Source organism: Empedobacter sp. UBA3475 (assembly GCF_002378465.1).
In the GTDB taxonomy this organism is placed as follows: domain Bacteria; phylum Bacteroidota; class Bacteroidia; order Flavobacteriales; family Weeksellaceae; genus Empedobacter; species Empedobacter falsenii_B.
On sequence record NZ_DFRA01000011.1, the window covers coordinates 16,215 to 73,885 of the forward strand.

At 31.5% G+C, this 57,671-nt stretch carries 58 protein-coding genes (1 of these 58 only partly in view); 22 read left to right on the forward strand and 36 right to left on the reverse strand.

The annotated features are described in order from the left end of the window. Positions 1 to 83: 83 nt before the first annotated feature. From rfbC to B3I31_RS03270, 12 genes are all read right to left on the reverse strand, one after another. Positions 84 to 644 (reverse strand): dTDP-4-dehydrorhamnose 3,5-epimerase, encoded by a 561-nt coding sequence (gene rfbC / locus B3I31_RS03215; protein WP_291087550.1) that lies wholly within the window; start codon positions 642 to 644, stop codon positions 84 to 86. A gap of 54 nt (positions 645 to 698) precedes the next feature. After that, positions 699 to 1,049, reverse strand: a complete 351-nt coding sequence (locus B3I31_RS03220; RefSeq protein ID WP_114998499.1) for a four helix bundle protein — start codon at positions 1,047 to 1,049, stop codon at positions 699 to 701. Positions 1,050 to 1,211: 162 nt separating this feature from the next. Continuing rightward, positions 1,212 to 2,258 carry a dTDP-glucose 4,6-dehydratase gene (gene rfbB, locus B3I31_RS03225; protein ID WP_291087553.1) on the reverse strand — a complete coding sequence of 349 codons (1,047 nt, stop codon included), beginning with the start codon at positions 2,256 to 2,258 and terminating at the stop codon, positions 1,212 to 1,214. A gap of 7 nt (positions 2,259 to 2,265) precedes the next feature. Continuing rightward, positions 2,266 to 3,588: a nucleotide sugar dehydrogenase gene (locus B3I31_RS03230; RefSeq protein WP_291087556.1), complete on the reverse strand. Its 1,323-nt coding sequence runs from the start codon at positions 3,586 to 3,588 to the stop codon at positions 2,266 to 2,268. Beyond that, the gene (locus tag B3I31_RS03235) at positions 3,585 to 4,601 is read right to left on the reverse strand and encodes an NAD-dependent epimerase/dehydratase family protein (RefSeq protein WP_291087559.1); all 1,017 of its coding nucleotides are present in this window, start codon (positions 4,599 to 4,601) and stop codon (positions 3,585 to 3,587) included. The genes B3I31_RS03230 and B3I31_RS03235 overlap by 4 nt, the downstream gene beginning before the upstream one ends. Further along, the gene (locus B3I31_RS03240) at positions 4,601 to 5,020 is read right to left on the reverse strand and encodes an adenylyltransferase/cytidyltransferase family protein (protein ID WP_291051408.1); all 420 of its coding nucleotides are present in this window, start codon (positions 5,018 to 5,020) and stop codon (positions 4,601 to 4,603) included. The genes B3I31_RS03235 and B3I31_RS03240 overlap by 1 nt, the downstream gene beginning before the upstream one ends. Positions 5,021 to 5,121: 101 nt before the next feature. Further along, on the reverse strand, positions 5,122 to 6,114 hold the full coding sequence (locus tag B3I31_RS03245; RefSeq protein WP_291087561.1) for a mannose-1-phosphate guanylyltransferase: 993 nt from the start codon (positions 6,112 to 6,114) through the stop codon (positions 5,122 to 5,124). Positions 6,115 to 6,243: 129 nt separating this feature from the next. Beyond that, on the reverse strand, positions 6,244 to 7,686 hold the full coding sequence (gene pyk, locus B3I31_RS03250; RefSeq protein WP_291087564.1) for a pyruvate kinase: 1,443 nt from the start codon (positions 7,684 to 7,686) through the stop codon (positions 6,244 to 6,246). A 32-nt stretch (positions 7,687 to 7,718) separates the two neighbouring features. Further along, positions 7,719 to 8,177 carry an IPExxxVDY family protein gene (locus B3I31_RS03255; protein WP_038335999.1) on the reverse strand — a complete coding sequence of 153 codons (459 nt, stop codon included), beginning with the start codon at positions 8,175 to 8,177 and terminating at the stop codon, positions 7,719 to 7,721. A gap of 4 nt (positions 8,178 to 8,181) precedes the next feature. Beyond that, positions 8,182 to 8,934 (reverse strand): ribonuclease III, encoded by a 753-nt coding sequence (rnc, locus tag B3I31_RS03260; RefSeq protein WP_219034125.1) that lies wholly within the window; start codon positions 8,932 to 8,934, stop codon positions 8,182 to 8,184. After that, positions 8,934 to 10,187, reverse strand: coding sequence for a beta-ketoacyl-ACP synthase II (gene fabF, locus B3I31_RS03265; protein ID WP_291087569.1), 1,254 nt, complete (start codon positions 10,185 to 10,187; stop codon positions 8,934 to 8,936). The genes rnc and fabF overlap by 1 nt, the downstream gene beginning before the upstream one ends. A 13-nt stretch (positions 10,188 to 10,200) precedes the next feature. After that, positions 10,201 to 10,437, reverse strand: a complete 237-nt coding sequence (locus tag B3I31_RS03270; protein ID WP_038336002.1) for an acyl carrier protein — start codon at positions 10,435 to 10,437, stop codon at positions 10,201 to 10,203. A gap of 229 nt (positions 10,438 to 10,666) precedes the next feature. On the opposite strand from B3I31_RS03270, the gene pckA reads away from it, so the two are divergent. Further along, the gene (gene pckA / locus B3I31_RS03275; protein ID WP_291087572.1) at positions 10,667 to 12,238 is read left to right on the forward strand and encodes a phosphoenolpyruvate carboxykinase (ATP); all 1,572 of its coding nucleotides are present in this window, start codon (positions 10,667 to 10,669) and stop codon (positions 12,236 to 12,238) included. 50 nt (positions 12,239 to 12,288) lie between these two features. Here pckA and B3I31_RS03280 read toward each other — a convergent pair whose 3' ends face one another. The 7 genes from B3I31_RS03280 to B3I31_RS03310 all read right to left on the reverse strand — a co-directional run bounded on the left by B3I31_RS03280 (position 12,289) and on the right by B3I31_RS03310 (position 20,476). Then, a complete protein-coding gene (locus B3I31_RS03280; protein ID WP_188319451.1) occupies positions 12,289 to 13,296 on the reverse strand; it encodes a class I SAM-dependent methyltransferase in 1,008 nt (335 codons plus the stop codon). A gap of 1 nt (position 13,297) precedes the next feature. Then, positions 13,298 to 13,948 (reverse strand): tRNA1(Val) (adenine(37)-N6)-methyltransferase, encoded by a 651-nt coding sequence (locus tag B3I31_RS03285; protein WP_291087576.1) that lies wholly within the window; start codon positions 13,946 to 13,948, stop codon positions 13,298 to 13,300. A 49-nt stretch (positions 13,949 to 13,997) separates the two neighbouring features. Beyond that, on the reverse strand, positions 13,998 to 15,446 hold the full coding sequence (locus tag B3I31_RS03290; protein WP_291087579.1) for an ATP-binding protein: 1,449 nt from the start codon (positions 15,444 to 15,446) through the stop codon (positions 13,998 to 14,000). Between the two features lies 1 nt (position 15,447). Then, a complete protein-coding gene (locus tag B3I31_RS03295; RefSeq protein WP_221854045.1) occupies positions 15,448 to 16,035 on the reverse strand; it encodes a riboflavin synthase in 588 nt (195 codons plus the stop codon). Between the two features lie 103 nt (positions 16,036 to 16,138). Further along, a complete protein-coding gene (glmS, locus tag B3I31_RS03300) occupies positions 16,139 to 17,986 on the reverse strand; it encodes a glutamine--fructose-6-phosphate transaminase (isomerizing) (RefSeq protein WP_291059877.1) in 1,848 nt (615 codons plus the stop codon). Positions 17,987 to 18,031: 45 nt separating this feature from the next. Further along, positions 18,032 to 19,648 carry a DUF4270 family protein gene (locus B3I31_RS03305; RefSeq protein ID WP_291047335.1) on the reverse strand — a complete coding sequence of 539 codons (1,617 nt, stop codon included), beginning with the start codon at positions 19,646 to 19,648 and terminating at the stop codon, positions 18,032 to 18,034. A 15-nt stretch (positions 19,649 to 19,663) separates the two neighbouring features. Further along, positions 19,664 to 20,476 carry a glycogen/starch synthase gene (locus tag B3I31_RS03310; RefSeq protein WP_291047337.1) on the reverse strand — a complete coding sequence of 271 codons (813 nt, stop codon included), beginning with the start codon at positions 20,474 to 20,476 and terminating at the stop codon, positions 19,664 to 19,666. 118 nt (positions 20,477 to 20,594) lie between these two features. Here B3I31_RS03310 and panC point away from each other — a divergent pair, with 118 nt between their 5' ends. From panC to B3I31_RS03325, 3 genes are all read left to right on the forward strand, one after another. Continuing rightward, complete coding sequence (gene panC, locus B3I31_RS03315) at positions 20,595 to 21,437, forward strand: pantoate--beta-alanine ligase (protein ID WP_291059873.1); 843 nt, start codon at positions 20,595 to 20,597, stop codon at positions 21,435 to 21,437. Between the two features lie 85 nt (positions 21,438 to 21,522). Next, positions 21,523 to 21,870 (forward strand): aspartate 1-decarboxylase, encoded by a 348-nt coding sequence (gene panD / locus B3I31_RS03320; protein ID WP_038336011.1) that lies wholly within the window; start codon positions 21,523 to 21,525, stop codon positions 21,868 to 21,870. 23 nt (positions 21,871 to 21,893) lie between these two features. Next, on the forward strand, positions 21,894 to 22,913 hold the full coding sequence (locus B3I31_RS03325) for a lysylphosphatidylglycerol synthase transmembrane domain-containing protein (protein ID WP_291059871.1): 1,020 nt from the start codon (positions 21,894 to 21,896) through the stop codon (positions 22,911 to 22,913). 157 nt (positions 22,914 to 23,070) lie between these two features. On the opposite strand, the gene B3I31_RS03330 is transcribed toward B3I31_RS03325, so the two are convergent. The 4 genes from B3I31_RS03330 to B3I31_RS03345 are packed head-to-tail and all read right to left on the reverse strand — an operon-like array spanning position 23,071 to position 26,217. Further along, positions 23,071 to 23,847 (reverse strand): hypothetical protein, encoded by a 777-nt coding sequence (locus B3I31_RS03330; protein ID WP_291087583.1) that lies wholly within the window; start codon positions 23,845 to 23,847, stop codon positions 23,071 to 23,073. Continuing rightward, positions 23,840 to 24,628, reverse strand: coding sequence for a hypothetical protein (locus B3I31_RS03335; protein ID WP_114998536.1), 789 nt, complete (start codon positions 24,626 to 24,628; stop codon positions 23,840 to 23,842). The genes B3I31_RS03330 and B3I31_RS03335 overlap by 8 nt, the downstream gene beginning before the upstream one ends. Continuing rightward, complete coding sequence (locus tag B3I31_RS03340; protein ID WP_291087586.1) at positions 24,621 to 25,415, reverse strand: hypothetical protein; 795 nt, start codon at positions 25,413 to 25,415, stop codon at positions 24,621 to 24,623. Before B3I31_RS03340 ends, B3I31_RS03335 begins: the two co-directional genes overlap by 8 nt. Then, positions 25,408 to 26,217, reverse strand: a complete 810-nt coding sequence (locus B3I31_RS03345) for a hypothetical protein (protein ID WP_291059865.1) — start codon at positions 26,215 to 26,217, stop codon at positions 25,408 to 25,410. Before B3I31_RS03345 ends, B3I31_RS03340 begins: the two co-directional genes overlap by 8 nt. Before the next feature lie 198 nt (positions 26,218 to 26,415). On the opposite strand from B3I31_RS03345, the gene radA reads away from it, so the two are divergent. The 4 genes from radA to B3I31_RS03365 all read left to right on the forward strand — a co-directional run bounded on the left by radA (position 26,416) and on the right by B3I31_RS03365 (position 29,185). Further along, complete coding sequence (gene radA / locus B3I31_RS03350) at positions 26,416 to 27,780, forward strand: DNA repair protein RadA (RefSeq protein ID WP_125349136.1); 1,365 nt, start codon at positions 26,416 to 26,418, stop codon at positions 27,778 to 27,780. A gap of 77 nt (positions 27,781 to 27,857) precedes the next feature. Further along, positions 27,858 to 28,235, forward strand: coding sequence for a CD225/dispanin family protein (locus tag B3I31_RS03355; RefSeq protein WP_114998540.1), 378 nt, complete (start codon positions 27,858 to 27,860; stop codon positions 28,233 to 28,235). A gap of 4 nt (positions 28,236 to 28,239) precedes the next feature. Continuing rightward, positions 28,240 to 28,650 carry a DUF2752 domain-containing protein gene (locus B3I31_RS03360; RefSeq protein WP_291059862.1) on the forward strand — a complete coding sequence of 137 codons (411 nt, stop codon included), beginning with the start codon at positions 28,240 to 28,242 and terminating at the stop codon, positions 28,648 to 28,650. Between the two features lie 4 nt (positions 28,651 to 28,654). Beyond that, positions 28,655 to 29,185 carry a hypothetical protein gene (locus tag B3I31_RS03365; protein ID WP_291059861.1) on the forward strand — a complete coding sequence of 177 codons (531 nt, stop codon included), beginning with the start codon at positions 28,655 to 28,657 and terminating at the stop codon, positions 29,183 to 29,185. Between the two features lie 17 nt (positions 29,186 to 29,202). Here B3I31_RS03365 and B3I31_RS03370 read toward each other — a convergent pair whose 3' ends face one another. Further along, positions 29,203 to 30,960, reverse strand: coding sequence for an Ig-like domain-containing protein (locus tag B3I31_RS03370; protein ID WP_291059860.1), 1,758 nt, complete (start codon positions 30,958 to 30,960; stop codon positions 29,203 to 29,205). Positions 30,961 to 30,987: 27 nt separating this feature from the next. Continuing rightward, positions 30,988 to 31,653: a ComF family protein gene (locus B3I31_RS03375; protein WP_125349131.1), complete on the reverse strand. Its 666-nt coding sequence runs from the start codon at positions 31,651 to 31,653 to the stop codon at positions 30,988 to 30,990. Between the two features lie 34 nt (positions 31,654 to 31,687). Between B3I31_RS03375 and queD the strand changes: the two genes are divergently transcribed. Together queD and B3I31_RS03385 are read left to right on the forward strand one after the other, a co-directional pair. Continuing rightward, positions 31,688 to 32,140, forward strand: a complete 453-nt coding sequence (gene queD, locus B3I31_RS03380; protein ID WP_280050831.1) for a 6-carboxytetrahydropterin synthase QueD — start codon at positions 31,688 to 31,690, stop codon at positions 32,138 to 32,140. Next, entirely contained in the window at positions 32,116 to 32,943 is an 828-nt protein-coding gene (locus B3I31_RS03385) for a UDP-2,3-diacylglucosamine diphosphatase (protein WP_291059859.1), read from the forward strand. The genes queD and B3I31_RS03385 overlap by 25 nt, the downstream gene beginning before the upstream one ends. Here B3I31_RS03385 and B3I31_RS03390 read toward each other — a convergent pair. Next, a complete protein-coding gene (locus B3I31_RS03390) occupies positions 32,878 to 33,822 on the reverse strand; it encodes a DUF6427 family protein (protein ID WP_291087589.1) in 945 nt (314 codons plus the stop codon). The two genes, B3I31_RS03385 and B3I31_RS03390, sit on opposite strands and share 66 nt — an antisense overlap. 39 nt (positions 33,823 to 33,861) lie before the next feature. On the opposite strand from B3I31_RS03390, the gene B3I31_RS03395 reads away from it, so the two are divergent. Next, on the forward strand, positions 33,862 to 34,050 hold the full coding sequence (locus B3I31_RS03395) for a hypothetical protein (RefSeq protein WP_291051333.1): 189 nt from the start codon (positions 33,862 to 33,864) through the stop codon (positions 34,048 to 34,050). 84 nt (positions 34,051 to 34,134) lie between these two features. Here B3I31_RS03395 and B3I31_RS03400 read toward each other — a convergent pair whose 3' ends face one another. From B3I31_RS03400 to B3I31_RS03425, 6 genes are all read right to left on the reverse strand, one after another. Continuing rightward, positions 34,135 to 35,529: an exopolysaccharide biosynthesis polyprenyl glycosylphosphotransferase gene (locus B3I31_RS03400; RefSeq protein ID WP_291087592.1), complete on the reverse strand. Its 1,395-nt coding sequence runs from the start codon at positions 35,527 to 35,529 to the stop codon at positions 34,135 to 34,137. Positions 35,530 to 35,542: 13 nt separating this feature from the next. Continuing rightward, positions 35,543 to 36,631, reverse strand: a complete 1,089-nt coding sequence (locus B3I31_RS03405; protein ID WP_286495683.1) for a glycosyltransferase — start codon at positions 36,629 to 36,631, stop codon at positions 35,543 to 35,545. 3 nt (positions 36,632 to 36,634) lie between these two features. Continuing rightward, positions 36,635 to 37,798, reverse strand: a complete 1,164-nt coding sequence (locus B3I31_RS03410; protein WP_291059856.1) for an O-antigen ligase family protein — start codon at positions 37,796 to 37,798, stop codon at positions 36,635 to 36,637. Positions 37,799 to 37,883: 85 nt separating this feature from the next. After that, the gene (locus tag B3I31_RS03415) at positions 37,884 to 38,945 is read right to left on the reverse strand and encodes a hypothetical protein (protein ID WP_280035024.1); all 1,062 of its coding nucleotides are present in this window, start codon (positions 38,943 to 38,945) and stop codon (positions 37,884 to 37,886) included. Between the two features lies 1 nt (position 38,946). Next, positions 38,947 to 40,293, reverse strand: coding sequence for an MATE family efflux transporter (locus tag B3I31_RS03420; protein ID WP_312068455.1), 1,347 nt, complete (start codon positions 40,291 to 40,293; stop codon positions 38,947 to 38,949). Beyond that, on the reverse strand, positions 40,244 to 41,215 hold the full coding sequence (locus tag B3I31_RS03425; RefSeq protein ID WP_125349122.1) for a hypothetical protein: 972 nt from the start codon (positions 41,213 to 41,215) through the stop codon (positions 40,244 to 40,246). Before B3I31_RS03425 ends, B3I31_RS03420 begins: the two co-directional genes overlap by 50 nt. A 151-nt stretch (positions 41,216 to 41,366) precedes the next feature. Between B3I31_RS03425 and B3I31_RS03430 the strand changes: the two genes are divergently transcribed. The 9 genes from B3I31_RS03430 (at position 41,367) to B3I31_RS03470 (ending at position 51,639) form a co-directional block, all read left to right on the forward strand. Next, the gene (locus tag B3I31_RS03430) at positions 41,367 to 41,963 is read left to right on the forward strand and encodes a thymidine kinase (protein WP_038336222.1); all 597 of its coding nucleotides are present in this window, start codon (positions 41,367 to 41,369) and stop codon (positions 41,961 to 41,963) included. Further along, positions 41,950 to 44,415: a bifunctional UDP-N-acetylmuramoyl-tripeptide:D-alanyl-D-alanine ligase/alanine racemase gene (locus B3I31_RS03435; protein WP_291047376.1), complete on the forward strand. Its 2,466-nt coding sequence runs from the start codon at positions 41,950 to 41,952 to the stop codon at positions 44,413 to 44,415. The genes B3I31_RS03430 and B3I31_RS03435 overlap by 14 nt, the downstream gene beginning before the upstream one ends. A 57-nt stretch (positions 44,416 to 44,472) precedes the next feature. Further along, positions 44,473 to 44,751 (forward strand): DUF7683 domain-containing protein, encoded by a 279-nt coding sequence (locus B3I31_RS03440; RefSeq protein ID WP_221854021.1) that lies wholly within the window; start codon positions 44,473 to 44,475, stop codon positions 44,749 to 44,751. 62 nt (positions 44,752 to 44,813) lie between these two features. Beyond that, positions 44,814 to 47,018: a patatin-like phospholipase family protein gene (locus B3I31_RS03445; RefSeq protein ID WP_291059853.1), complete on the forward strand. Its 2,205-nt coding sequence runs from the start codon at positions 44,814 to 44,816 to the stop codon at positions 47,016 to 47,018. A gap of 4 nt (positions 47,019 to 47,022) precedes the next feature. Beyond that, positions 47,023 to 47,448, forward strand: coding sequence for an rRNA maturation RNase YbeY (gene ybeY, locus B3I31_RS03450; RefSeq protein ID WP_219034096.1), 426 nt, complete (start codon positions 47,023 to 47,025; stop codon positions 47,446 to 47,448). A gap of 54 nt (positions 47,449 to 47,502) precedes the next feature. Beyond that, complete coding sequence (mnmG, locus tag B3I31_RS03455; RefSeq protein WP_291087595.1) at positions 47,503 to 49,374, forward strand: tRNA uridine-5-carboxymethylaminomethyl(34) synthesis enzyme MnmG; 1,872 nt, start codon at positions 47,503 to 47,505, stop codon at positions 49,372 to 49,374. A gap of 1 nt (position 49,375) precedes the next feature. Then, complete coding sequence (locus tag B3I31_RS03460) at positions 49,376 to 50,269, forward strand: class I SAM-dependent methyltransferase (RefSeq protein ID WP_125349119.1); 894 nt, start codon at positions 49,376 to 49,378, stop codon at positions 50,267 to 50,269. Between the two features lie 126 nt (positions 50,270 to 50,395). Further along, entirely contained in the window at positions 50,396 to 50,911 is a 516-nt protein-coding gene (locus B3I31_RS03465) for a lipocalin family protein (protein ID WP_286495675.1), read from the forward strand. Between the two features lie 26 nt (positions 50,912 to 50,937). Then, the gene (locus B3I31_RS03470) at positions 50,938 to 51,639 is read left to right on the forward strand and encodes an OmpA family protein (protein ID WP_221854015.1); all 702 of its coding nucleotides are present in this window, start codon (positions 50,938 to 50,940) and stop codon (positions 51,637 to 51,639) included. Positions 51,640 to 51,709: 70 nt separating this feature from the next. On the opposite strand, the gene B3I31_RS03475 is transcribed toward B3I31_RS03470, so the two are convergent. The 4 genes from B3I31_RS03475 to B3I31_RS03490 all read right to left on the reverse strand — a co-directional run bounded on the left by B3I31_RS03475 (position 51,710) and on the right by B3I31_RS03490 (position 55,991). After that, positions 51,710 to 52,801 carry a hypothetical protein gene (locus tag B3I31_RS03475; RefSeq protein WP_221854014.1) on the reverse strand — a complete coding sequence of 364 codons (1,092 nt, stop codon included), beginning with the start codon at positions 52,799 to 52,801 and terminating at the stop codon, positions 51,710 to 51,712. Positions 52,802 to 52,955: 154 nt separating this feature from the next. After that, entirely contained in the window at positions 52,956 to 53,669 is a 714-nt protein-coding gene (locus B3I31_RS03480; RefSeq protein ID WP_114998600.1) for a pirin family protein, read from the reverse strand. Between the two features lie 338 nt (positions 53,670 to 54,007). Then, positions 54,008 to 54,961: a 2-hydroxyacid dehydrogenase gene (locus tag B3I31_RS03485; RefSeq protein WP_291059851.1), complete on the reverse strand. Its 954-nt coding sequence runs from the start codon at positions 54,959 to 54,961 to the stop codon at positions 54,008 to 54,010. 157 nt (positions 54,962 to 55,118) lie between these two features. Beyond that, on the reverse strand, positions 55,119 to 55,991 hold the full coding sequence (locus tag B3I31_RS03490; RefSeq protein WP_291059849.1) for a diacylglycerol/lipid kinase family protein: 873 nt from the start codon (positions 55,989 to 55,991) through the stop codon (positions 55,119 to 55,121). A gap of 111 nt (positions 55,992 to 56,102) precedes the next feature. Here B3I31_RS03490 and B3I31_RS03495 point away from each other — a divergent pair, with 111 nt between their 5' ends. Then, entirely contained in the window at positions 56,103 to 56,531 is a 429-nt protein-coding gene (locus B3I31_RS03495) for a SufE family protein (protein WP_038336207.1), read from the forward strand. Positions 56,532 to 56,560: 29 nt separating this feature from the next. Further along, positions 56,561 to 57,671 carry the 5' portion of a monovalent cation:proton antiporter-2 (CPA2) family protein gene (locus B3I31_RS03500; RefSeq protein ID WP_291087599.1) on the forward strand. It continues 740 nt past the right edge of the window, so the window shows 1,111 of its 1,851 coding nt (coding positions 1-1,111); the start codon lies at positions 56,561 to 56,563; its stop codon lies beyond the right edge, outside the window.

A 57,671-nucleotide genomic window follows, 5' to 3' on the forward strand; every position in this document is an offset into this window, starting at 1 on the left:
TATGGTTATATGGTTATATGGCAAAATTAATCTTTTTAACTTTATCACCTCCTAACCTTCTAACCTTCTATCCTTCTAACCTTCTAACCTCCTATCCCCTTAACTTTAAATTCCTCAAACGACTGTGCTTCTTGATCTTTTTCAGAGATTATCATTTTATCTGTTGGAATTCGCCAATCTATATTCAGTTCGCTGTCTAAAGGGTTAACGCCGTCTTCTGACTCTTTATTATATCCATTGTCACATTTATAGAAAAATGTAGCTGAATCAGAAATAACAGAAAATCCATGTAAAAATCCTCTCGGAATAAACAATTGACGTTTATTCTCAGCAGATAATTCTACAGCTACTGATTGACCATAGGTTTCAGAACCTGGACGAACATCAACTGCAACATCAATCACAGCACCTTCTACCACACGAACCAATTTTGCTTGTGCATGCTCACCTGCTTGCATATGTAATCCACGAACTACACCGTAAGAAGATTTAGACTGATTATCTTGTACAAAAGTTGGTTTATACCCTAAAATTTCTTCTATTTTATTTTCGTTATACGACTCAAAGAAATAACCTCTCGAGTCTTCAAAAACAGTCGGTTCTAAAATAAAACAACCTTTTAATTTCGTTTCTGTTGCTTTCATTTAATTGTCAATATTGTTTTATAATGTTAATAAAGTTGATAAGGTTATAAAAGGTTAATCTATTCTCAATGATTTAATCAATTTAGAAAGCATACTTTTTATATAATTTATACTCTTTTGAAATTGTATTAAATTACCAATAAATCCTAATCGAAAAGCTATTTCCAATTGCGTTTCAAGTTCACTTACTGAACCTAGCGCAATATAAAGAAAACGTATAAACTCAGCTTGACTTTGTCGACCTGCTCCTTCTGCAATATTACTTGGGATAGAGACCGCACTCCGTTTCATTTGACTTGTCAATCCGTAAAGTTCTTCTTTAGGGAAAATTTTTACAGTTTCATAAATACAGACGACTAAATCCATAGATTCTTGCCAAACTTTTAATTCTTTATGACTAGCCATATTTTTTAAAGTTTTATATGTGTGGTGGTAAAAAAGGCTTAAGTTGAAATGAGAAAATAGAGAAATGGGGAGAACTAACTTTCTTAACTTTCTTAACTTTCTTAACTTTCTTAACTTTCTTAACCTTCTTAACTTTCTTAACTTTCTTAACCTTATTAACTATTAATTATACTGTTTTTCGTAATATTTTTGGTAATCGCCAGATGTTACATTTTCTAGCCATTCTTTGTTGGATAAAAACCAATCGATAGTTAGACTCAAACCTTGTTCAAATGTCACACTTGGTTTCCAGCCTAATTCTTCGTTGATTTTTGTTGCATCGATGGCATAACGTAAATCGTGTCCTGGACGATCTTTCACAAAGGTGATTAATTGTTCTGAAGTTCCTGCTTCTTTACCCAATTTTTCGTCCATTTGTTTACACAATTCTTTCACCAAATCGATGTTTTTCCACTCATTGAAACCTCCTACATTGTAAGAACCTCCATTTTTTCCTTCATGGAAAACTAAATCAATCGCTTTGGCATGATCGATTACAAATAACCAATCGCGCGTATATTTTCCATCTCCATAAATTGGAAGTGGATTATTATTTAAAATATTATGAATACACAACGGAATCAATTTTTCTGGAAAATGATTTGGACCATAATTGTTCGAACAATTCGTCATCACAATTGGTAAACCATACGTATCATGATAAGCTCTCACAAAATGATCTGAAGATGCTTTTGAAGCCGAATAGGGCGAATGAGGATCATAAGACGTTTCTTCCGTAAAAAAACCTTCATCACCCAAAGCGCCAAAAACCTCATCTGTCGAAACATGATGAAAACGTTTTCCTTCGAAATTATTGTTCCAAATCGCTTTTGCAGCATTCAAAAGATTAACCGTACCAATCACATTGGTCATCACAAATTCTAATGGATTTGTTATTGAACGATCTACGTGAGATTCGGCAGCTAAATGGATGACTCCATCTGGTTCATGTTTTTCAAAAACCTCTAATATATGTTTTGCGTCAGTAATATCAGCTTTTACGAATTCGTAATTTGATTTACTTTCGATATCTTTCAAATTCTCTAAATTTCCAGCATACGTCAACGCATCAAGGTTGATAATTTTCGTTTCAGGATATTTTAAGACAAATTCTCTTACAACGTGAGAACCGATAAATCCAGCTCCTCCAGTAATTAAAATAGTTTTCATAGTATTTTTATAGTCGTTTATCAACTTCTTCTTTTGGCAAAGCTCCTTTCACATCATAAATCACTCCATTTTCTTTTAAATAATCAGTTAACTGAAAATTTAAAAACTCATTGTGTGATACAGTCAAAATAATGGCGTCGAATTGGTGAACTGGTGAACTGGTGAACTGGAAAACCTGATCCAATGTATTACAAAAAGTTATTCCGTATTCATGGTTTACCTCATCCGGGTTAGCCCAAGGGTCTAACGTTGTCACCTCTATTCCATATTCTTCTAAAGCATGAATTACATCAATTGCTTTAGAATTACGAATATCAGGGCAATTTTCTTTAAAGGTAATTCCTAAATTTAGAACTTTAGCTCCTTTTACTTTGATATCGTTATTTATTAACAATTTTACAACCTGAGAAGCTACAAATGCTCCCATCGAGTCATTCAATCGTCTTGCTGCTAAAATTAATTCAGAATAATAACCAATTTCTTGTGCTTTTTGAGCCAAATAAAATGGATCAACACCAATACAATGTCCGCCAACAAGTCCTGGTTTGAATGGTAAAAAATTCCATTTTGTTCCAGCTGCTTCTAATACGTCATTGGTATCAATATCCATTAGCGAAAAAATCTTCGATAATTCGTTAATAAACGCAATATTGATATCACGTTGCGAATTTTCGATCACTTTTGATGCTTCTGCCACCTTGATTGTCGGTGCTAAATGCGTCCCTGCGACAATTACTGATTGATATAAATCGTCAACAATTTTTCCAATTTCTGGCGTTGAACCTGATGTTACTTTTAAAATTTTCTCAACCGTGTGTTTTTTATCGCCTGGATTAATTCGCTCTGGTGAATATCCCGCATAAAAATCTTGGTTAAACTTCAATCCCGAAGAATGTTCCAATACAGGAATACATTCTTCTTCTGTAACACCTGGATAAACCGTAGATTCATAAATAACAATATCATTTGGTTTCAACACTTTACCTACCGTTTCCGAAGCTTTTTTCAAAGGAGTCAAGTCTGGTCGATTATTTTTGTCCACTGGCGTAGGAACGGTTACCACATAAATTGTCGCATCTTCAATATCCGTTATATCTGATGAACAAAACAATCCATTTTCTACTTGAATAAAAGGATTTTGTGTTGATAAAACATTTTGTAAAACATTATTCTCAACTTCTAAAGTTGAATCTACTCCATTATTTAATTCAGCAATACGTTTCTGATTGATATCAAACCCGACAACAGGGTATTTTGTTGCAAATAATCGAGCCAAAGGTAAACCTACGTAACCTAAACCGATAACTGCTATTTTATGTTGTTGATTCATTTATTATAATATTTTCTGTACCATTGTACAAAGTTATACACTCCTTTGTCAACCGGATAATTAGGATTATAACCAAATTTATCTTTCAACTCTTGGACATCTGCCCATGTTTGATTGACATCTCCTGCTTGCATCGGATACATTTCTAAAATAGCTTGTTCTCCTGTCGAATGTTCGACCTCTTTGATAAAATCCATTAATTGAACAGGTTTACTATTTCCTATATTGTATAATTGGTATTTTTCGTTTGTATTTTTATCTTCAAGGATTTTGTCTATTCCTTGAATAATATCATCAATGTAAGTGAAATCACGTGACAAATCGCCGTGATTAAACACTTTTAAGGGTTGATGATTCAAAATAGCATCTGTAAACAAAAACATGGCCATATCTGGTCGTCCCCAAGGTCCATAAACGGTAAAAAAACGTAAACCTATGGTTTGGAAATCGTACAAATGGCTATACGCATGTGCCATTAGCTCGTTTGCTTTTTTGGTAGCCGCGTATAAACTAATAGGATGATCAACGTTTTGATTTGTTGAAAAAGGAACATCTGAAGAGTTTCCGTAAATACTTGAACTACTTGCGTACAGTAATTTTTTGACGTTATAATTTCGGCAACATTCTAAAATATTTAGAAAACCGACCAAATTACTCTGTCCATAGGCATCAGGATTTTCGATACTATACCGAACACCAGCCTGAGCTGCCATATTAACAACCGCATCAAACGAATATGTTTTAAAAAGTTGAGCCAATGACTCTTTATCTTCTAAATTCATTCGATAGAAAATCATCTTTTCTTCGTGTTTAGAAGAAAGAACTTTCTGCCCAAAATTTGAAGCAAATTCTTGATTGATTCCTAATTCTTTTAATCGATCATATTTTAACTGAACAGTGTAATAATCGTTAATATTATCAATTCCAACAACTTTGATGTTTTTTTCGATTAATTTTTCAGCTAAATGGTAACCTATGAAACCAGCTACACCAGTTATGAATACTGTTTTCATTATTTCTCCTTTTCAGAAGTCGCAACTACTTTTCTTAATCCTGAACTAGAGAAGCGGTGTGTACGCTTGTTGTAGTAAATTTGAATATGATTATCTAAACAATATTGTTTTCCCGTAAAGTCGATATTTCGGTATTCTTCCCCTATAATTCTAACATTTATGGGTAAAGCACTTAACATATCAAACAAATCTTGTTCGGTTTCGTATGGGATTATTTCGTCGACATATCGACAACCTTCTAATTGAATATAACGCTCAACGATGGATTGCGTAGGACTATTTTTTGAAGGGTCTACTGTTGCAGGATCAGTATTAAGTCCTACAATTAGGTAGTCGCATTGTCTTTTGGCTTCTTCGAGCATCATTACATGACCTGCATGAAGAAGGTCAAATATTCCGAAAGTTATTCCAGTTGTCATTTTATAATACTATTGTTGGAACGACAAATTTAGGGATTTATATTGAATTAATTATAAGCTTTTATGACATAAAAAAAGCACTCAAATCGAGTGTTAGGTATTTATATTAATTCAGAATTTCTTTTTTCTAAATGTGTATAAACATTCTTTACTTCTTGAGAATATTCTTTTTGTAGAATTAAATTCGCGGTTGGGGTATTCACAAAAATGGTGTTTTGTAAACCAACAAAAGAAGTATACACATCTGTCCCAATCACCATGTTTCCATTACGATCGACATAATGACCGTTCATCACAAAATAATCATACAAGGATTCGAAAGAACCTAAATCATTCCAAACAAATTTTGCTGGAACTACTTTTATCTTCTTGCTTCGTTCCATTACGGCATAATCGATACTATTTGATGGAATATTCATTGAAAGTTCTTCGTTCAACTCCCCATTGATATTATCTGCCCAAGCAATTTTTGAAGCTTCGTAAATTTCTTTTTCAAATTTCTTTAGTTCTTTCAATAAAACACGTGCTTTGAAACAAAACATTCCACTGTTCCACAAAAAATTCCCTTGCTCGATAAAATCTTGCGCCGTAATATGATTGGGTTTTTCGCGAAAAGAAAGTACGTTATCTCCTTTGTGCTCAATATAGCCATAACCTGTTTCTGGACGAGTTGGATGCACTCCAAATGTGACGATATAGTCATTTTGTGCTAATTCGATTGCTCTATTCATCGCTTCTTGATAGGCTTCCATATCTTCAATCAAATGATCAGATGGTGTCACAATTAGAATATCATCATCCTCAACTGCTAAAGCTGCAAATGCAATTGCCGCTGCAGTATTACGTGGAACAGCCTCTACAATTTTTGTGTATTCAACATTCATTTTATCAAGCACTTCTTGACTTAAATGGTCATTATCTTTATTCCCAATCACCATTAATTTATCAGCAATTGGACGGTTACGTTGAATCGTTAACTCAAATAAAGATTGCCCATTAAACAAAGGTAAATATTGTTTTGGATGACTTTTTCGTGAAAGTGGCCAAAGTCTACTCCCAACACCACCAGATAAGATCACATTATAAATACACATAAATTCTTCTAATTCGAACTTGTAAAGTTATTAAAAACTACTATATCATAACATTCTATTATGATTTTTCTTTTAAACACAAAAAAAGCGTTCAAAAATGAACGCTTTAAAGTATTAGTATTGATTTTATTAAATCATCGAAATACGTAATGTATTGGTAATTCCTTTCTCAAATGCTGGCATTGCATTCAGATTGATGATATAATCACCATATTCTACATAACCCGCATTTTTCGCTAAGATATTGACCTCTGTAACCGTTTGATCCGTAGATGTATCGCGAGGATCGTAATTGATTGCTTTTACTCCCCATAATAGGTTCAACATACGGTTAATACGTTTACTTGGATTGAAAACCAAAATAAATGAATTGGGACGATGAGAAGAAATTTGGAAAGCGGTATAACCGGAATATGTTAAAGTGGCAATTGCTTTCGCTCCTGTATCTTCTGCCATTTTAGCTGCGTTATAACAAACCATATCGGTTACGAAACGTTCGTTTTTGATCTTTGGTTTGTGCTCTGGTACATGTACGTGCTCATCATCTTCAACTGTTTGAAGAATCTTCGTCATTTTCTCGATAACTTGTACAGGATATTGTCCTACAGAAGTTTCTCCAGATAACATTACCGCATCTGCTCCATCAAAAACTGCATTTGCAACGTCAGAAACCTCAGCACGAGTTGGTGTCAAACTAGAAATCATTGTTTCCATCATTTGTGTTGCAACAATAACTGGCTTACGCGCTAATTTCGCTTTGTCAATTAATTGTTTTTGCGCTTTTGGAACGATTTCAAACGGAACCTCAACTCCTAAATCTCCACGAGCAACCATTAATCCATCCGAAAATTCTAAAATATCATCGATATTTTCTAATGCTTCAGGTTTTTCAATTTTAGAGATAATTGGAATTTTTACTGTTCCATGTTCTTTGATAAAATCAGATAAATCTTTTACATCTTGCCCAGAACGAACGAAAGATAATGCAAACCAATCTACACGATTTTCGATTGCGAATTTTGCATCTTCTTTATCTTTTTCTGTTAAAGCTGGTAAAGAAATATTTGTATTTGGTAAGTTAACTCCTTTTTTAGAACGTAATGGACCACCTTGAATCGTTTCTGCTTTTACAATATCTGTTCCGTTTGTCTCGATTACTTTGAAGATTAATTTTCCGTCATCAATCAAAATATTTTCTCCCACTTGCACATCTTGCGCAAACTTTTTGTACGTCATAAAAACTTTTTCTTTCGTTCCTACAACATCCTCGTTGGTGAATGTTAAAATTTCTCCTGGATTGATTACGAAATCTTCGTGTTCCATTTTTCCAATACGCAACTTAGGTCCTTGTAAATCCGCTAAAATTGCTGTATTGTAGCCATGATCGTTATTTAATTGATGAATTGTTTCAATCTTACGTTTCACATCCGCATAATCTGCGTGCGAAAAGTTGATACGGAACACATCTGTTCCTTTTCTCATCATTTCTAATAAAATCTCTGGACTATCGGTTGCCGGACCTAAAGTCGCGACAATTTTTGTCTTTTTAAGATATTGTCTATCGTAAATCATAATTTTTCCCTTTTTTTATGCACAATATTTTGTTAGAAAACCAATTGATCTGCATTGCTAATCAAATCGATATCTATTTTTTTGATCGTTCTTATAAAATCTTTTTCTACAAATGGTAGTTGAAGATATTGTAGTTCATCTTCCCAACCAGAGATTTTTACTACATAGTTGCAATCCTTGTAATTTGGCACAAGAATAACGCTCTCTTTGAAAAGATTTGATAAATCTACTTCATTTTTTTTAAAATCGTATTGATTTGGAGTATTTTTAATGATATGATAATCTATTTTATTTGCTTCATCTAACCATTGATAGGTTTCGAAAAAATAAGTATGCTCATCTAACCGAATATCCAAATCGTGAATACGCTCAAAACGCGTATCAAAAGTAGAGTTGAGATGGAAAATAAATTGTGTAGAAGTGTTAAAACTAGAATTTACGCCTATGAGATGAAAATCTATCCAATCATCATATAAGAGTAATTCTGCCATGTTTCTAAACTTTTTCTATTTTCTTTTGTAACGAATAGTACGCGCGTTTTGCTGCGCTTTCTTCGGCTTTCTTTTTAGAAGTTCCTCTCCCTTTCGAGATGACTTTATCATTGAGACGGATTACTGACACAAAAACCTGCAAATCTTCTGCGTTTTGCTCCTCAAATGTATTGAATCTTATCGTATTTCTCGTTTTTTGACTCCATTCCAAAATCAACGATTTGTGACTTGTAATCGTGTGCTCCAAACGATCTAAATCCGCATAAGGGTCAATAATTTTGACTTGAATAAATTTTTGTACTGCAGCTATACCTCCATCAACATAAATTGCACCAACCAAAGCTTCCAACATATCACCATTTACGTCTTCACCCAAATTGTTGTGATTGTTCATTGGATCCAAATAATCTAACAAGCCAAGTTGTTTGGAAACGGCATTCAATTGTTTACGCGAAACAATTTTAGAGCGCATTTTTGTCAAATAACCTTCTTGTTGATCGGGCGCTTTGTAGTATAAGTACATTGCTGCAGAAGCACCAAGTAATGCATCTCCTAAAAACTCTAATCTTTCAAAGTTTATACTGTTTCCATTTTCATCTTTTTTCTGTGCAGATCTGTGGGTAAATGCTTCTTTAAAAACCTCAACATTGCGAGGAGTATAACCCAAAATCGACTTCAAAAATTTCAAAAAAGGATCAGATGAATTTGAATCATCACGATGATTTTTAAAAGAAAATAATTTTTTTAAGAAAGACATTACTTATACTTCTTAAATATCACACAAGCATTGTGACCACCGAAACCAAAAGTATTACTCAATGCATAATCTACATTTTTCTCTTTTGCTTTGTTAAATGTATAATCGATTTTAGGATCAAGATTTTCATCATCCGTAAAATGATTAATTGTTGGTGGAACGATACTGTTATTGATTGCTCCAATAGCCGAAATCGCTTCAATAATCCCTGCACCACCTAATAAGTGACCAGTCATAGATTTTGTTGAATTGATTTGAATATTATAAGCATGTTCTCCAAATAATTTTTGAATTGCTTTAGATTCTGCAATATCACCTAATGGTGTAGATGTTCCGTGCATATTGATATGATCCACGTCTTCTACGCTGATATTGGCATCTAATAAAGCCTCTCTCATCACATTTAATGCGCCTAATCCTTCGGGATGTGGAGCTGTAATATGGTGAGCATCTGCTGTCATTCCTGTTCCTACTAATTCTGCATAAATGGTAGCTCCACGCGCAATAGCATGTTCGTACTCTTCTAACACAATACATCCAGCTCCTTCTCCCATTACAAAACCGTCACGGTCTTTGTCGAAAGGTCTTGAAGCAGTTTGTGGATCATCATTTCGTGTAGATAACGCATGTAATGCATTGAAACCTCCAATACTTGATGCTGTAATCGCAGCTTCTGAACCTCCTGTTACAATTGCTTCTGCTTTTCCAAGTCTTAATAACATATAAGCGTCAATAATTGCATTTGTTGAAGAGGCACATGCCGAAACAGTTGTATAATTAGGTCCCATAAGACCAAATTCCATTGAAATATGACCAGGCGTGATATCTGCAATCATCTTAGGGATAAAGAAAGGATTGAAACGTGGTGTTCCATTTCCTGTTGCGTAATTCGAAACTTCTTCTTCAAACGTTTTAATTCCACCGATACCAGATCCCCATATAACGCCGATACGCTCTTTGTTTACATTTGTATCTTCTAAGATTCCACTGTGTTTTATTGCCTCTCTAGCTGCAATAATTCCCAATTGGGCACAACGGTCAATTTTTCTTGCCTCTTTACGATCAAAATGATCTTCGATATTGAAGTTCTTGATCTCACAAGCAAATTGTGTCTTAAAAAGAGTTGCGTCAAAAAGCGTAATAGGCGCAGCGCCACTTACACCATTCACTAATCCATTCCAGTATTCTTGGTATGTATTTCCGATTGGTGTTAGCGCGCCTAAACCTGTTACTACTACTCTTTTTAATTCCATAAAATAGGAACTATTACTTGTTTAAGTCTTCGATGTATGTTACAGCTTGACCTACAGTTGAAATTTTTTCTGCTTGATCGTCTGGAATTTGGATATCAAATTCTTTTTCGAATTCCATGATTAATTCTACTGTGTCTAATGAATCAGCTCCTAAATCGTTAGTGAAACTTGCTTCTAGCGTAACTTCGCTTTCGTCAACTCCTAATTTATCTACGATAATCGCTTTCACTCTTGATGTAATGTCAGACATAATTTTCTAATTTTAATTGTTGTAAACTAGTGCAAAAATATAAAACTTATATTAAATACAAGCTTTTTTTTATATGCACGCATAAGAACTTGGAAATATATGGTAAATAAACATGCACGAAAACGTTTAAGTGAATGACATAAGTCAAATTTTTCACGCTTCTTTTTATTGTAACTTTGTGCAAAGTTTTTACCTTTAATATTTTAAAAATACTATAAAAATCACAAAAATGAGCATAGAATTGGCATCTTACGGAATAAAAAATTCCAAAATTAACTATCAATTATCTCCTCAAGAGCTTACAGAGAAAATGATAGAATTAGGACAAGGAGAAATTACATCTTCTGGAGCAGTAAATATGTTAACCGGAGAATTTACAGGACGTTCTCCTAAAGATCGTTTTATTGTTAAAGACGAAATCACTGCAGAAAACGTTTGGTGGGATGGAAACATCAATATTCCTTTCGATTCTGATAAATTTGATGCTTTGTATGATAAAGTTGTTGAGCATTTAAGCAACCGCGAAATTTATGTACGTGATGCTTTTGCTTGTGCTGATGATTCTTACAAAACAAAGATTAGAGCAATTACAGAAACTCCTGCTGCTAATTTATTTATCTATAACATGTTTATTCGTCCAACGGAAGAAGAATTAAAAAACTTTGGTGATTCTGAATGGACAATTATCAATGCGCCAACTTTTGTTGCAGACGCTAATGAAGATGGTACAAGACAACACAATTTCTCTATCTTAAATTTTAAACGTAAAATCGTTTTAAACGGAGGAACTGGTTATACAGGAGAAATGAAAAAGGGTATTTTCTCTGCCTTAAACTTCATCATGCCAGTATTCAGAAATACTTTACCAATGCACTGTTCTGCAAACTCTGGTGAAAATGGAGATACAGCAATGTTCTTTGGTTTATCTGGAACAGGAAAAACAACTTTATCAGCAGACAAAAACAGACGTTTGATTGGTGATGACGAACACGGATGGACAGAAGACAATACGGTTTTCAATTTTGAAGGTGGTTGTTACGCAAAAGTTATCAACTTATCTCCAGAAGGTGAGCCAGAAATTTTTGCAGCAATCAAAGACGGAGCTTTATTAGAAAACTGTAAATTAATTCCAGGAACTAACGAGGTTGATTTTACAGATACATCTATCACAGAAAACACACGTGTTTCTTATCCAATTGATTATATCGAAAATATTGCAGTTCCTTCTGTAGGAAAGAATCCTAAAAATATTTTCTTCTTATCGTTTGATGCTTACGGAGTTTTCCCTCCAATTGCAAAATTAAACCCAGATCAAGCGGCTTACTTATTTATCTCAGGATATACATCTAAAGTTGCTGGTACAGAAGCTGGTGTTACAGAGCCTCAAACTACATTTTCTACATGTTTTGGTGCGCCATTCATGCCGTTACATCCAACTAAATATGCTGAAATGTTGAGCGATAAAGTTGAGAAAACTGGTGTAAATGTTTGGTTAATCAATACAGGTTGGAATGGTAAAAAAGAGCGTATGTCTTTAAAAGATACACGTGCAGTTATCAATGCAGCTTTAAACGGAGATTTGAACAATACAGAATTCAAAAAAGATCCTTATTTCGGATTTGAAGTTCCAGTTGCAATCGAAGGTGTTGCTTCAGAAAAATTAAGTCCAGCTACTTCTTTTGATTCTACAGCAGCATACGAAGCAAATGCGAAAGAATTAGCAGATAAATTCAAAGCGAACTTCAAAAAGTTCGAAGAGTTTGCAACTGCTGATTTATTAGCTGGTGGACCAACAATTTAAGATTAAAATTAAATCATATAAATTCTGGATTGCAATTGTAATCCAGAATTTTATTTTGGAGCAAACTTTAATGTTATAAACGGAGATAAAATCAACCCTAATTGACTCGTTTTTAAAGCGCTGAAATTAACTAAAGAAACCACTTTTTTCTTAAAGCCTTTTTTATCAACATCGCAATAAAAACCGTTTTCTATCGTACAGCTAAAATTATATTTTTTTGCCAATTGATGGTAATCAGACAATGGTAATATACGTTCCATCCAACTACCAAAATCGGGTTCACAACAATTATATTGATCAACATCAACCTGCATCACAGCTTGGTTTTGTCGGTAATATTCCAAAAAATCAATCAAGTCCACATAACGCAAACCACGAGATTTAGTTGCTAATAATTCTAATTCCTTTTCTGTTAATTCTGGACCTATTTTCTTTAGATATTCCTTTCTCTTTGGACAGTACTCTTCAATTTCATCTTTCTCCATTAATTTTCTTAATCTTTTCGCTTTAATGAAATTTTTAGGATTAGAAGCTGTTGTAAATAACATTTTTATTGAAGAATTAAGCTGACTGAAATAATTAAACATTTCATCCAAATCATGAATATGTTCTATTGTATCTGTCGAAATCAAATAATCTACTTTGATATTTCTATCCTTGATAAATTGTAACAATTCTTGATAAGATCCTTCAATATAATAATCGGGACCAAAACCTATTTTTTGACTTATTTTCTGAATTGTTGAAACAGAACTCGGATTAAAATCGCAATAAATCACTTTAAATCCTTTTTGTTTTAAATACAGACTTAAAAAACCATGACCACCACCAAAGTCAACAATGTATTCACCTTTAATAGGTGCAAAATTGATCAGTTTTTGCAAAGAATAATCAAACATTTGAAAGTAATAAAATAACGTAGGTTGCATATTTTCGATATAATCTATATTATATTCATTAATTCCTAAATCCTTAAAATTAATCTGATTTATTAATTTTACTACTGATTTTATTTCTTCTGAACAAAAAGTATTTTGATATTGTTGATAAGCATTCATATTACATTTTCAAATAAAATTCTTTTGTTAAATTAATGTAATCTTCGGTATATTGATGACGTTCGACTTCGATGATTAACTCGTTTTCAAGGCATTTCTTGTCATGAAAACTAAATTCTAATAAAACACGTTTGATTGCAGTAGTTGCATTTCCTTTTACATAGACTGTTTTTGATCGTTTTAAGTTGTTTTGCGAAGCAATTTTACAAAAAGCACCCATTTGATCGTAAGGTATAATAAAACTCGCTAATCCGTCTTTGTGTAGTAATTCAGCAGTTTTTTTGATTAATTCTTCAAAAGTCAATGTTTCTTGCTGCCGTGCTTGTTTACGCGCGTCAAAATCAACCGTATCATTCACCACAAAAAAAGGTGGATTACTGACAATCAAATCATATTTTTTATTGGTTGAATAATCTTGAAGCGATGAATTAAAAATGGTTAATCGATCTGAAAAAGGTGCATTCTCGTAATTTTCTTTTGCTTGTAAAAAAGCATCGTTATCAATTTCTATTGCATCAATCGTAACAAGAGGAAAACGTTGCGCTAACATCAACGAAATTAATCCAGTTCCTGTACCAATATCTAAAATAGTATTTCCACTTTTTAAAGTAGCCCATGCACCAAGTAAAACACCATCTGTGCCTACTTTCATTGCGGTTTTGTCTTGAAAAATTTCGAATTGTTTGAATCGAAAAGGTTTTCTATTCATTGCAAGGAATCAAAATGTAGAATGTTGTACCCACAGAAATTTCAGTTTCAAAACGAATTGTTCCATCATAATCGTCAATAATTTTTTTCACCATTGGCAAACCAATTCCCATTCCACTATTCTTTGTTGTAAACTTTGGAACAAAAATAGAATCTTGTGATTCGACAGGAATTCCATTCCCGTTATCTTGAATGGTTATATGCAAAAAACCATCCACTAAAAACACATCTACTTTAACTTTCGCAATACGAGATTTCGGAATAGATTGAAACGCATTCTTTGTAATATTGGTGATAATTCGATTCAAATATTGTTTATCAAAAGTCATCATGATGATGTTGGGAGAATAATTAAATTCGATAAACTCCAATGGAAAAACATATAGCGCATTTTTTATGACGTCTACCACATCAATTTTTGCATCTTTACGAGAAGGCATTTTAGCAAAATCTGAAAAAGCTTCAGCAATCGCAGAGATGGTATCAATTTGTTGCAATAAAATAGTAGTTGTTCGCATCGTCTTTTCTTCAAGATTTGGATCATTTACATCAAATTTTCGCATATAATTCTGTAGCATTAATCGCATTGGTGTTAATGGATTCTTGACTTCATGCGCAACTTGTTTCGCAAAATCTCGCCATGCTTCTTCACGTTCTTGCTTAGCTAATAAATCTGATTGTTCCCGCAATCGGTACAACATATCATTATAGGAGTCGACCAGAACTTTTATTTCATCGTTACCATCATAGCGAATAGGCATATTGTTCGCAATAACTTCTGTTTCACGAATACGATCTGCAAACGACCAAAGTTTATTCAATGTACGTTTAGTAACAAAATAGACCGCAAATGTTCCAAACAAAAGAATAACTCCAAAAGCCAATCCATAACTACCAATTAATGTAAACATGTCTTGTTGTAAAAAATCTTGGTTAGATTGATAAGGTAGACAGAGAACAGCAATATTTTCGTTGTAATAATTTTTGATATGACTATAAGACGAATAAACATTGTTATCGTAAGCCGTATCTTTATTGGTTACAATAAAATCATTTGATTTTTGTAGTTGGTCTAATATTTTCTGAGGTAAAACATCATAAGTCGTTGAAACTGGCTGTGTGGTTAAAATTTTATTACCACGCAAATCATAAATTACAATATCGGTTTTATTGATATCAGCAATGCGAAGAAAACCATCTTCTAAAATGTCATGAATATTATCTTTGCTTGCTATCCCAGGGTAATTATCCATTTCATAATCTATCGCAGATTCTACCGCTCTAACTTTTCGTTTGAGAATATCTTCGTGATATTGTTTAGTTTGTGCATTGAAATGATTGGCAGTAATCAGCAAGATAGCACCTGCTGTAAATAACAAAATCGTTACCATATAAATGATAATACGAACGGGTAGCGATAGGTTATTATTTTTTCTAATCATTTTATTTTTGGAATAATCTTTTGACGTATTTTCCTAAGATATCAAATTCTAAATTCATTGTATCGCCAACTTTCACTTGATTAAGGTTTGTAAACTCCCAAGTATATGGAATAATTGCAACCGAAAACTGCCCTACTTTACTGTCAACAACTGTTAAACTAATTCCGTTAAGACAAATCGAACCTTTTTCTACTGTAACATTTCCAGACGATGCTTCATCATATTCTACTGTAACAAAAAAGCTACCATTTTGGTTTTCTATCGAAACAATTTTTCCGGTTTGATCTACATGACCCTGCACAATGTGACCATCGATACGACCATTGAATTGCAAACATCGTTCTAAATTGATCAAATCACCTTCTTTTAAAGTGTTAAAATTTGTTTTTTGTAAGGTTTCCTCTATAGCAGTAACTTTATAAAGTCCATCTTTGAAATCAACAACCGTTAAACAGACTCCATTATGTGCAACACTTTGATCAATTTTTAATTCATCACAAAAATCAGCTTCAATCCATAAATGTAAATTAGATTGCTCTTTCTCTGCTTTTATAAGCTTTCCTACTCCTTCTACGATTCCTGTAAACATGATGTTATTTTTGGTGAAATTAATAATTAATTTAAACTTATAAAATGAAAAAGGGATGATTTTAAAACATCATCCCTTAAATATATTATCTCTGTAATAATTTTTACTCTACAGTAACAGATTTTGCCAAGTTACGAGGCTGATCTACATTCTTACCTAATTTAACAGCAATCCAGTACGATAATAATTGTAATGGAATAGCTGTTAAGATTGGAGAGAATTCTTCTGCAGTTTCTGGGATTACTACATAATCATCTGCCATAGCAGTTACTTGCTCATCACCATCATTAACAATTGCAATTACTTTAGCGCTACGAGATTTAATTTCTTGAATGTTAGAAACTACTTTCTCGTAATAACCTTTTTTCGTTGCAATAACAATAACAGGCATATTTTCGTCCAATAATGCAATTGGTCCGTGCTTCATTTCTGCCGCTGGATAACCCTCTGCGTGGATATATGAAATCTCTTTTAATTTTAATGCACCTTCTAAAGCTGATGGATAGTTGTATCCACGTCCTAAATAAATTGCATTTCTGTTATCTTTGTATTTATCAGCAATTTGATCAATTACACCTTCACAGTTGTCTAAAATTTGTTGAACTAATTCTGGGATACGTTCTAACTCGCGTGTTAATAAGTTGAATTTCTCTGTTGATAATTCACCATTTTGTTTACCTAATTTTAAAGCAATCAACGCTAAAATTGTTAACTGAGCTGTAAATGCTTTTGTTGATGCAACACCAATTTCTGGTCCTGCATGTGTATAAGCACCAGCATCTGTAATACGAGCAATAGAAGAACCTACAACATTGTTGATTCCAAAGATAAATGCACCATTTTCTTTTGCTAATTTAAGTGCTGCCAATGTATCTGCTGTTTCTCCAGATTGAGAAATTGCAATCACGACATCGTGTTTATTGATGATTGGATTGCGGTAACGGAACTCAGATGCATATTCTACTTCTACAGGAATACGAGCGAAATCTTCGATCATGTATTCTGCAACCAAACCTGCATGGTAAGAAGTTCCACAAGCAACAATGATGATACGTTTTGCATTCAAGAATTTTTCTTGATGATCCCAAATACCAGCCATTTTAATAATGCCTTCGTCTACTAATAAACGTCCACGCATTGTATCACGAATAGAACGAGGTTGTTCGTTGATTTCTTTTAACATGAAATGCTCGTAACCACCTTTTTCAATCGCTTCAATATTTAATTGTAACTCTTGAACATCTAAAGAAACTGCTTCATTGTTATGGATTGTACGTACATCTACTTCTTTGTCTAAAGTAATTGTTGCCATATCACCATCTTCTAAATAAACCGCATCTTTTGTAAACTCAATAAACGGAGAAGCATCAGAAGCTACAAAAAATTCGTTTTCTCCAATACCAATTGCCAATGGAGAACCTAAACGTCCTACAACAATTGTATTTGCTTCTTCTTTGTCTAAAACTGCAATCGCATATGCTCCAATCACTTCATTCAAAGCTAAACGAACTGCATCAGTTAAGTTTAAATTTTGTTCTTCTTGAAATAATTGAATAAAGTTTACTAAAACTTCTGTATCTGTATCACTATGAAAAACGTACCCTTTGTCTTTTAGTAATTGTTTGATTGATTCATAATTTTCGATAATTCCGTTATGAACCAATACCAAACGTCCATTATTAGACATATGAGGATGAGAGTTTACATCATTTGGAACACCATGTGTTGCCCAACGTGTATGCCCAATTCCTAAATGAGGTGTTTTATCTAAATTTGCTGATTTATCTTCTAAATCTGAAACTTTTCCTTTTGTTTTTACCAATTCAAAATCGGTACCAGTAGAAAGAACTAAACCTGCACTATCATATCCACGATATTCTAGTCTTTTTAGTCCATTAATAATAATTGGGTACGCTTCGCGATGTCCAATATATCCTACAATTCCACACATAATATTTTATAGTATTTTAGTTAAATTCGTTAAATATAATACGCCCTATTTTTGAGAGTAATATACCAATAATTTCAGCTTTTTATCCGCTACTTCCGAATTATTTCCATGTAAAACAATTCTGTATGGATTATAAGCTCTATCATTTTGATAAGGATTTGTACTATTAATCGTAGTTGCATCGCTAACAGATGTTATAAAATTACCTATTGTAATAAACATCGTTTGATCTTTAAACTCATTTCCTTTCTCTAACATGCTTTTTAGATGTTTCGTGATATCAATTGTATAATAATCCGTATCTCCTTTTACAATAGGATTAAAGTGAACTGATGTAGGGTATGAATTATAGAATTCTAAAACGTCTGCATACAATTCATTTATAACTTTATCATCTTTTTTGTAGTTATTCCAAGCTACTAAATAAGGCGGTTTTGGAAAACTAGTTGAACCATCAATATAGAATTTTAATTTTGCTCCAAGAATCACAATATTACTTTTTGTCATCTCAGATTTTAATTCATCTAATTGCGTTTGATTGAATTTTAATTTTGCATAATTTCCACTCATTCCGCTTAAATACAATCTCGCGTCACCATTCACTTCATCGGGTTTGATTGTAGAATAAGTAGAACCTACTGCATTATTCACAATTTGAGAAGCAATAATATTGGCATTATTTGCAGTACCAGAATTCCACTGATTTGTCATATCAAAAGCATAAGTAGCACTCAAACGTTCTTTATAATTTGTGTCTGAACTTGTTTTTGCTGTCGGATTTTTATATGAATAATACATCTTCAAGTCAATTTTATTTGGATTAAAATTGACAATAAATCCATTTGATTCTTCAACAGAAAACTCTAAACCTTTGATATTTTCACGAATAAATGTTGCGTAATCAGAAAGTAATCCTGTTTTTGCATTTTTAATAATTTTTTCGTCAAAATAATCTGGATCTAAAGAAACTTTGTAACCAGGAACAACCTCAGAAATATTAGAAGTTCCCGTTTTTTGTTTAACAACTTTTCCTGTTACTGTTTTTCCGATAGTAGCTTTTCCGATTACTCTCGAATTAACAGAAATTGGCGACTCAAGTCCACTTAGTGTTGAAAAATATTTTGTGTCTTTATATAAGACCGTATTAATGTCTTTAATTTTCAACGTCATTGTCAAATCCTTATTCCCATACAAAGAGTCTACTGCATACTTTGTTGTAATTTGAATTGTATCTGTATCATTTGGTTTCTCTCCTGGTTTAGAAAGATTGATCGTATCTTTAGAAATTGGATCTTTAGTTGTACTGTAATAAACTGGAATTACCAAATTCACAGAATCTACTTTAGGTTCTGTTCCAAAATCCTGATCACCAGCATTTGAAGACGAAGGTCTAATTTGTGTATAAAACTTAGAAGATGTAGAACCAAAAATTGGTTCGTTGTACACACCAAAAGCTCCATTTTGAAGTACAAATTTATCTGTACGAAGCGTATCAAAATTTGCATTAAAAGCAATAACATCTAAGGATTTTACATTTCCTTCTGCCTCACCTCCAATCACATTGTTATCTAATCCTAGTGTTTCATTCTCACACGAAACAATTGCTCCCATTCCAATCATCATTGCAACAGACACAGAAAGGACATTCAAAAATTTTTTCATTAATCTAAACAGATTTTAATTAGAGTTCATTACTTCCTCAAGATAAAAGTTATTGTAAACTTCTTTTGCTTGTTCTTTAGAACAATAGTCTAATAGAGGAATATTTTGTTGGTTGATATAGTTTTTCACATCTTCTGGAATCATCTCTTCTCCTTTCGCAACTGCATCTGCATATTGTAAAGAAGCTTGAATCATACCCAAATGTGTAGGTTTTTCTAAATATGTTTGTACATCAGCTTCTACTTTATCAAAAGCTAATTTTTTAACTAATTCGTTATCTAATTCTCCTTCAAATCCGTTGTCAAATAAAGAAACAACAACTTTCGCATCTTGAAAGAAAGGATCGTCAGAATAATATTTTTTTAGATACAATGGTACTAAACTAGACATCCAACCCATTACGTGAACAACATCTGGTTTCCAGTTTAATTTTTTTACTGTCTCTAAAACTCCTTTTGCGAAGAAAATAGAACGTTCGTCGTTATCAGAAAATAGTCCATTATGTTCTCCATAAACTTCTTTACGTTTGAAATATTCTTCGTTATCAATAAAATACACTTGTAGTCTTTCTCCTGGAACAGAAGCGACTTTAATGATTAATGGTTGATCCAAATCATTAATAATCATGTTCATACCTGAAAGTCGTATTACTTCGTGTAATTGGTGTCTTCTTTCGTTAATTGCTCCAAATCTTGGCATAAAGATTCTTACATCTGCACCACTACTTTGCATGATTTTTGGCAAATCTAATGCTTGTGAAGACATCGGATTTTCAGGAAAGTAAGGTACCATTTCTGTTGTTACATACAATATGCGCTTTCCTTCCATAATTTCTACTCTCTTTTCCTAATGAATAATAAGGCACAAATTTACAAAAAAATGTTGATATATTATTTGCTTATAGTAGCTTTGCGAGATATTAGTTTTTTTTTAACAAATCAGTGTTATGGTTATATTTAACGAAAAGGAAAAATTAACTCCCGCAATCGTCGAGTTAAAAAACCAAAACAAAACCATTGGCTTTATCCCTACAATGGGCGCTTTACACGAAGGTCACATGTCTTTGGTCAAAGCTTCTAAAGCTCAAAACGACTACACAATCGTCAGCATTTTTGTCAATCCGACACAATTTAATAATGCAGAAGATTTAGCAAAATATCCTCGAACTGAGGAAAATGATAAAGAATTGTTAATGAAAAATGGCTGTGATTTTGTCTATATGCCTACTGTTGAAGATTTATATGAAACAAATGAAGGTGCAAAACATTACGATTTTGGTACAATAGACCAAGTGATGGAAGGCACTTCTCGCCCTGGACATTTTGATGGAGTAGCTACAATTGTTTGCAAATTATTCAAAGCAGTTCAACCAACAAGAGCATATTTTGGAGAGAAAGATTTTCAGCAAATTCGTATCATTCAAGAAATGGTAAAACAAGAAAATTTAGATGTCGAAATTGTTCCAATGCCAATTCATAGAGCAGATTCTGGTTTAGCATTTAGTTCAAGAAATGCACGTTTATCAACGCAACAAACTTCGGATGCCCCTCAAATTTATTCAATTTTATCGCAAGCTGTAACGCTTAAAAAAGAAGGAAAAGATGTTCCTGAAGTAAAAGCTTTCGTCGAAAATGAATTCAAAAATTCACCCTTCGAATTAGAATATTTTGAAATAACAGATGAAGAAACCTTGTTGTCTATCGAACATTTTTCTGAGGCCTATAATATTCGTGGATTTGTCGTTGCCTATGCAGGTGATGTACGTTTAATCGATAATATTCAGTTTTAATTAAATATAATAAATTTCTCAAATCAATAGAAAAATATTGAAACAGGTTTTGAAATTTATAAGTTCAGTGTAACTTTGCAAGATTATGATGGTAGAAGTTTTTCACTCTAAGATACATAGAGTTAAGGTAACAGACGCAAAATTAAACTACATCGGAAGTATTACAATCGACGAAGATTTGATAGATGCTGCCAATATGGTTGTGGGTCAGAAAGTACAAATCGTGGTACAAGAGAATGGCGAACGATTTGAAACTTATATTATAAAAGGTAAACGTGGAAGTGGCGAAATCTGTCTGAATGGACCTGCAGCGCGTAAAGTACAAGTTGGTGACACAGTTATCATCATTACGTATGCGATGATGGAGTTTGAGGAAGCCAAAACATACGAACCAACAATTGTTTTCCCTAACGAGAACAATCGTTTAGATTAAGAAATTAATTTTCAACAATTTATATGAAGAGTAAGATCAAACAATCGCTCTTCTTAATCACTGCTTCATTGTTAGCCGTATTTTTTGTCGTGGTAACAGTGAAGCAAATTGATTTCGAACGAGTTGCAAAAGTTTTAAAACAAACCAATTATTTTTGGATTTTTGCATCTATGGCAATCAGTATTCTCACATATTGGATACGCGCCGCTCGTTGGGATCTTCTTCTAAAGCCAATGGGCTACAACACACAAACCTCATCTGGTTTTTGGGCTATTGCATTTGCATATTTTATGAATTTGACCATTCCTCGAAGTGGTGAAGTGGCTCGTGCAACAAGTTTCTATAAAATGGAAAAAGTGCCGTTTGAGAAATCTTTCGGAACAGTAGTTTTAGAGCGTGTAATTGACGTTTTATTTTTGGGATTATTTTTCGGTTTAACACTTATTTTCAATTATGAAACATTCATCAAATTTGTAGAATTAGGAAACAAAGAAAAAGTACATCAACCAACAGCTGAACCTTCTTTCTTAAAATACTACATCACAATTGGAGTTCTTGTTTTAGGAATTGGATTAATCGCTATTTTCTGGAAAAAAATTAGTCAATTAAAGTTTTTTGAAAAAATCAAAACCTTTCTATTTGGACTTTGGGAAGGTATAAAATCAATCTCGAAATTAGAAAAAAGAGGCTTATTCATTTTTTATTCTTTCGCACTTTGGATTTGTTATTTCCTAATGACTTTCCTTGTTTTCTTTGCTTTTCCAGACACCAAAAATTTTAGTATACTAGAAGGTTTATTTCTATTGATTGCGGGATCTTTAGGAATGATTTTGCCTGTTTCAGGCGGTTTGGCTTATCCATATATTATGTCGATTGCATTTTCGGCCGTTTATTTAGCAAAAGGCGGAGATCAGCACGAAGGACGAGCAATTGGCGATTATTTTGGGTTAATTCTTTATATAGCTCAAGTTGTATCGATGATTAGTTTTGGATTGATTGCTATTTACAAAATCGCACGAATTCGACGAGATTCTACACAATAATCTCATACCTCCAAAACTACGATTCCAAAGCTTTACCATTTTATTGATTTCCCAAGGATTTATTTTATAACTTATTTTCATAACAAAAAAGAAAATAAGATTGACAAACAATACAAAAAGTAATTCCATAGCTAATAAGTTTCATTAAATATACATTTTATTTCTTTATCATTTCCAAATATTTAGGCGCTTGTTCTTCTAAAATTTCTGTAATCTTATCGTATTTATTTTCTTTTACGAGTTTCTCTAATTCAAAATTCGCATAGCAATAACGCACATAATCAGTGACTTTATTTTCGGGAATATTCAATGTTTCGATGAAATAATTTGAGGTGAAATAATTCTCTAAATCCTTGATTTTATCTACCTTTTTGAAATATTCGTTTTGTTTTTTATCTTTTTTCTTTTGTCCAGAAATAGTTGCTATCCAATTCGACGGATCCAACAATCCATTATTATTAATTGTAGAAGTCATGTTAGGATTTATCTTTCGGAAACGCAAATTTGGATTAAAACCCAAGTTCAAATTATCATACAATTCATCTACTTTTCCGTGTTCTAACTTGATGTTATTCTTAAAATTTCTGTCCAACGTATTAATTCGCGCTTCAGCAAGTTCAATCGTTTCAATATTCAAATGAATCGTCAGCATTCCTTTTACTAAAATATCCGATGTAATTTTGATTTTTCGTTCGATATAAAAATCATGTGTAATCACCAATTCATCTCCCACAGAAGCTTTAATTGAAAACATTCCGCTCGCATTTGTAAACGTTTTCGCATTCGTCGATTCGTTTGTCACCAAAATATTGTCTACCGCATCTTGCCCAGCAACACCATCATCAATCACTACTTTTCCAGTAATCAAGGTTGTTTGCGCAAATGTAAAAACGCTCAACAAATTCAATAATATAATGTAATTTATTCTACTCATTTTTCTTCATTTTTGCTAAATAAATCGGCGCTTGTTCTTCAATTATAAAAAGAATTTCATCAAAATTATTATCTCGCAACAATTTCGGAAAATCAAAATTTGAATAACAATAATCTAAAAACTCGTTTATTTTTCCTTCTGGAATTTTCAAATCATTCACAAAATAATATGTCGTAAAAAATTTATGCAACGCCGATAATTGATCTTCTTTCACAACTTTTATTGGACCTGGATTTTTCATTCGTTTTTTTGGGTTTTTGAACAAATCAAATACCCCTTTTAGATTAACTCCTCCAACCTGTTTAATCGTTCTATTGACTCTTTCTTCATCATGTTTAAGATTCAGTTCCGCTTTAAATTCTAGAGAAGTAAAACCCGCTTCATCATTCAATTTTTCTTGAAATGATTTTTCTTTTCCCAAATTTTTGAGCGAATTTTTATCTAATTTCGAGATATTCGCTTCTTTCAATTCTATCACTTCAATATTAACATGAATCGTCACAAAACCTTTCGTAATCATAGTTTCCGAAACTTTCAATTTTCTTTCTTCGATTCCCGTATGTTTTATTAACAATTCATCATTCAAATTCACATTTATCGAAAATAAGCCAACATTATTTGCTTTGGTTCTAACTTTAGTCGTTAAATTTTCAATCGAAGTTCCTTCCAAATCAATAACTTCTTCTGCATCATCCACAATAATTTTTCCTGTGATTAAAGTGCTTTGTGCTTGAAGGCAACTTGATGAAATGATTAATAAAAAGAATAAAAATTTACTCATGTTCGATTGTTTTTTGGTTGATAGTAGAAAGATAATTTGGTGCTTGTTCTTTTAAAATTTGCTTTATTCTATTGAAATTTTTCTTACGAATTAACTTGTCAAAATTATTTGAATAATAACATGTTCCAATAAAATCTATAATTTGATCCCTCGAAAGTTTCAACTCTTTGATAAAGAAAGTTTCACCAATAACACTTTTCAAATCAATAATTTTCTCATAAGTAGAAATCCTTTTTTTATCTAAAATTCCTTTTCCATTTGGCGTTTTAAATAATTTTACGATTTCTAATAAATTGCCTGCATATGGATTATCTTTTCGATGAAATGTCGCCCAATTATGTCTCTCAACAACAGTTTTTTGAAACTCCTTATCATTAACACCAGTCGCATCAACAATTTCTTTAGAAGCAGATTTATTTTTTCCTAATTTGTTAAGCTTGTCTATATTTAATTTCGAGATATTCGCTTCTTTCAACTCAATTACTTCAATATTTACATGAATCGTCACAAAACCTTTCGCAATAATGCTTTCCGAAACTTTCAATCTTCTTTCTTCGATTCCCGTATGCTTGATTAACAATTCATCATTCAAATTCACATTTATCGAAAATAAGCCAACATTATTCGCTTTTGTTTTGGTTTTTGTCGTTAAATTTTCAATCGAAGTTCCTTCCAAATCAATAACTTCTTCTGCATCATCCACAATAATTTTTCCTGTAATTAAAGTGCTTTGTGCTTGAAGATAACTTGATGAAATGATTAATAAAAAGAATAAAATTTTACTCATTTTCGATTGGTTTTTGGTTGATAATAGAAAGATAATTTGGCGCTTGTTCTTCGAAAATCAAACTAATTTGATCATAATTATTTGCTTTTAAAAGTGGTTCTAACTTAAACTCAACAAAGCAATAATGAATAAAATCAAGAATATTTCCTTTTGGAATTTTCAAATCATGCTCAAAATAATATTCGGTGAAATAATCTTTGAGCTGAATGATTTTATCATATTTATCAAGGTTTTTCTTTTTCAGAAAATGTTTATACGTCTGCACTTCTTTGTCCGAATATTGCTCTATCAAACCCATCACATTTTCATAACGAATGGGAACTCTTAATTTTCGAAGATATTCCGAAGCAAAATAGGCTTTCACCATATCATTTTTAAACTCTTCATTAATACCTAAACTTTTATTGATTTTTTCGCTTTGCGTTTCTTCTTTGCTAATATTTTCTTTCCAATTCTTTTTAAGCGGTTTTATTTTCGTTTCGGATAATTCTATCACTTCAACATTTAGATGAACGTCTATAAAACCCTTTCTAATCATTGATTCAGAAATCTTAAGCTGACGTTCTTCAATTCCAATTTGTTTGAAAAGTAAAACATCGTTTGGCTGAACTCGAATCGAAAAAAGACCTTTTTCATTTGATTTTGTTCGTGCATTTGACGTTAAATTTTCGATTACAAAATCATCAAGATTAACGATTTCATCCGCATTATCTACCATAATTTTCCCCGAAATTAAAGTCGATTGTGCATTGGCAGAAATACAAAAAATATAAAAAAAGCTAAGAAGTAAAGTTCTTTTCATTGGCATTTTAAAACATGATTAAAAATAATCGAGAAAATGATTGAAAATCAATATTTAACTCAACTTTATCTAAAGTTGATAATTTGTTAAAAAAGTAAATTATTATTAACGTTTTTTAGTTGTTGTATTAAAATTTTTCACACTTATAACTCCATATCTTGTCGCGATAAAACATTATTTTTGTCTAAATTTGAAACTATGGCTAAAACAAAAACTACATATTTCTGCCAAAACTGTGGCACGCAAACCGCGCAATGGATGGGACAATGCAAAAGTTGTGGCGAATGGAATACCATTGTTGAAGAAATTGTAGACAAAGGCGACGAAAAAAAATCGTGGAAAGATAAATCGGACAAAAAAGAAAAAACTTTTGCCCTGAATATTCGCGAAATAAATCCATTAGGAGAAATAAGAATTTCAACGAAAAACCAAGAATTAGATAGGGTTTTAGGAGGCGGAATTGTTCCTGGATCAGTGATTTTGGTTGGTGGAGAACCTGGTGTTGGAAAATCGACATTGATGTTGCAAGTTGCCTTAAAGTTAGATACGATTAAAATCTTATATGTATCTGGAGAAGAATCTGTTTCGCAAGTAAAACTTCGTGCCGAACGAATCGGAATTGAATCGGATCAATGTTTTATTTTACCCGAAACTAATACGCAAAAAATATTTGCGCATGCCAAAGAAATTCAACCTCAACTGATTGTTGTCGATTCTGTACAAACGCTTCAAACCACTTATGTAGAATCATCTCCAGGAAGTATTTCGCAAATTCGAGAAACAACTTTTGAGCTGATTCAATACGCAAAAGAAACCAACACACCGATTATTTTAATTGGTCATATTACGAAAGAAGGTGTAATTGCTGGACCAAAAATTTTGGAACATATGGTAGATGTTGTGTTGCAATTTGAAGGCGATCGCAACCATATTTACCGAATTTTACGTGCAAACAAAAACCGTTTTGGCTCGACTGCAGAAATCGGAATTTATGAAATGCAAGGAGCTGGTTTGCGTGAAGTCACAAATCCGTCAGAAGTATTAATTACCAAAAAAGATGAATTACTAAGCGGAAATGCAATTGCAGCAACTTTGGAAGGTGTTCGCCCGATGTTGATTGAAATTCAAGCTTTAGTTTCTACTGCTGTTTATGGAACTCCACAACGTACTGCTACTGGTTTTGATGCCAAACGATTGAATATGTTGTTGGCAGTTTTAGAAAAACGTGCTGGGTTCAGACTGAATATGAAAGATGTTTTCTTGAATATTACAGGCGGAATTCGAGTGGATGATCCTGCAATTGATTTAGCTGTTATTGCGGCAATTCTTTCGTCAAGCGAAGATTCTGCTGTTCCTGATAATTGTTGTTTTGCTGGAGAGGTTGGGTTGAGTGGAGAAATAAGAGCTGTAAATCGTGTTGAACAACGCATTACCGAAGCTGAAAAATTAGGTTTTGATGCAATTTTTGTTTCAAAATACAATAAAATAAAAGATACAGATTTTGGAATTCGAATCGTTAGAATATCTAAAGTTGAAGATTTATATCGAATGTTATTTCAATAGAATATTAAATATTTTATAAACACTTGATTTATACATTATTTTTTCTATTTTTATTCGAAACTAAAAACACTCTAATTATGGATTATTCTAACCAATCTACTCAAGATTTTAATCAACCACAACAATCTTCTTTTGAAGAAATTAAACCAAAACCAGAAAACAACCTTGTTTTAGCAATCATTGGTACTGTTTTAGGGCTTTGTTCTCCTTGTTGCATCGGTACTATTGTGGGTATTATTGCAATTGTTTTTGCAAATCAAGTGAATACAAAACACAATATTGGCGATTATACAGGTGCTGAACAAGCAGCTAAGAATTCTAAATTATTAGCTTATGTTGCAATTGGTTTAGGCGTAATTGGTGTTATTATAAATGTTGTGATGTTAATTACAGGAGGTATGGATGCTTATATGGAGCAATATAAAAGTATTTTAGAAAGCTCTAACGGAAATTAATCATATGATAAAACGGATTTTGGTTTATGGATTAGCTACGCTTTTGCCTATTTTGGTAATCGTCTATTTTTATAGTTATTACAGCAACCAAAGTCCGTTTTCTATCAAATGTATATTTCATGAAATAACAGGATTATGGTGTCCTGGCTGCGGCGGTCAACGTGCTTTTTCCTTGCTAGTTCACGGACATTTTTTACAATCGTTACGCTACAATCTTATTTTACCATTTGCACTTTACATTTGTATACAATTGTATTATGCTATTGTTGGAAATATTTTTTTAGGCAAACCAATGTCAGGCAAATTACATCTTCCCGCAAGTTTTGCGCGAAATTTCTTAATCTTCCTTTTGATTTATTCTATTTTAAGAAATATTCCTCTTTCACCTTTTATATATTTGGCTCCAGAAAGTTAGAAATATGGGATTAGATAATGTTGAATTAATCATGGAATTTGAAAATCATTTCAAAATTCATTTTAAAGATGAAGATATTCAAAAAGTAAGTCGAGTTGGGGAAATTTCAAACCTAATTTGTCAAATGATTGATGTTACTTCCGAAAACAAAGAAGAATTTAATTCACTTTACATAACGTTTCAAAATTACTTTGGACATCATATTCAACTAACGGATAAAATATCTAATTACTTACAAGTAAATAACTTCCAAAAGTTAAGTGATTTTTTAAATCTAAAAATTAAAAATTTCACGAATCTATTAAAATATGTTTTCTTAGATTATCATTTTATAAAATGGGAAAATCTTACTGTTGAAGAATTTATCAATGCAATATTAATTACAAATTGTAAACATCTTTTTGATAATAATTTACCTAAAAATCGATATCAAGTTTATTTAATTGTAGGAAGTATTATTTTGGACAGAATAGGCTGTCCTGTTTATGATATACAACCATATGCAAGTATTACAAAAGATTTGCGAATTGATTAAATAAAAAAATCAGAGAACTATTCCTCTGATTTCTTATTTGTTGTTCGTGGATTTTGACGCTCCTCGCCTTCTTTCAATTCTCCTCGACGTATTCTATTTTTGTCCGAATCTTTGTTATCATTTGGTAAAGAAACTGGTTGATTTGTCTCTCCTAAAACCCATGTTTCGGTCGCATCCCACATCGCTCTAATTTTGATTGGCTCTGGATACAAATAAATTGGTTCGGGTTGTTTACCTGATAAATAATCGCCTGTATCCCATTTTCCATTTTCGTTTTCATCAACCAATAAACGGAACAAATATTCTCCTGGCTCAATAAAATTGAACTCAAAATAGTTTTTATTTGCTGGATTATAAATTTCTTCAATTACTGTAAAATCTTTATCAGTCTTTAAAAACTGTAGGATAAATGGTTTGCTTGGAGTATTTTGTAGTGTTAATTTCAAATGTCCAAAATCGCCTCTCGTTCCCATTTTTATTGGATAAGCAAGCGTATCATTCTTCTCTCCTAACACATCTGTCAACGCATTTGGATAAATATTAACTTCAAATTTTTCGTCTAAATTTTTCTCAAAAGCAAAATTCAAGTTCTGAGCATTCACTGTATCAATCGAAACTTTGAATGGAATTGAAACTGTATCTTTAAACACATAAATTTTAGATAAATCCAATGATTTTATTGGTGCATTTGCCTGAATTTTAAATGGTTTATTTGGTGGTAATTTTTGATCATTTAATGCTTTAAATTCTAATTTTCGTTCTGTATTCGATTTTGAATATAATGCACTTACTTCATCAATTTGATCTTTATGTTGAACCTTGAAATTCAATTTTGCACTTCTTCCTACAATTGTATCCACCTTTGGATTGAACCAAAAATTAATCGAATCTTGTTTTGGAAACTTCTGAATATAAGCTGTTTTAAATTCTTTTCCAACCGGAGTTATCGTTACATCATCCGTTGCTCCTGTCGTTTTAAAAACAATTAAACCTTCTTGTTTAAAACTCGCTTCAGGTTTACGATAATCTGGTTTTTGATTGAATAAATTCAAGTTGATTTGTTGATTTGCATTCAGCTCAATTGGTTCGTTATGAAAAGCCAAACGCTCTTTCCCATAATCGTACATCACATTTTCTACCATATCCTCAAAAGCAATTAATTTATATTTGCCCGAAGCCAAATAATTTAATTGATATTCTCCTTTATCATTGGCTCTCGCAATGTAATATGGTTTCTTTTGCAGAATGATACTGTCTTTGTAAGCACTGTCTACTTTATATAGCCCAACCAATATCTTCTCTGGTAACTTGAAATCATAAGACGCATTTACTCGACCTGTCACCTTCAACGAATCAATAAAACTACCTGTCGAAAAAACATATTGAAAGTTTGACAACTTATTATTTTCGTTAAAATCTTGAATCGCATCACCAAAATTGAAACTATACGTCGTGTTTGGTAACAATGGTTCTTGAAATTTAATCGAAATATATTTCTTCGCTAAAGCTTGCGGCGTCACAATTGGGGGAATCTGAAACGATGGCGAAACAACCACATTTTTGCTGTATTCTTTCAGAAGAACGTATTCATCAAAGTTGATTGTAGCCTCTTGCAAATTAAGATCTACATTCGTAGCCAATGTATCTGGATCAGCTTTTAGGAAAACTGGCGGAGTTTCATCTTTAGGTCCTCCCGTTGGTGAACCTTGTCTTGCACAAGAAATAACCGTCAAAATGGTTAACATCAAAAGCGAAAAACGTGTCGTCTTATTCATGGGCGCAAGTTAAGAAAAAGCTTGTTATTAAGCACAAGCAATGGTAATTACACTTATCTTAAAATTTTCTGAAAGATTAAACTTTTTTATTGCCGATGCAATTGTTGCACCAGTTGTTAAGACATCATCAATCAAAATATAATGTCCAGGTTTAAGATTTGGATTGATTTCAAACGCATCTTTCAAGTTATCCAATCGGTGTTTTTTGTCTTCATTTACTTGAGATGAATTGTATTTAGTTCGGATTAATCCATCCGAAAAATAATTTATCTGGTTGATTTCTGCCAACGTTCGTGCAAAATTTTCTACTTGATTGTAGCCTCTTGTTTTCAATCGTTTTGAATGCAATGGAATCGGAATAATTCCGTCATAATGACTCAAATCAAACTTAATCATCTGCGCTAAATCAATTCCAATTTCTGGGCGATTTCTATATTTCATTTCATGTAAAATAGCTTGCGTGGTGTTATGATGTTTAAATTCTAACAAAGAAAAAGCGTTTTCAACTTCGCAAAAATTTCTCAATTTATCATAAGCTCGATTATTTTGATCGAAATTAAAATGTGTGAAAACGAGTTTTGTTGAACACGAAACACACAGAAATTGCGAAGGTTGAATGACGTCTTGGCAATCCAAACAACGCATCGGAAAAAATAAATCAACCAAAGAATTTACGATTGTTTTGATTTCCATTACCTTTGCAAATTAAAGTTTAGTACTAAATTTAATGAAAATCATTCGACTTACAAAAGCTTTTACGTTCGAAACTGCACATGCATTGCATGGTTATGACGGAAAGTGTAAAAATATACATGGGCATTCGTACAAATTATTTGTAACTGTGAAAGGAACACCTTCTGAAGACACAACCGATGTGAAACTTGGAATGGTGATGGATTTTGGGGATTTGAAAAAAATTGTGAACAAAGAAATTGTTGATCTTTTTGATCACGCTATTTTATTGAACGAAAATTCACCTCACAAAATATTAGGTGAAAAATTATTAGCAGAAGGACACAATGTTGTTTTTACAGATTATCAACCGTCTGCTGAAAATATGATTTTGTGGATTGTGGATAAAATCAAGCCTCTTTTACCAACGAATATCGATTTGGTTGCTTTGAAATTACACGAAACTGAAAATTCTTATGCAGAATGGTTAGCGGAGGACAACCAATAAACATTCAGTTAGAAGCTGGTAAAAAAGCCTATTTTTCTTCGGATCATCATTTTGGTGCTCCGAATGAAAAAGATAGTTTGGTGCGCGAAAAATTGTTTGTAAAATGGCTTGACGAAATAAAAGACGATTGTGGTGTTTTGTTTTTGATTGGCGATTTATTCGATTTTTGGTTCGAATATAAACACGTTGTTCCGAAAGGATTTGTGCGTATTTTAGGAAAATTAGCCGAAATTTCTGATCGTGGAATTCCTATTTATTTCTTTGTCGGAAACCATGATTTATGGATGAAAGATTATTTGGAAGAACAAATCAATGCGATTGTTTTTCGAGATAAACAGGATTTTATCATCAATGGAAAAGAATTTTTTATTGTTCATGGCGATGGAAAAGGTCCTGGAGATAAAGGTTATAAACGCATGAAAAAGGTCTTTACGAACAAAGTTTGTCAATTTCTTTTTTATCTACTTCACCCGGATTTGGCAATGTGGTTAGGAATTACAGTTTCTCGAAAAAATAAAATGATTTCGGGTGATGAAGATGTTAATTTTTTGGGCGTTGACAACGAATGGTTAATCATGTATAGCCGCAAACAATTGCATCGAAAATACTACGATTATCTAATTTATGGACATCGACATTTACCAATGGAAATTGCTATAGGCAAAGCGCGTCATATCAATCTTGGTGATTGGATTAACTACTTTACTTATGGTATTTTTGATGGAAAAGAATTCGAATTAAAAACTTACCTCCGTAATCAAGGAGAAGAATCTCGGGATTCTATCATAAAAATTATAGATTAGCAAGCAAATCATAAAAACCCAAAGAAATGCCTCTTTTAGCCATTCTATTTTGGGTTTGCTTTCGCTAAAATATCTTGTTAACATCAACATTATGCTAAAACCTAAGAAGGCAAGATAAGCGTCATTATTTCCTCCGTAAAGAATATACGTAATCAGCATTGTTCCAAACATAAAATGCATCAACAAAAAGATTCGTTTCTTTTGCGCTGTCAATTTATTCACATTCTTGAAATGATTGATAATTGAATAAATTAGAATAATTGCAATTGGAACTAAAAACAATTGTTTCCATTCGAAATGAACCATTGTAAACATTAATTGTTCTTTATAAAAATCGAACATAAAGTAATAATCGAGCAGAAAACTAACTTGAGCAACGATTAATATTGGAAGAATAAATCCTAGAAAACCTAGAATAGGAATTTTTGGTTCTACAACTCTTAAAGTCAAGAAATAAGTAAAAACTACAATTCCTAAGAAAATAAGTGGCGGACTTAATAGTATTGCAAAACTCATAAAAACGCCTATATCAAAAGCGTTATATGTATCATTTTTTTCGGACTCAAAATAGAGTAATTGCACTGTTACATAGGTCACAAGCAACAAACTTCCAGCAATTCTATAATCTGATAAACCTGCAATAAAAGGCATTATCCACAAAATATAAGTAAAAGTTGGATAGGATGAAGTCGAAATTAAATCATTTGTATTGTCGATATAACCCACAAAAGCAATCGTCAAAATCGTCAGGACTATGCCTAATTTTTCTAAATTACTCAGATCAATACTGTTAAAATTAGTAACTCCAAGTAACGTAAACAGCACAATGATAAAAATCTGTATAAAAAAATTCCTTTTGTCAAGTAGATTAACCAACATTTTATTAACTTTGATGCAAATTAAGCAATAAACTAGAATATGGGAGTTATAACTGATTTATTTTTTGCGATTGGTGATATTTTCAAATGGACTTTTGAAAATTTATTATCTCCAATTGGTGTTATCTTTGGATGGTTATTTACATTCATCGGATGCGCATTGATGGGATGGTGGTTATATAAAATCGCTAGCTTTGGAACCGAAAATGAAAAGAAATACGAAAGATAATTTATCTTATATTGTATAAAAATATATTTTCGAATTAATTCGAAAAACCTCTTATAAATTTTATAAGAGGTTTTTTTTTGTGAATTATATTGCGTTCTCATCTCCTTTGAAAATCAAAACAACTGTTTGATAAATAATCTGTAAATCTAAAAGAAGTGACCAATTACGTACGTAAAAAATATCTGTTCGTATACGGTCTTCCATATCTTTATCACAATCTATAGCTCCACGATAACCTTTTACTTGTGCTAAACCTGTAATACCTGGTTTGACATAATTTCTAAGATTATATTTTCTTATAATTTCACTGTAATGTATATCTTGTGATATCATGTGTGGCCGTGGACCTACAATAGACATATCTCCGTTCAGTACATTAAAAAATTGCGGCAATTCATCTAAACTTGCTTTACGAAGAAACTTTCCAATTTTTGTAATTCTATTATCGTTAACTACTGTAGCTTTAATGGAATTTGTTCCATCATTACGCATTGTTCTAAATTTATAACAATCAAAGTCTACTCCATTGATTCCTCTTCTTTTTTGTTTAAACAAAATAGGACCTTTCGAATCTAACCTAATTAAAATTGCAATTATCGGAAACAACCAACTCATTATAAAAATTAAAACAAAACAAGAAATGATAACATCAAATAATGATTTGATTAATCTATTTTCCGTTTTTTCTAAAGGAAATTTTTTAAATCTAAAAATTGGTAAAGTATCAATGTATACAACATCTAAACTTACTAATTCCGTGTTCAACGAATAAGGTATATAACTCACTTTTACATGATGATCTTCGCAAAAGTTAACAATACTTTGCTCCTGTAATGATATAGGTAATCCTAATTGAGATATAAATATTTCTTTAACTTTATTTGATAATAAAACTGTTTCTAGTGAATCATTATCAATAATATTATTTGTTTTGATAATTCTATAGCCATAATGTTTTCTATTCTCTATAATCGATTTAAAACGTGGTGTATTACTATTCTCTCCCAAAACAATAACATTCTTTACGTCATTGCCCTTTTGAAAATTATAGCGACTAACCAAAAATACAAGTAATCGTGTAAAGATTAGATAAGCAAATAAAATGAAAACAAAATAAACAATTAACTGATTCGCTAATAGTTCCTCTTTTTTTATTCCAGAAATTGTAAAAATAATCAAACAAAAGAAAAATGTTTGCAACACTATTTTTCGAAGAATTTCTCTAAGAAAAATGACTCTTTTTATAGAATAAAGTTTTACATAATCTGAAATAACAAACCAAGCGAATAATAATAGTAAAATTGCTTTGTAATGAGCGTCGAGTAATTCAGAAAAATAAGGAAGTCTAGCTAACTTAGTATGATAAAAATATTGATATTGATTACAAATAAAAAAAAGTAAACCAAAAAAAATAATCAATGCATCTAAAATATAAAATCCTATTTTTATTGAAAAATTAAATTTATTAAGATTACCCATTATAAAATTTACGTTATACTTTTTTTATTTTTGATTCTACGAAATCTCTCATTTTTTTCTCGAAAACTTCATGAGAAAAACTTAATGCATGATTCCTTATTAAAGTCTGATCAAATTGAAGTTCTTCGAACTCATTTATTGCAAAATTTAAACTTTCTTCAGTTTGTTCATCAAAAAAAACACCTGTTTGTTTATCTATTACAGTTTCCACAACACCTCCTTTCGCAAAAGCAATAACTGGTGTACCACAAGCTTGCGCTTCTAATGGAGCTATTCCAAACCCCTCTATACCAACTTGTATAAAAGCTTTTGCCTTACAGATATATTCGCCTACTAACTTCGACTCTAAAAAACCAAAAAAATGGATATTATCTGAGGTCGATAGCCTTACTAGGTCATCTAACTTTTCTCCATCTCCAATAACTATTAACTTCTTTTTGTTTTGATTAAATGCTTTTATAACAACATCAAATCTTTTTATTGAAGCCATTCTACCTACAATAACGTAATAATCTGACTTATGTTTTACAAGTTCAAAATTTTCGAAATTAACGGGTGGATAAATTACAATAGACTCTCTATTATATGTTTTTTTTACCCATTGTTGAACAAACTTAGAGTTAGAAATTATATAATCAGGTTTCTGAGCTTGTTTAATATCAATTTTTCTAAGAATTAATAATAATGGATAGAATAGATATTTACTTTTACCAAAGTATAGGTCTATTTCGTCCCAGATATAATTTGAATTTCTCGCCTGAAAATAACTTATATGAATTTGGTCTTTTCGAGATTTTGTAACGCCTTTCGCTATAGAATGAGAAGAAGAAATAAAATAATCAACTTCTGGAGAAACTTTCATTCGGTTTATTACCCAAAAGAAAATGAAGTAAAGAAATCTAAATTTATTTTTTAAAATTCTAAGAAAAGTATCGTGAACCTGTATGTTTTTTTGAGGAAAAATTTCCAAAAACTCCTCCTTTTTCATAATATTAGTCAAAGTATACACTTCGTCAAAAAGAAAAATTTGATTAAGCTTTGCGATTACTCTTTCTGCACCTCCGTATTTATCAAGCCAATCAATAATTATAGCTTTTTTCATTTATTATTTTTTAAAGGTTGAAATACTACTAAACAATGAATAAAATAATCCGCTAAAAACAATTCCATCAAATCGAATTAAAAAATCATCCGTTAAATTCGAAATAAAGAACAACGTTCCAAAACAAATAAATAGTGATTTGAAATCGAGTAAATCTAAGCTTTTATAAAACGGAAAAAATATATAAATACAACAAACTATGAAGCCTATAACACCAAATTTTATTGAGAAATCTAAGAATTGATTGTGAACTGGAAATTCGTATTTAGCTAAGAAATGTTGATTTGTCTTTTTATAATAATCAAAAAGTTCTTTTTTACCCATCTCAGCTCCTGTTCCAAAAGGTAAATTTTCTTTTGCGACTTCTACAGATGCTTTCCAAATAGAGACTCTTGTCACCAAAGCATTAAACACTACAATTTCTGGATTTTTAATTTCATCAAGCTTTCCAACTTTATCCATATGTATAAAAGTAACCGAGGAGTATTTCTCGTACATATAGGGATTAAGTTTAACAAAACCTCCTATTATTGCGGCTGTTATCATTAATCCTAAGAATAAACCAATCATTGTTTTCTTTAGTGAATACAAAGAAATAAGTTCTCTAATCAAAATAACAATTACACAAAGAATAACAGCTAATAACGTAATACGAGTATTTACAATTAGCACCAAAGAAAATGAAAGGAAAAATAGAATGATATTAAAAAATATTTTAGAAAATTGTTTATTTACAATTGATTGAATCAAAAAATAAAAATGAACTACACTCAAAAATCCAACCTGTAAATTAAGTAATGGTGCATGCGAGCCTAATGAAATTGCAAATTGATAACCAATTTCTATCAAATCAATTCCATTAATATATTTCGTTATTTTCTCAGGAAAAATTAAAACAAATCTTACTAAAAACCCTAATAATATAACGAGAAACCAGATCCTATATTGATTTAGAATAAAATTGATATTCAAGTTTTTATTCGTTAAAACAAAAATTGGAAAAATAATTAATGTCAATAATTTTTCTACAGATTTGAATCCTCCTGAAATTGTATCATTATTGAAAAAAAACAGTAAACTAATTAATAACGGAGAACTTATGATTAGAATATCTTTAAAATGTTTTTTTTCAATAATGATAAACTTATAATGAAGTAAATTAAACACTAAAAAAAGTATAATAATAGGTGTACAAATACTCCTAAAAACAATTGTACATGCAATTAGTATGATCAATAACTGATTAATTTGATTATACTTTTTTAGAGAAACTATCATAGTAGAAAACGTAATAAAACAATGGTAAAATTCCAATTTTGTGTCTAACTGCTGAACCTAAATCTGGCTCAAAAACACTTTGGATTGCTAGATAAGAAAACAGAAAATAAAATATCCATAATATTCTATTATTCTTTATCGGATCTTTTATGGCCCACGAAAAACGAACTATAAAAATTATTGTAAATAAAATCTGCCAAATAATAAATAGAAAAATTCGAGGTGATAATAAATGCTTATATTCTACAATTGGGAAATTAACTGATAAAAAACTATAAAAAGTATTCACTAACTCTGCTAATAATCCTGTAGGTTCTAATGGAGGAATTATCATAGAGTTTGCATCTTCAGAGCCTTGTCTAACTTCATTTACAGAATTTCTTGCTAAATCAGAAAAAAATTCTCCCTTTGCTAAATAATGTAACGCTGAAAATAGAATTATTACTAATACACTTATTATTATTATTCCGAATGTCCTGTTTGTATACTTTATTTTCGAAATAAAGTATAATAAAATAGATATAACAGGTATTAATGCAAAATAAGACCTGAAGAATATTCCAAATATTATTAATATTAAAAAAGAATATAAAAGTGATAAATCAAACCCTATTTTTTTAGATTGAAATAAGAAAACAATTTGTGAAATAAATAGAAATGTAATAAACTCTTTTGAAGGCATTGAGATAAAAATTCCTATCATCAAAAAAGCTAAGTAAACAATTATATTTTTTATAGTAAGGATATGAAAATCCTTTGGTACACCTATTTTGAATAAAATAATATAATAAAAAAACAACTGAAAAACACCTACTACATTAAAAGGTAATTTACCTAACTGAGTATATTTATAAAAAGACATTGTAAGCGGATAACTTCCTTTGAAACCTGCTTCATTATAATAATCAAAAACAATTGTATTAGCATCTATAAAGAACTTCTGTGGCAATACTTTCTCTCCTATCAATGCGATAAGAATTGACAATAAAAAAAGAAGTATAAATGTTAACTTATTTTTTTGTAGAGTAACTCTCATTTCAATTGATATAAATTTTTATTTTATCCTTTTGGTAAATATATATAACAGCACATAAGTTCCAAAAAAGAATTGTTAAAACATACGTTATAGACGCTCCTATTATTCCAAATTTAGGAATCAAAATTAAATTCAAGGAAAGATTAATTAGCAAAGCAATCAATAGAAAACTACGAAAAACTTTTGGTCTTCCTGTCATATTCAAGTAAGCAGCCGAACTTCCTAAACTTGAAATTAAAATTTGTCCAATAACAAGAATTAATAAAGCTGTTTTCGCTGCAATATATTCTGCTCCAAATATTGGTAAAATGTAATCAGAAAATAAAATAATTATTAAGCCTATTGTTACACTTAACAGAAAAATAAATCGACTCGAATGTCTTAAAACCTTCTTTAACTCGTCTAACTCATTCTTCAAATAAAGTTCAGCTATCTGTGGCGAAAGATTAACATTGATGCTTAAAATTACCATACTCAAAATTGCCATTATTTTTATTCCCAAAGCGTATAAAGCCACATCTGAACTCGAAAAATAGTTTCTCAAAATAATAATATCAATTGTAGAAAATAAATAAACTGCAAAGCTACTTATTCCCATTGGCAAAGAATAATCTATTATTTCGCGATAAGTTATTGATGAATAATTATGTTTTGATTTCGGAATTTTACTCAAAAGGACTAATACAAAAACTGAAGTAATAAGACCTAGAATTACAAAACCTAAAATATAATAAAAGACAATACTTTCCTCTTTTTCACTTCCATATAAAATGATTGCGCCAAAGATAACAGGAAAGAACTTGAATGTATTTCGAAATAATTCAGACCAAACAATTTGGTCAAGAGCTCTCAAAACCTCCGTATTAAAAAGAGTCCAAACATTAAAAAATAAAAACAATATACTATAAGATGTTATTTTATATGAGTTTTCCGAACCAAAAAAAGAATTAATAAAAGTTGAATCAAAAAAAATAAAAAAAATAAGTCCTATTATTAAACAAAAAAGAAAACTTAGAATTGATATTTTATAATACAATTTTTTTAGTTCATAAAATCTTTCTTCGCTTTTCAATCTTCCTGCGAAATATAAAATAGAGATATCTGTGCCGAACAAACAAATACTTCCTGATACGAGTAAAAACATACGAGTAAACTCGTAATCGCCCACCACAGAAGAATCAAAATTTCGATTAAAAAAAATAGTAAAACCAAATAACGTCAATACACCAATTCCTCTTAAAAAAAGTGTGATTAAACCTTGTTTAATTTCCTTGTTTTTGATAATATTTTTGCTCTTTTCAAGCATTTGTAATTTTTGTCTTTTGGTATAGATTATTGTACTTCGCATACAAATATTTGATATAAGACAAAAACAAGTAGAAACCAATCAAAAAAAGTGGTAAAATAACTACCATTTTTTCATATATCTTTTGGTGTATTTTATTGTTAAAAGATGTATTAACAGGATAAATAGTAGATTTATACTCAATTAACTTAGTATTAATATCAACTAATTTTTTCATATAATAATCTTTCATCTCAATTACATTAGATAATTGATCATAACTATTAATATTCAAATCTTTACCAACAACAGAAACACTTCCATTTCCTAAATTTTCTAGAATCTTATTAATTTGTTCAATACTCTTTTCTGCTTGTTGTTTAGCATTAGTTTGATTTTTAATTGCGAAAGCAGACCTTTGTTTATAATATGGTTTAGAATTAATAGTATTTAATAAAAAATCAATGATTTTTTGAGAATTCACCGATGAATTTGTTTTCAACGTGATTAAATGATATTTATAATTCTTTTTAAACTCTTCATTTTTCAAAATTTTAGATAAATCTTGTCCATTTGATGTTAATACTTTAAAAATTTCCAAATTATCCTTATCTGTAAGAATACTATTTATATTTTCTATAGATTCTATTCTTAAATCTACAACATCATTCAAAAAGTCATATTTAGATTTGTTCGAATTTAAGTTCGATTTAAAATTTTCTACTTCTGCATAAAGTAAATCAACACTTTCAAAATTAGGAACAACAACAACTTCTGTTTTAAAATTATTTTTTGATTTTTTATCAAAATAAACCCCAAGAGATATACCTAAAATGAACAAGATAATTACTATTATTTTGTTTCGAATAATAAAGTTGATTAATCGTAGGATTAAAAAACCTATTGATAGAAAAAAACCTTTAATTTTCTTCGCTAAAAAAACCAAATCAATTTCTTGATTATTATTTTCTTGTTGAGTTTCCATAAAATAAATAAGTGTTGTTGTTATAACATTAAAGTTTAGAACGCATTTATTTAACTTTTCTTATATCTCTATCTTCATTTAATTTTTTACTTCATTCAACTAATTTATTCCGTAAATTTGTTCTCATATTTTAATCTAAATTATTTGAACTATGTTCCTCGAAAATACCTTTAATCATAACAAAAAAAGTGGATGGATAGAAGTCATCTGTGGCTCAATGTTTTCTGGTAAAACCGAAGAACTTATACGCCGTCTAAAACGTGCCGAATTTGCCAAACAACGTGTCGAAATCTTCAAACCTACGATAGATACGCGTTATGCGGACCGCGAAGTCGTTTCACACAATCAAAATTCTATTACATCAACGCCAGTTGAGTATTCTTCAGCAATTTTATTATTGGCTGATGATTGCGATGTGGTAGGGATTGATGAAGCACAATTTTTTGATGAAGGAATTGTAGACGTAGCCAATCAATTGGCAAACGAAGGCAAACGCGTTATTGTTGCTGGTTTGGATATGGATTTCAAAGGTCGTCCTTTTGGTCCAATGCCCAATTTAATGGCGACTGCCGAGTATGTAACAAAAGTGCATGCAATCTGCGTTCGTACAGGAAATTTAGCCAATTATTCGCACCGAAAAATTGACAGTGATCGTCTTGTAGAACTTGGCGAAGTACTAGAATATGAACCATTAAGCCGAGTTGCTTTCTGGGAAGAACATAACAAACATAAAGTTGAAAACTTATAATCTAAATCAAATTGCAAGTATCATCAACGGTACTTTGATTGGAAATGGAGACGAAATCATCAATCAAATTTTCTTTGATTCGCGCATGATTGTCAATCCAATTCACGGAATTTTCTTTGCTTTTCACGGAAACCAAAAAGACGGACATTTGTTTTTGCAAGATGCTTATCAAAGAGGAATTCGAAATTTTGTCGTAGAAAAAGCGTTGACAAATTTGCCTCATGCAAATTTTATCGAGGTTGAAAATCCGCTACTTGCTTTGCAAAATTGGGCAAAAATTCATCGCAAACAATTTCATTTTCCTGTGATCGGAATTACCGGTTCCAATGGAAAAACGATTGTCAAAGAGTGGTTGAATCAATTGTTATGGAAAAAATTCTCGATTGTTCGTAGTCCAAAAAGTTACAATTCTCAATTTGGAGCAGCACTTTCTGTTTTGCAAATGGAAGAGAAAAACGATTTGGGTATTTTCGAAGCTGGAATTTCGATGCCAAATGAAATGCAAAATCTCGAAGAAATTATTCAACCAACAATAGGTGTGTTGACAAAAATCGGAGAAGCGCATTTAGAGAATTTTAAAAATCAAGATGAATTGATTCAGGAAAAACTGAAACTATTTTCTCATGTTGATAAATTAGTTTTCAATATCGAAAACGAAAAAGTTCATCAAGCTATTCTTGAAAACGCTCATTTAGCAAAAACAGATAAATATACTTACGGTTACTCCAATTCTGCCACTGTACAGATCAAGCAAATACAAAGTAATCAGACTAATACGCAAATTTCTATTTTACATAATCAACAAGAATTCACCTATTCGATTCCTTTTATCGATGATGCTTCGATTAAAAATAGTTTAATTTGCTTAACGACTTTAATTAGTTTAAATATTGATTATAAACAACTTAAAAACGAATTTAGTCAACTTCTACCAATCGAAATGCGTTTGGAAATTAAAGAAGCGATTAATCATTCAATTTTAATTAATGATACCTTCAATTCTGATCTAAATTCATTAAAAATTGGACTAAATGTGCTAAATCAACAACCGCGCGACAAAAAATCGTTGGTGTTGACGGATATTTTACAAAGTAACTTATCTGACCACGATTTATATCAACAAGCAGCCGATTTAGTCAACCTTTATCATTTTGATGAGATAGTGTTGATCGGAGAAAAAATTTCTCAGTTCAAACATTTATTTGAATCCTATGTTCGTTCATTCAACTCGACTGAAGAATTCTTAGAGCAGTTCAAACATCAACATGTCGACAACGAAGCTATTTTATTAAAAGGTGCTCGTCCGTTCAAATTAGAAAAAATTTCGAATGAATTAGAAACACGTTCCAACGATTCTGTTCTTGAAATTAATTTGCAACACCTGATCGAAAATATAAATGTGTACCGCTCATTGCTAAAATCTACCACAAAATTGATGTGCATGGTGAAAGCGAATAGTTATGGAACAGGAAGTTTTGAGGTAGCAAATACCTTACAAAATAACGGTGTCGATTTCTTAGGCGTGGCGATTGCAGATGAAGGAAAAGAATTGCGCGAGGCTGGAATTACCATTCCAATTATCGTCATGAACCCGGAACAAAGTAGTTACTCTACGGTTATCGATTATCAATTGGAACCAGAGATCTATAGTTTACGTGTTTTGAAATTATTCATTCAGAAACTACAAGAAAAACAAATTTCTTCACCTTATCCAATTCACCTAAAAATGGAAACAGGTATGAATCGTCTTGGTTTTCACGAAGATGATTTCGAAGAATTAATTGCAATTCTAAAAGATAATTCACATGTTTATGTTCGCTCAATTTTCACGCATTTAGCAACTGCCGATATGCCAGAGCAGGAAGATTATGCGAAATATCAATTAGAACGTTTTGATAATAGTTATTCAGTAATTACAACTGCTTTAAACATAAAACCAATCAAACATGCATTAAATTCTCCTGGAATTGTAGCGTATGGAGAACATCAATATGACATGGTTCGTTTAGGAATCGGAATGTATGGCTACTCTGAATATACCGATTTTATGGAGAAATATTTGAAACCTGTTGTGCGTTTCAAAACGGTAATTTCTCAGATTTCAGAGATTGAAAAAGGCGAAACTGTAAGCTATGGTCGTCGTTTTACAGCGGAGCGTCATACCAAAATTGCAACCTTGCCTGTTGGTTATGCAGACGGAATTCGTCGTTCACTTGGTTACGGAAAAGGAAAAGTAGGTATCAACGGGCATTTGGCTACAATTACCGGAACCATTTGTATGGATATGATGATGGTTGATGTTACCGATATTCCATGTAAAGAAGGTGACGAAGTGACTATTTTTGGAAACTCGCCAACTTTAGCTAACGTTACCGAATGGTTAGGAACAATTCCTTATGAAGTCTTAACTTCGGTTTCCCAACGTATAAAACGCGTTTATTACAAAGAATAATTTATTGAAAAGAGTTACTGAATAGTAGCTCTTTTTTTGTAATTTTAAAAAAAATAAATGGATAAAATAATTAGATTAATTGAAGAGTATAATAATTCTGACGATTCTCTGAACAATGAATTCGAATTAGAAATAACATCTGAACAGATTCTTTTTTATTTAAATGATTTTATCTTAAATGAGGATGATTATCCAACAGAAATTTATGATTCATATCCACTTTCTGTTTCACAAATAGAAAAACTAAAGCCTTTTCTAAAACTAAATAAAGCTTTTTCTCCCAACTTTTCGAAGTTTTCATATTATTTAAGTTGTTATGAAAATAATGTAGAATAGTTAAACAATTCTACAACTTAGATTCAAAATTGCTATCTTTATTCCTCAATTTAGATCAATTTATGCGCAGTCTTTTTGCTTTCATTTTCATTATTTCAACCATGACCTTTGCACAAGAAACAAAGAATGATTCAACGCGTCTAAAAGTGGGTGTTGTATTGAGTGGTGGTGGCGCAAAAGGCTATGCACATGTTGGCGCTTTGAAGAAGATTGAAGAAGCGGGAATCAAAATTGATTACATCGGAGGAACAAGTATGGGCGCGATTATCGGTGGATTATATGCCGCTGGATATACACCTGACGAACTCGAGAAAATCATGCATCAATTGGATATTTCTTCATTGATTACGCAAAATAAAGATCGTGCAGAGATTCCTTTTTTCGAGAAAGCATACAAAGAAAAATACATCTTAGAATTACCTTTTGATAAGTTCAAATTAACGATTCCAAATGCCATTTCAAAAGGTCAAGGTCCGCTTGATTTATTGACCTATTTATTGCGTCCAGTTCATGATATTGATGATTTCAATAAACTTCCAACGCCTTTTGTTTGTATTGGAACTGATCTCGAAACTGGAGAAGAAAAAGTCTTTCGTTCAGGATTTTTACCTCGCGTTATTTTGGCTTCGGGCGCTTATCCAACCATGTTAGATCCTGTCACAATTGATGGTAAAATATATGTTGATGGCGGTGTTGTCAACAATTTCCCCGTGAAAGAAGTGAAAGATATGGGTGCTGATATTATTATCGGTGTAGAATTGGGTGATGGTTTACAAAAACGTGATGATCTAAATTCTGCTATTGATATTTTGAGTCAAATTATGACGATGAGTATCGTTAAAAAAACAGATGAACAGAAAAAACTAGTCGATTTATTGATTAAACCGGAGCTAAAAGAATATACAGTTACAAGTTTTGATGAAGTAGATTCTATTTATAATCGCGGACTTGTTGCTTCAGAAAAAGTGTATGATCAACTTAAAGAAATTGCAAAAAAACAGCATGCTTCGAACAGAACTCGAAACGAAATCAAACTTGATGATTATGTTTTGGTCAAAGAAATCGAGGTTGAAGGATTGAAAAATTTCAACACAAATTATATCGAAGGTAAGCTAAGAATTCGTACTCCTGAAATTATAAAATATGATGATTTAAAAGCTGGAATTTCGAAACTATATGCTTCTGGAAACTTCAATAATATCACGTATAAAATCTCAGAAATTAACGATGAAGAAAATTTATTAACGTTAAAAGTTCAAGAAAATAAGACCAAACAATCTATCCGATTTGGATTACATTACGATGATTTATTTAAAACAGGATTACTTTTAAACTTCACTTCAAAGAATTTATTTGTCAAAAACTCGGTGCTTTCTGCTGATGTTGTGGTTGGTGATTATGCGCGATATAACATCAATTTTTTCATTGATAATGGATATCTTCCAAGTATCGGCTTCAACTCTTTTTCACATTATTTTGATAAAGAAATTGATCTAAGAAACTTCTTTGGCCAGGATAATATCTACAAAAAAGTAAATTATAACTTTAGAGAATACATCAATCAAATCTACATTCAATCGACTATCAAAGAAAAATTTGCTATTGGCGTTGGATTAGATCATCAATACACAAAAGTTTTCACGAATAATTTTATTGCTTCTAATGAGGAATTTCCAGCAAAATCCGAAGGTTATTATTGGAAAGCGTATGGATATATCAAAGCAGATAATCGAAATAATGCAAATTTTGCGCGTAGTGGTTTAAAATTTGATGGAAGTTTCAAGTATTTATTTGATTCTAATGTAACTGGGTTTGAAAATAACTATTTGTTAGAATCAAGTTTAGAGGCAAATTTTCCGTTAAATAATTTCCTAAGTTACAGATTTACTGCTAACTTTGGAACCTTTTTCAACGATAATGTAACAATGCCTCAGAAGTTTTATATCGGAGGTTATGTTGAACAAGATTTTTTCAATTACACTAAGTTTTATGGGCTTCCCTTTGGCTCTGCAATTGGCGACAATCAATTGCTTTTTGGCTCTCATATTCAAGCTCGAATTTTGAAAAATCATTACACAAGTCTATTTATGAATATAGCAAATATCACAGATAGATTTGAGCAATTGAGTTTAACAGATTACAAATATCTTGGGTACGGCATTACCTATGGCTACGATAGTCCATTAGGTCCTTTAAATTTTATTTGGAGTTATTCGCCTTACACAAAAAAAGGATTATTTAATTTAAGTTTAGGTTACTGGTTTTAGAACAATGATAGAATTATTTTACGAAACAGATTTTGAGCTAAAAGATGCTCAAACTTGGATAGATTGGATCGTAGAGAGTATGAAGAATGAAAGGAAAACAATAGAAGATTTAAACTATATTTTCTGTGATGATGAATACTTACTTCAAATTAATCGACAATATTTAGAACACGATTATTACACAGATGTTATTGGTTTCGATAATTCTATTGAAGATAAATTGATGGGTGATATTTTTATTAGCGTCGAACGAATCAAAGATAATGCTGAGCAAAATAATGTTTCTTTTGAAAACGAATTAGCTCGCGTTGTTATCCATGGGATATTACATTTTGCTGGTTATATGGACAAAGAACCAGATGACAAAGAATTAATGACTGCTAAAGAAAATCAATATTTAGAAACGTTTAGTAGCTATCTAAATCAATAATGTTCCACGTGGAACATTTATTATTTTAACAAGAAAAATAAGTTTACAAATCAAATGATATTTCAATCAGAATATGATGTAATTGTAGTTGGTGGTGGTCACGCAGGTGCAGAAGCAACAGCGGCAGCAGCCAATTTAGGAGCAAAAACGCTTCTTGTTACAATGAACTTACAAACAATCGGACAAATGTCTTGTAATCCTGCTATGGGTGGAATTGCGAAAGGGCAAATTGTTCGCGAGATTGACGCTTTAGGCGGATACTCAGGTATTATTACCGACAAAACTGCGATTCAATTCAAAATGTTGAATCAATCAAAAGGTCCAGCGATGTGGTCGCCACGTGCGCAATCAGACCGTATGCGTTTTGCAGAAGAATGGCGTTTATCTTTAGAGAGAACAGAGAATGTTGACTTCTTTCAAGATATGGTAAAAAATTTAATCATCGAAAATGGTAAAGTTTGCGGAGTAATTACAGCCATGGGAATGAAAATTCGTTCTAAGTCTGTTGTACTTACAAATGGTACTTTTTTGAATGGTTTAATTCATATTGGAGAAAAACAATTTGGAGGTGGACGCATGGGAGAATCTGCTGCTTTCGGAATTACGGAACAATTAGTTGATTTAGGTTTCGAAGCTGGACGAATGAAAACAGGAACTCCTCCACGTGTAGATGGTCGTTCTATCGATTATACGAAAATGGTTGAGCAACCAGGTGATGAAAATCCTTCAAAATTCTCATATACAAATACACAAAAAATAACGAAACAACGTTCTTGTTGGATTACTTATACCAATCAAGAAGTTCATGATTTATTGCGTGAAGGCTTTGATCGTTCTCCAATGTTTAACGGAACAATTAAATCGACAGGACCAAGATATTGTCCATCTATCGAAGATAAAATTAATCGTTTTGCAGACAAAGATCGTCATCAGATTTTTGCTGAACCGGAAGGTTGGCACACGATGGAATTCTACATAAATGGATTCTCAACATCTTTGCCAGATGATATTCAAGCAAGAGCTTTACGTTCTGTTCCTGGTTTTGAAAATGCAAAAATTTTACGTCCAGGTTACGCCATCGAATACGATTATTTTCCACCAACACAGTTAAAACATACGCTAGAAACTAAGTTAATTGATAACTTATATTGCGCTGGTCAAATTAACGGAACAACAGGTTATGAAGAAGCTGCTTCTCAAGGTTTGATGGCGGGTATAAATGCTGTGTTAAAAATTCAAGGAAAAGATCCATTTATCTTAAATCGTAACGAAGCTTATATAGGAGTTTTAATCGACGATTTGATTACAAAAGGTACAGAAGAACCTTATCGTATGTTTACGTCTCGTGCAGAATATCGTATCTTATTGAGACAAGATAATGCGGATGAACGTTTGACAAGAAAAAGTTTTGAACTTGGTTTAGCTTCAGAAGATCGTTTGAGAAGAATGGAAGAAAAATTTGACAAAGCTGAAAAACTTGTTAATTATTTCGAAGAAAATTCCATCAAGCCACAAGAAATAAATGATGTAATTGAAGAGCGCGAAGGAACACCTTTGAAACAACCAAACAAAATGATTTCGGTTATTTCTCGTCCTGAGTTAAAACTTTCTGATTTTACGAAATTAGATCGTGTAAAAGAATTTATTGAAACAAATGAATACGATCAAGAAGAATTAGAACAAACAGAAATTCAGATCAAATACAAAGGTTATATTAAGAAAGAACAACAGAATGCAGATAAATTGCATCGTTTGGAAAATCTAAAAATTCCGGCTGACATCGATTATCATGTCTTTGGTTCGATGTCGATAGAAGCTCGTCAAAAATTAACAAAAATAAAACCTGCAACGGTAGCACAAGCATCAAGAATTAGTGGTGTATCACCAGCAGATATTAGTGTATTATTAATTTACATGGGAAGATAATATGGAAAATGTTCCACGTGAAACATCTCAAGAAAATCCTTCAAAAGAAGGATTTTCTGGTATTAAGAAATTAGATTTAAAAGATTATTTTTTAACAAAAGAAAAGTTCGAAATTTACGAAGATTCAGAAACTGAAGTTTTGTATACTCTCCCCCAACCTATCGAAAATTTGGGAAAGTATTACGAAAGTAAAAATTACATTTCCCATACCGATGGAAAGAAATCTATTTTCGAACGTTTTTATCAAATGGCAAAATCAATCAATCTAAATAATAAATTAGAATTGATTAATAAAATTGGCAATGGTAAAAAGATTCTAGATTATGGTTGCGGCGTTGGAGATTTTTTAGAGCATCTACAAAAAAATGGTTACGATGTTTTGGGAATGGAGCCAAATGATTCGGCAAGACGAATTGCTCAATCAAAAGTAGGAATCGAAAAAGTTACTTCTACAGAATTAGAACAGAATACAGAAAAGTATGATGTGATTACCTTGTGGCATGTTTTAGAACACATTCCTAATCTTAAAGAAATAATTACAGAACTAAAGAAACATTTAACAAAAAGTGGTATCTTAGTAATAGCTGTTCCAAACCACCAATCGTATGATGCTAAATATTATGGTGAACATTGGGCAGCTTATGATGTACCTCGTCATTTATGGCATTTCACAGAAACCAGCATGCGAAAGTTATTTAGCAACTTTGGTATGAAAATTGAATCTATCCACCCGATGAAATTAGATTCATTTTATGTGAGTCTACTATCTGAAAAATATAAAGGTAATAAGTTAGGTTTTATCAATGCACTTAGAATTGGTTTGAAGTCTAATACTCAAGCTAAAAAAACAGGTCAATATTCTTCTTTAATCTATATTATTAAAGCTGAAAATTAAAATAAGCGTTTTTAAAGAATGATTATCTAATCAGATGTATTAGAAGTCGTTTTTTTTCTAAAACTTTATTAAATCTAATTTATAGAAGCCGTTTTTTAAGATTAATAATAGATAAAATAAATAGCTATGAAAAAAAGTATTTTATTATTTGGGATATGCGCTTCAGCATTTTTAACTTCTTGTGCATCTACAACCGTTGCAAAACAAGAAATACAAACAGGTAAAGAAGTGAGAGGTGCATGGACTTTGACAAATGTAGACTACCAAGGTTTAACAACAAACGAGGTACAAGGTAATGTAAAAGTTACTGATGCAGTTGCGAAAGTTTTTGACACAGCAAACCCAGAATGTTATGAAGGTTCTACATGGAACTTAGTTCAAAACAACAAAAAAGGAACATATACATTTAATAACGCTGGCGGAGATTGCCCTTCAGGAACAACAAATATTATTTGGGATTTACAACAAGATGGTTCTACAACTTACTTTATCTTCAAAGATGTTACAGGAATCAAAGCGAAACAAAATACAGCAGGATATAAAATGCGTGTAGATTATGTTGATGCAAATTCGATGAAATTGGTACAAGATATCAATGCAAATGGAAAAATTGCACAAGTGATTTATAACTTCGTACGTTAATCAACAATTTAAAAAACTTAGAAATTATGAAAAAAATAAATACTAAAATAGCTGCAATTGTATTAGGAGGATCATTTATTATGTCTTCTTGTACAGCTGTACAAAATGCAAACAATACACAAAAAGGTGCTGGTATTGGTGCTGTTGCTGGTGGTGTTATTGGAGGAATCTTAGGTAATAATATCGGTAAAGGTGGTAACACTGCTTTAGGTGCTGTAATTGGAGCTGCTGTAGGTGGAGCTGCTGGTGGTGTTATTGGTAACAATATGGATAAACAAGCGCAAAAAATTGAGCAAGTTTTACCAGGTGCAGAAGTCGTAAGAACTGAAGAAGGGATTAACTTAATTTTAGATGAAAACTCTAAAGTTACTTTTGATTATAACAAAGCTTCTTTAACTGCTGTTGCTAAATCTAACTTAGATAAATTAGTAGAAGTTTTCAACGAATATCCTGATACAGATTTATTAATTGTTGGCCATACTGATAACGTAGGTTCTCAAAATTATAACTTACCATTATCTCAAAAACGCGCACAGTCTGTAAAAGATTATTTAGTTTCTAAAGGTATTGCTTCTTCTCGTTTAACATCGAAAGGAAAAGGTTTAGAGGAACCAATTGCTGATAATACAACTGCAGAAGGACGTGCTCAAAACCGTCGTGTAGAGATTGCAATTACTGCAAACGCAAAAATGAAAGCGGACGCTGCTAAAGAAGCAAACGGACAATAATTCATTTCAATATAAAACAAGAAAAGCGTTCAGATTTTGAACGCTTTTTTTATGTTTAATACGTTTACGATTATTTAAAATTAACCACAAACCATTTATTATTAATCTTTTCTAAAGTCACTTGATATGTCTTAGAAGATTGGTCTTTTAAATTTGCATTCACTTCAACTAATGCAACTTTTTCGTCTGCATCTAACACTTTTGCATCATTAATTGTTGCTTGCTCTAAATTCTTAATTGATTCATCAGAAGAAAATTTTTGGAAAGTATTCCATTCACCACTTCTTGTCAACGCAAAAGCACCAGAATAATTTTTCTTTGATAAATTTGTCATAAAACGATTCGAAAGAGATTTTACCATTCCAGCTTCTTTACTTACATGTGCAGGCGTACTTTCAACCAAAAGAGAATCTACAACCTCAGCAGCACCAACTAAATTCAACGGAACTTTTACCGCTTTACGATTCGTTAAATATCGTTCAGAATTCGGAATTCGAACCAAAATATCTAATCGATCACTCTTAATTTTAGAAGCATCTAATGACGAATATTTAATATTAATTGTATTTTTTCTGTACAAATCATCCATAGAATTTGGATCAATTGTAGAACGAAATGTGTACACAATACTACCTGAATTAAACACTTCTATCGTTGCCGTTACAGCTTTATCCAACTGAATTTCCTCTCCTTGCGCATTGTAGAAAAAAGGAGAAATTGAGATTCCACTATCATCTTGTTTTAAACTAAAATCGAAACGTTGTACATTAGAAGTCGGTTCAGCAGGCGTTTCTACAGTTTCAATTGCACCTGATTTTGGAATTCCATTCACCAAAGGAACTTGATTTCTATTCCATGTAAATTTATTTTGTAACGCGACTTTTTCAGCAATATCAAAAACCTCATCTACTGTTTTTCCATCTAACAACGTACGCACAATTCCCCAACGCGATTCATTATCCATTGATTGACTTGTGTTATACTCGAAAATAATCTGTAAAGCTTCCTTAAATTTATCTTGTTGCATAACAGGCAAAGCCTTCGAAATTTTGTCTACCGTTTCACTAAAAGTTTGCGCAGATGTAGAATCAATTTCAATGTTATCATTTTTACAACTGATAATCATTAAAGCGAAAGAAGCAATGATGAATAAACGTTTCATATAGTATAGATTAATACGTTTTGAGTTAAAGTTTTATAAGCAGTAAATATACTAAATACTTGTGTTGATAATGGTATTTTTTTAACAAAAAAAAAGCAAATTCCATTTCTGAAATCTGCTCTATATATAAAACAACTAAAACTTGAAAAAAATTCTAAATATCCATAGGAACTTCGATTAACATCAAGCGAGAATCTTTTGCTACATTAAACGAAAACTCGTTTGTATCTTTAATCTCGATGACATCTCTTCGTCCTAATTTGTTTCCATCAAATTCAACTTCTCCTTCCACAACCATAAAGAAAACACCATTTCCTTCTTTTTGTACTTTGTATGTTTCTTGTTTATCTTCTGTATAATTTCCTAAAAAAATCCATGCATCTTGATGAATCCAAACTCCTTGATCATCTGCATTTGGAGAAAGAACTTGATATAATTCATTTTCTTTTGCTACTTCACGAACAGAAATTTGTTGATAACGAGGCTCAACATTCATTTTATTTGGAATAATCCAAATCTGAAAAAAATGTCCTTCTTGGTTTTCATAAGCATTCATTTCACTATGAAAAACTCCCGTACCAGCGCTCATTACTTGTACATCCCCAGACTCAATTACAGAACCAGTTCCCATTGAATCTTCGTGAGAAATTCCTCCTTTTGTAGGAATTGTAATAATCTCCATATTATCATGAGGATGTTTTCCAAATCCCATTCCTCCGGTAATTATATCATCATTTACGACACGCAAAGCTCCAAAATGAATACGAGCTGGATCGTAATAATTTGCAAAACTGTAAGAATGTTTAGAGTCTAACCACCCATGATTTCCTCCACCTCTTGATTCTGATTTAAATATTTGGTAATTCATAGTAATTTATTTTTATACAAATTTAGGGTGCAAAAAAAACTTATCTATTGACATGTGATAAGTTATCAATTAACACACCTAGAAGATGAATAAAACTTTTTTTAAATTATTAACAAAATGTTAAAAATAATTTATATTTTAGCATTCAGTTAACACATGAGACATATATATGCTATCAATTTCAGGCGAATCAACATTTAATGTTATACTTTGGATTCTACTCCAAATCGTTCTTGTTATTATAGTAGCAGTTATTTTGTATAAAGTTTACAAAAAACTTACAAAATGAAAAAAGGTTCCGAAGTTTCGGAACCTTTTTAGTTTATATCAATTAATCATTACTGATTATTCTTCCAATCAATTATTTTATCACGAATAAACTCTGCTAATTTCACTTTACTTTGATGCGTCCAACCTGCAATATGTGGCGCCAAAACAACATTATCCGCTTGGATTAAATACTGAAATTCTTCTGGTAAATCAGATGCAACTAATTTCTCAAAACTCGATTTTTCAAATTCTAAAACATCTAAAGCTACTCCTAAAATTTTTCCTGTTTTCATTGCTTCAACCAAATCTTTTGTTACAACAGATTTACCACGCGCTGTATTCACAAAATAAAATGTTTTTTTGAAGTTAGAAATAAATTCTGCATTAATCATTTGCATCGTTTCTGGCGTTTGTGGCGTATGTAAACTTACAACATCAGCTTCCTCAAAAAATTCTTCTAACGAAACTTGTTTTGCAAATTCATTTCCTTTGTTTGATAAAATATCGTAGCAAATCACATTGACTTCGAAACCTTGCAAACGTCTCGCAAAAGCATTTCCCATATTTCCGTAACCTATAATCCCAACAGTTTTTCCTTTCAATTCATCACCACGATTTTCTTCGCGTTTCCAAATTCCATTACGAACTTCGTTATCAGCTCTACGCAAATGATGCATCAACATCAACAACATACCAATCGCATGTTCACCAACAGAATCTCTGTTACCTTCGGGAGAATTAAATAAAACAATGTTATTTTCGGCAGCAAACTCTTCGTCAATATTCTCCAAGCCTGCCCCTACTCTACCAATAAACTTTAAATTCGTTGCTTTTGCCAAAAAATCTTTATCAATTGGAAATCTACTCCTTACAATCATTCCATTATATTCATTGATCTTTTGTTCGATGATTTCTTTGGGCGAAGTATAATCTTCATCAACAATAAACCCCGCTTCGCGAAGTCCATTATTCAGACATTCATGATTAGAATCGATTGCTAAAATTTTATAAGGCGTATTCATTGTAAAAATTTTAATCAAAGTTACAACGAAAGCGAAGATTAATAAATAAATTGATGATGATATTGGTTACAAACAAATCGTTTATAACTCAGTTAATAACAATTTAATTAATTGAAAATGTATAATTTATATTGTTAATTAATTAGATAATTAAGGTTTAAAAAATGATTTTCAACGCATTTGGTAATACCTTAACTTTTACTTGAAGTGAATCGGTATTATGAATCTCTCCATCAAGTTGATACGTAATCGGATTATTATCTAAACTTTCAATCTTGAATTTTTTCACTTTTCGATACTTTGCTTTGTCTAATAAATCAATTTTCTTGGCTAAAACCAATACCGAAAAATAAAATTGTTCGAAAACATCTAAATCTTCAATCATCAATAAATCCAATTCTCCATCAGACAAATCAGCCTTGGGTGTAAAAGAGATCCCATAACCAGAAATGTTAGAATTAGAACAGAAAAGATAATAAAAACTCTTCTCGATAATTACATCATCTATATAAAGACGAAACAATTTAGATTTATAATTCAACAACGTTTTCACAGAAGCGTCAACATAACCAGTAATCGTACGCTTTTGATTTTCTTCATACGTTTTGATAACTTCTGCATCAATCCCAAAACCTAAATTGCTAAAAAAATACTTGTCCTCTACTCTACCAACATCAATTTTGTGAATAGCATTTGATTTGATAATTTCAATCGCTTTGTTAGGATCTTTCGGAATATTAAGATTTGTTGCCAAACCATTTCCAGATCCGGCAGGAATTATTCCCAACGGAATATTTTTTTTCACCAAAGCACTCGCCACTTCATTGATTGTCCCATCACCACCGCAAGCTACAATCACATCCGAATTTTCTGCAATCGCCTCCTTCACCAATTCTTTTGCATGAAATTGATAAGCAGTTTCTTTCAAAACGATTTCATCTGAAGAATCAAATTTTGATTGTAAAAAATCGAGCGAAATATCGTGTTTTCCGTTTCCAGAATTTGGATTAACAATGAAAGTGTACTTCATTTTTTGGGAATTGAAATTTATCAAAACACAAAAATAAGAAATCTAAAAGAATCAAGCTATTTAACGTCTTTTTTTGAAGAATAACTATCAAAAACTTTCTAACTTTGTAGTATGAAAATTAAAGAAATTCAAAACGAAATAGTAGACGAATTCTCATTTTTTGAAGATTGGGAACAACGCTACGAATATTTAATCGAGTTAGGAAAAAGTTTAAATACTTTACCAGAAGAAGCAAAAACAGATGATAAAATCATCAAAGGTTGTCAATCTTCTGTTTGGTTAGATGCAGAATTAGACGGCGATACTATCGAATTTAAAGCTGATTCTAATGCTATTTTACCAAAAGGAATTGCGGCATTATTGGTGAGAATGTATAATCATCAAACGCCAAAAGATATTTTAGAATCGGATACAGATTTTATCAACGAAATTGGTTTATCAGAATTTTTATCACCAACTCGTGCTAACGGATTATTGGCGATGATAAAACAATTCAAATTTTATGCGATTGCATTTCAATCAAAACAAAATAATAGTTAGACGCATCATCTAATCAACCTTATAAAATAATGAACGACTTTTTAGGCCAAGCATTTATTTTTCTTTTTTCCGCTGTAATCTGCGTTCCTATTTCCAAAAAATTAGGAATGGGTTCGGTTTTGGGTTACTTAATTGCAGGAGTTTTAATTGGACCTTATGTGCTGAAATTTGTTGGCAATGACGGAACAGACATTATGCACGCCACAGAATTTGGTGTAGTGATGATGCTTTTTTTAGTCGGATTAGAACTTGATCCAAAGGAATTCTGGAAGATGAAAAATAAAATCATCAACCTTGGTGGAATGCAAGTTTTGGGGACAATAATTATTGCAACTTTAGTCGGAATGTTTGCCTTGAAAATGGATTTTTCTTTGGCTATTTCTATAGCTTTTGCAATAACCATGTCTTCAACAGCCATTATTATGCAAACACTTAGCGAAAAAGGGTTGACCAAAACAAGTATAGGAAAATCAACTTTTTCAGTTTTATTGTTTCAAGATATTATGGTGATTCCAATCTTAGCAATTATTCCACTTTTAGTTGGAGATTCCTTGATTCAGTCCATTGGAGATGATTCTAAAAGTTTGTTAGTTGGTGGACCAGCGTTCATGAAAACCTTAGTTATTGTTGGTGCAATAACATTTATTTACGTAATTGCAAAGTACATTATTACACCTTATTTCAAGTATGTAGGACAATTACAAGTTCGAGAAATTTACACCGCTTCTGCCCTACTTTTAGTGATTGGAGTTTCAATTTTGATGCAAAAAGTTGGAATTTCTCCTGCTTTAGGAGCATTTATCGCAGGTGTTGTTTTGGCAAATAACGAATATAAACATCAATTAGAAAGTGATATAGAGCCGTTCAAATCATTATTATTAGGAATCTTTTTTATTGCAGTTGGATCAACGATTAACTTCAAATTAATTGCAGATAAACCTTTCATGATTCTTGGATTAACATTTGGAATAATGTTAATAAAATCATTGGTTTTATGGTTTATTGGAATCAAACATAAATTTGATTTTGATCAAAAATGGTTGTTCATTTTACTTTTATCACAAGTCGGAGAATTTGCTTTTGTTATCTTATCATTGACTCGAAATTTAGATATTCTAAACAAAGAATGGTACGATTTGA

What these genes read in the sequence shown, in the direction of transcription:
- B3I31_RS03355 (WP_114998540.1), top strand. Translation starts at nt 27,858, where the DNA reads ATGGATTATTCTAACCAATCTACTCAAGATTTTAATCAACCACAACAA.
- B3I31_RS03370 (WP_291059860.1), bottom strand. Translation starts at nt 30,960, where the DNA reads ATGAATAAGACGACACGTTTTTCGCTTTTGATGTTAACCATTTTGACG.
- B3I31_RS03290 (WP_291087579.1), bottom strand. Translation starts at nt 15,446, where the DNA reads ATGATTAGAAAAAATAATAACCTATCGCTACCCGTTCGTATTATCATT.
- B3I31_RS03415 (WP_280035024.1), bottom strand. Translation starts at nt 38,945, where the DNA reads ATGAGAGTTACTCTACAAAAAAATAAGTTAACATTTATACTTCTTTTT.
- B3I31_RS03240 (WP_291051408.1), bottom strand. Translation starts at nt 5,020, where the DNA reads ATGACAACTGGAATAACTTTCGGAATATTTGACCTTCTTCATGCAGGT.
- mnmG (WP_291087595.1), top strand. Translation starts at nt 47,503, where the DNA reads ATGATATTTCAATCAGAATATGATGTAATTGTAGTTGGTGGTGGTCAC.
- B3I31_RS03400 (WP_291087592.1), bottom strand. Translation starts at nt 35,529, where the DNA reads ATGGGTAATCTTAATAAATTTAATTTTTCAATAAAAATAGGATTTTAT.
- B3I31_RS03270 (WP_038336002.1), bottom strand. Translation starts at nt 10,437, where the DNA reads ATGTCTGACATTACATCAAGAGTGAAAGCGATTATCGTAGATAAATTA.
- B3I31_RS03390 (WP_291087589.1), bottom strand. Translation starts at nt 33,822, where the DNA reads ATGTTGGTTAATCTACTTGACAAAAGGAATTTTTTTATACAGATTTTT.
- rfbB (WP_291087553.1), bottom strand. Translation starts at nt 2,258, where the DNA reads ATGAAAACTATTTTAATTACTGGAGGAGCTGGATTTATCGGTTCTCAC.
- B3I31_RS03325 (WP_291059871.1), top strand. Translation starts at nt 21,894, where the DNA reads ATGAAGAGTAAGATCAAACAATCGCTCTTCTTAATCACTGCTTCATTG.
- B3I31_RS03360 (WP_291059862.1), top strand. Translation starts at nt 28,240, where the DNA reads ATGATAAAACGGATTTTGGTTTATGGATTAGCTACGCTTTTGCCTATT.
- B3I31_RS03440 (WP_221854021.1), top strand. Translation starts at nt 44,473, where the DNA reads ATGGATAAAATAATTAGATTAATTGAAGAGTATAATAATTCTGACGAT.
- B3I31_RS03385 (WP_291059859.1), top strand. Translation starts at nt 32,116, where the DNA reads ATGGTTAGCGGAGGACAACCAATAAACATTCAGTTAGAAGCTGGTAAA.
- B3I31_RS03305 (WP_291047335.1), bottom strand. Translation starts at nt 19,648, where the DNA reads ATGAAAAAATTTTTGAATGTCCTTTCTGTGTCTGTTGCAATGATGATT.
- glmS (WP_291059877.1), bottom strand. Translation starts at nt 17,986, where the DNA reads ATGTGTGGAATTGTAGGATATATTGGACATCGCGAAGCGTACCCAATT.
- B3I31_RS03495 (WP_038336207.1), top strand. Translation starts at nt 56,103, where the DNA reads ATGAAAATTAAAGAAATTCAAAACGAAATAGTAGACGAATTCTCATTT.
- panC (WP_291059873.1), top strand. Translation starts at nt 20,595, where the DNA reads ATGGTTATATTTAACGAAAAGGAAAAATTAACTCCCGCAATCGTCGAG.
- B3I31_RS03445 (WP_291059853.1), top strand. Translation starts at nt 44,814, where the DNA reads ATGCGCAGTCTTTTTGCTTTCATTTTCATTATTTCAACCATGACCTTT.
- B3I31_RS03395 (WP_291051333.1), top strand. Translation starts at nt 33,862, where the DNA reads ATGGGAGTTATAACTGATTTATTTTTTGCGATTGGTGATATTTTCAAA.
- B3I31_RS03425 (WP_125349122.1), bottom strand. Translation starts at nt 41,215, where the DNA reads ATGGAAACTCAACAAGAAAATAATAATCAAGAAATTGATTTGGTTTTT.
- B3I31_RS03460 (WP_125349119.1), top strand. Translation starts at nt 49,376, where the DNA reads ATGGAAAATGTTCCACGTGAAACATCTCAAGAAAATCCTTCAAAAGAA.
- B3I31_RS03490 (WP_291059849.1), bottom strand. Translation starts at nt 55,991, where the DNA reads ATGAAGTACACTTTCATTGTTAATCCAAATTCTGGAAACGGAAAACAC.
- B3I31_RS03230 (WP_291087556.1), bottom strand. Translation starts at nt 3,588, where the DNA reads ATGAATCAACAACATAAAATAGCAGTTATCGGTTTAGGTTACGTAGGT.
- B3I31_RS03480 (WP_114998600.1), bottom strand. Translation starts at nt 53,669, where the DNA reads ATGAATTACCAAATATTTAAATCAGAATCAAGAGGTGGAGGAAATCAT.
- B3I31_RS03220 (WP_114998499.1), bottom strand. Translation starts at nt 1,049, where the DNA reads ATGGCTAGTCATAAAGAATTAAAAGTTTGGCAAGAATCTATGGATTTA.
- queD (WP_280050831.1), top strand. Translation starts at nt 31,688, where the DNA reads ATGAAAATCATTCGACTTACAAAAGCTTTTACGTTCGAAACTGCACAT.
- pyk (WP_291087564.1), bottom strand. Translation starts at nt 7,686, where the DNA reads ATGATTTACGATAGACAATATCTTAAAAAGACAAAAATTGTCGCGACT.
- rfbC (WP_291087550.1), bottom strand. Translation starts at nt 644, where the DNA reads ATGAAAGCAACAGAAACGAAATTAAAAGGTTGTTTTATTTTAGAACCG.
- ybeY (WP_219034096.1), top strand. Translation starts at nt 47,023, where the DNA reads ATGATAGAATTATTTTACGAAACAGATTTTGAGCTAAAAGATGCTCAA.
- radA (WP_125349136.1), top strand. Translation starts at nt 26,416, where the DNA reads ATGGCTAAAACAAAAACTACATATTTCTGCCAAAACTGTGGCACGCAA.
- B3I31_RS03295 (WP_221854045.1), bottom strand. Translation starts at nt 16,035, where the DNA reads ATGTTTACAGGAATCGTAGAAGGAGTAGGAAAGCTTATAAAAGCAGAG.
- B3I31_RS03280 (WP_188319451.1), bottom strand. Translation starts at nt 13,296, where the DNA reads ATGAATGCTTATCAACAATATCAAAATACTTTTTGTTCAGAAGAAATA.
- B3I31_RS03245 (WP_291087561.1), bottom strand. Translation starts at nt 6,114, where the DNA reads ATGTGTATTTATAATGTGATCTTATCTGGTGGTGTTGGGAGTAGACTT.
- panD (WP_038336011.1), top strand. Translation starts at nt 21,523, where the DNA reads ATGATGGTAGAAGTTTTTCACTCTAAGATACATAGAGTTAAGGTAACA.
- B3I31_RS03255 (WP_038335999.1), bottom strand. Translation starts at nt 8,177, where the DNA reads ATGGCAGAATTACTCTTATATGATGATTGGATAGATTTTCATCTCATA.
- rnc (WP_219034125.1), bottom strand. Translation starts at nt 8,934, where the DNA reads ATGTCTTTCTTAAAAAAATTATTTTCTTTTAAAAATCATCGTGATGAT.
- B3I31_RS03340 (WP_291087586.1), bottom strand. Translation starts at nt 25,415, where the DNA reads ATGAGTAAAATTTTATTCTTTTTATTAATCATTTCATCAAGTTATCTT.
- B3I31_RS03235 (WP_291087559.1), bottom strand. Translation starts at nt 4,601, where the DNA reads ATGAAAACAGTATTCATAACTGGTGTAGCTGGTTTCATAGGTTACCAT.
- B3I31_RS03470 (WP_221854015.1), top strand. Translation starts at nt 50,938, where the DNA reads ATGAAAAAAATAAATACTAAAATAGCTGCAATTGTATTAGGAGGATCA.
- B3I31_RS03285 (WP_291087576.1), bottom strand. Translation starts at nt 13,948, where the DNA reads ATGAAAGTAGGCACAGATGGTGTTTTACTTGGTGCATGGGCTACTTTA.
- B3I31_RS03310 (WP_291047337.1), bottom strand. Translation starts at nt 20,476, where the DNA reads ATGGAAGGAAAGCGCATATTGTATGTAACAACAGAAATGGTACCTTAC.
- B3I31_RS03365 (WP_291059861.1), top strand. Translation starts at nt 28,655, where the DNA reads ATGGGATTAGATAATGTTGAATTAATCATGGAATTTGAAAATCATTTC.
- B3I31_RS03330 (WP_291087583.1), bottom strand. Translation starts at nt 23,847, where the DNA reads ATGAGTAGAATAAATTACATTATATTATTGAATTTGTTGAGCGTTTTT.
- B3I31_RS03475 (WP_221854014.1), bottom strand. Translation starts at nt 52,801, where the DNA reads ATGAAACGTTTATTCATCATTGCTTCTTTCGCTTTAATGATTATCAGT.
- B3I31_RS03420 (WP_312068455.1), bottom strand. Translation starts at nt 40,293, where the DNA reads ATGCGAAGTACAATAATCTATACCAAAAGACAAAAATTACAAATGCTT.
- B3I31_RS03430 (WP_038336222.1), top strand. Translation starts at nt 41,367, where the DNA reads ATGTTCCTCGAAAATACCTTTAATCATAACAAAAAAAGTGGATGGATA.
- B3I31_RS03345 (WP_291059865.1), bottom strand. Translation starts at nt 26,217, where the DNA reads ATGAAAAGAACTTTACTTCTTAGCTTTTTTTATATTTTTTGTATTTCT.
- B3I31_RS03405 (WP_286495683.1), bottom strand. Translation starts at nt 36,631, where the DNA reads ATGAAAAAAGCTATAATTATTGATTGGCTTGATAAATACGGAGGTGCA.
- B3I31_RS03485 (WP_291059851.1), bottom strand. Translation starts at nt 54,961, where the DNA reads ATGAATACGCCTTATAAAATTTTAGCAATCGATTCTAATCATGAATGT.
- B3I31_RS03335 (WP_114998536.1), bottom strand. Translation starts at nt 24,628, where the DNA reads ATGAGTAAATTTTTATTCTTTTTATTAATCATTTCATCAAGTTGCCTT.
- pckA (WP_291087572.1), top strand. Translation starts at nt 10,667, where the DNA reads ATGAGCATAGAATTGGCATCTTACGGAATAAAAAATTCCAAAATTAAC.
- fabF (WP_291087569.1), bottom strand. Translation starts at nt 10,187, where the DNA reads ATGGAATTAAAAAGAGTAGTAGTAACAGGTTTAGGCGCGCTAACACCA.
- B3I31_RS03465 (WP_286495675.1), top strand. Translation starts at nt 50,396, where the DNA reads ATGAAAAAAAGTATTTTATTATTTGGGATATGCGCTTCAGCATTTTTA.
- B3I31_RS03375 (WP_125349131.1), bottom strand. Translation starts at nt 31,653, where the DNA reads ATGGAAATCAAAACAATCGTAAATTCTTTGGTTGATTTATTTTTTCCG.